This is a genomic window from Fulverythrobacter ferritrahens (genome assembly GCF_020539485.1).
GTDB lineage: Bacteria > Pseudomonadota > Alphaproteobacteria > Sphingomonadales > Sphingomonadaceae > Andeanibacterium > Andeanibacterium ferritrahens.
This window is the reverse complement of the sequence record NZ_JACDXU010000003.1, coordinates 395,139-452,809: the sequence shown is the minus strand read 5'-3', so window position 1 is coordinate 452,809 and position 57,671 is coordinate 395,139. Positions and strand designations below refer to the sequence as shown.

36 protein-coding genes, 1 tRNA gene and 3 pseudogenes (2 of these 40 cut by a window edge) are annotated in these 57,671 nt (G+C 60.7%); 14 read left to right on the top strand and 26 right to left on the bottom strand.

Features of this window, described 5'->3' with window-relative positions; all coding sequences use genetic code 11:
• Positions 1-215, top strand: partial view of a DUF3237 family protein gene (locus H0274_RS14255; protein ID WP_226796152.1) — the 3' portion only. The gene continues 262 nt to the left of window position 1, outside the view; the window shows 215 of its 477 coding nt (coding positions 263-477); its start codon lies beyond the left edge, outside the window; it ends in the stop codon at positions 213-215.
• A 215-nt stretch (positions 216-430) separates the two neighbouring features.
• Here the strand turns inward: H0274_RS14255 and H0274_RS14250 are convergent, their stop codons facing one another.
• The 6 genes from H0274_RS14250 to H0274_RS14225 form a co-directional block, all read right to left on the bottom strand.
• Positions 431-871: an aconitase X swivel domain-containing protein gene (locus H0274_RS14250; RefSeq protein WP_226796151.1), complete on the bottom strand. Its 441-nt coding sequence runs from the start codon at positions 869-871 to the stop codon at positions 431-433.
• The gene (locus H0274_RS14245; RefSeq protein ID WP_226796150.1) at positions 871-2,160 is read right to left on the bottom strand and encodes an aconitase X; all 1,290 of its coding nucleotides are present in this window, start codon (positions 2,158-2,160) and stop codon (positions 871-873) included. Before H0274_RS14245 ends, H0274_RS14250 begins: the two co-directional genes overlap by 1 nt.
• A complete protein-coding gene (locus tag H0274_RS14240) occupies positions 2,160-2,822 on the bottom strand; it encodes a MarR family winged helix-turn-helix transcriptional regulator (RefSeq protein ID WP_226796149.1) in 663 nt (220 codons plus the stop codon). The genes H0274_RS14245 and H0274_RS14240 overlap by 1 nt, the downstream gene beginning before the upstream one ends.
• Before the next feature lie 76 nt (positions 2,823-2,898).
• Positions 2,899-4,557, bottom strand: a complete 1,659-nt coding sequence (locus H0274_RS14235) for a dihydroxy-acid dehydratase (RefSeq protein ID WP_226796148.1) — start codon at positions 4,555-4,557, stop codon at positions 2,899-2,901.
• A 3-nt stretch (positions 4,558-4,560) separates the two neighbouring features.
• Positions 4,561-5,919 (bottom strand): MFS transporter, encoded by a 1,359-nt coding sequence (locus H0274_RS14230; protein ID WP_226796147.1) that lies wholly within the window; start codon positions 5,917-5,919, stop codon positions 4,561-4,563.
• Positions 5,920-6,025: 106 nt separating this feature from the next.
• Entirely contained in the window at positions 6,026-8,935 is a 2,910-nt protein-coding gene (locus H0274_RS14225) for a TonB-dependent receptor plug domain-containing protein (RefSeq protein WP_226796146.1), read from the bottom strand.
• A 289-nt stretch (positions 8,936-9,224) separates the two neighbouring features.
• On the opposite strand from H0274_RS14225, the gene H0274_RS14220 reads away from it, so the two are divergent.
• Complete coding sequence (locus H0274_RS14220; RefSeq protein ID WP_226796145.1) at positions 9,225-10,658, top strand: FAD-dependent oxidoreductase; 1,434 nt, start codon at positions 9,225-9,227, stop codon at positions 10,656-10,658.
• 288 nt (positions 10,659-10,946) lie between these two features.
• Here H0274_RS14220 and H0274_RS14215 read toward each other — a convergent pair whose 3' ends face one another.
• Positions 10,947-11,345, bottom strand: a complete 399-nt coding sequence (locus H0274_RS14215; RefSeq protein ID WP_226796144.1) for a hypothetical protein — start codon at positions 11,343-11,345, stop codon at positions 10,947-10,949.
• Position 11,346: 1 nt separating this feature from the next.
• The gene (locus H0274_RS14210; protein ID WP_226796143.1) at positions 11,347-22,347 is read right to left on the bottom strand and encodes a LysM peptidoglycan-binding domain-containing protein; all 11,001 of its coding nucleotides are present in this window, start codon (positions 22,345-22,347) and stop codon (positions 11,347-11,349) included.
• An 865-nt stretch (positions 22,348-23,212) separates the two neighbouring features.
• On the opposite strand from H0274_RS14210, the gene H0274_RS14205 reads away from it, so the two are divergent.
• The 6 genes from H0274_RS14205 (at position 23,213) to H0274_RS14180 (ending at position 34,079) form a co-directional block, all read left to right on the top strand.
• Positions 23,213-25,609, top strand: a complete 2,397-nt coding sequence (locus H0274_RS14205; protein WP_226796142.1) for a TonB-dependent receptor — start codon at positions 23,213-23,215, stop codon at positions 25,607-25,609.
• 7 nt (positions 25,610-25,616) lie between these two features.
• Positions 25,617-27,014, top strand: a complete 1,398-nt coding sequence (locus H0274_RS14200) for an MFS transporter (RefSeq protein WP_226796141.1) — start codon at positions 25,617-25,619, stop codon at positions 27,012-27,014.
• A gap of 41 nt (positions 27,015-27,055) precedes the next feature.
• Positions 27,056-28,009, top strand: a complete 954-nt coding sequence (locus tag H0274_RS14195; protein ID WP_226796140.1) for a TauD/TfdA dioxygenase family protein — start codon at positions 27,056-27,058, stop codon at positions 28,007-28,009.
• Positions 28,010-28,095: 86 nt separating this feature from the next.
• Positions 28,096-29,958, top strand: a complete 1,863-nt coding sequence (locus tag H0274_RS14190) for an arylsulfatase (protein WP_226796139.1) — start codon at positions 28,096-28,098, stop codon at positions 29,956-29,958.
• A gap of 145 nt (positions 29,959-30,103) precedes the next feature.
• Entirely contained in the window at positions 30,104-31,297 is a 1,194-nt protein-coding gene (locus tag H0274_RS14185) for an anaerobic sulfatase maturase (RefSeq protein WP_264295653.1), read from the top strand.
• Between the two features lie 412 nt (positions 31,298-31,709).
• Positions 31,710-34,079 carry a TonB-dependent receptor domain-containing protein gene (locus tag H0274_RS14180; RefSeq protein WP_226796137.1) on the top strand — a complete coding sequence of 790 codons (2,370 nt, stop codon included), beginning with the start codon at positions 31,710-31,712 and terminating at the stop codon, positions 34,077-34,079.
• A gap of 402 nt (positions 34,080-34,481) precedes the next feature.
• Here H0274_RS14180 and H0274_RS14175 read toward each other — a convergent pair.
• Positions 34,482-34,742, bottom strand: a pseudogene (locus H0274_RS14175) (IS5/IS1182 family transposase); the annotation flags it as partial.
• A gap of 323 nt (positions 34,743-35,065) precedes the next feature.
• Here H0274_RS14175 and H0274_RS15670 point away from each other — a divergent pair.
• Positions 35,066-38,299, top strand: a complete 3,234-nt coding sequence (locus H0274_RS15670; RefSeq protein WP_226796136.1) for an autotransporter outer membrane beta-barrel domain-containing protein — start codon at positions 35,066-35,068, stop codon at positions 38,297-38,299.
• A gap of 192 nt (positions 38,300-38,491) precedes the next feature.
• On the opposite strand, the pseudogene H0274_RS15715 reads toward H0274_RS15670, so the two are convergent.
• Positions 38,492-38,656 (bottom strand): annotated as a pseudogene (locus H0274_RS15715) (IS6 family transposase); the annotation flags it as partial.
• Between the two features lie 131 nt (positions 38,657-38,787).
• Between H0274_RS15715 and H0274_RS14160 the strand changes: the two are divergent.
• Positions 38,788-39,228 (top strand): RrF2 family transcriptional regulator, encoded by a 441-nt coding sequence (locus tag H0274_RS14160; RefSeq protein WP_226796135.1) that lies wholly within the window; start codon positions 38,788-38,790, stop codon positions 39,226-39,228.
• 8 nt (positions 39,229-39,236) lie between these two features.
• Here H0274_RS14160 and H0274_RS14155 read toward each other — a convergent pair whose 3' ends face one another.
• Genes H0274_RS14155 through H0274_RS14145 form a run of 3 tightly spaced genes read right to left on the bottom strand, consistent with a single transcriptional unit; the run spans position 39,237 to position 41,505 of the window.
• Positions 39,237-39,941 carry a glutamine amidotransferase gene (locus H0274_RS14155; RefSeq protein WP_226796134.1) on the bottom strand — a complete coding sequence of 235 codons (705 nt, stop codon included), beginning with the start codon at positions 39,939-39,941 and terminating at the stop codon, positions 39,237-39,239.
• Positions 39,941-40,864 carry a cysteine synthase A gene (cysK, locus tag H0274_RS14150; RefSeq protein WP_226796133.1) on the bottom strand — a complete coding sequence of 308 codons (924 nt, stop codon included), beginning with the start codon at positions 40,862-40,864 and terminating at the stop codon, positions 39,941-39,943. Before cysK ends, H0274_RS14155 begins: the two co-directional genes overlap by 1 nt.
• Entirely contained in the window at positions 40,861-41,505 is a 645-nt protein-coding gene (locus tag H0274_RS14145) for an RBBP9/YdeN family alpha/beta hydrolase (protein ID WP_226796132.1), read from the bottom strand. Before H0274_RS14145 ends, cysK begins: the two co-directional genes overlap by 4 nt.
• Before the next feature lie 391 nt (positions 41,506-41,896).
• Between H0274_RS14145 and H0274_RS14140 the strand changes: the two are divergent.
• A pseudogene (locus tag H0274_RS14140) lies at positions 41,897-42,007 on the top strand (TauD/TfdA family dioxygenase); the annotation flags it as partial.
• A 139-nt stretch (positions 42,008-42,146) separates the two neighbouring features.
• Here the strand turns inward: H0274_RS14140 and H0274_RS14135 are convergent.
• The 3 genes from H0274_RS14135 to H0274_RS14125 are packed head-to-tail and all read right to left on the bottom strand — an operon-like array spanning position 42,147 to position 44,306.
• On the bottom strand, positions 42,147-43,127 hold the full coding sequence (locus H0274_RS14135; protein WP_226796131.1) for a hypothetical protein: 981 nt from the start codon (positions 43,125-43,127) through the stop codon (positions 42,147-42,149).
• Positions 43,124-43,894 (bottom strand): hypothetical protein, encoded by a 771-nt coding sequence (locus H0274_RS14130; RefSeq protein WP_226796130.1) that lies wholly within the window; start codon positions 43,892-43,894, stop codon positions 43,124-43,126. The genes H0274_RS14135 and H0274_RS14130 overlap by 4 nt, the downstream gene beginning before the upstream one ends.
• Before the next feature lies 1 nt (position 43,895).
• Complete coding sequence (locus H0274_RS14125; RefSeq protein WP_226796129.1) at positions 43,896-44,306, bottom strand: DUF6152 family protein; 411 nt, start codon at positions 44,304-44,306, stop codon at positions 43,896-43,898.
• Between the two features lie 463 nt (positions 44,307-44,769).
• Here H0274_RS14125 and H0274_RS14120 point away from each other — a divergent pair, with 463 nt between their 5' ends.
• Positions 44,770-47,283, top strand: coding sequence for a TonB-dependent receptor (locus H0274_RS14120; protein ID WP_226796128.1), 2,514 nt, complete (start codon positions 44,770-44,772; stop codon positions 47,281-47,283).
• A gap of 112 nt (positions 47,284-47,395) precedes the next feature.
• Here H0274_RS14120 and H0274_RS14115 read toward each other — a convergent pair whose 3' ends face one another.
• The 4 genes from H0274_RS14115 to H0274_RS14100 form a co-directional block, all read right to left on the bottom strand.
• Complete coding sequence (locus H0274_RS14115) at positions 47,396-47,701, bottom strand: cytochrome C (protein WP_226796127.1); 306 nt, start codon at positions 47,699-47,701, stop codon at positions 47,396-47,398.
• Positions 47,698-48,891 (bottom strand): SorA family sulfite dehydrogenase catalytic subunit, encoded by a 1,194-nt coding sequence (sorA, locus tag H0274_RS14110; RefSeq protein WP_226796126.1) that lies wholly within the window; start codon positions 48,889-48,891, stop codon positions 47,698-47,700. The genes H0274_RS14115 and sorA overlap by 4 nt, the downstream gene beginning before the upstream one ends.
• Positions 48,888-49,913 carry a LysR substrate-binding domain-containing protein gene (locus H0274_RS14105; protein WP_461395897.1) on the bottom strand — a complete coding sequence of 342 codons (1,026 nt, stop codon included), beginning with the start codon at positions 49,911-49,913 and terminating at the stop codon, positions 48,888-48,890. The genes sorA and H0274_RS14105 overlap by 4 nt, the downstream gene beginning before the upstream one ends.
• Before the next feature lie 414 nt (positions 49,914-50,327).
• Positions 50,328-50,417: transfer RNA gene (locus H0274_RS14100), tRNA-Ser, on the bottom strand.
• Positions 50,418-50,597: 180 nt separating this feature from the next.
• Between H0274_RS14100 and hspQ the strand changes: the two genes are divergently transcribed.
• The gene (gene hspQ / locus H0274_RS14095; protein ID WP_226796124.1) at positions 50,598-50,978 is read left to right on the top strand and encodes a heat shock protein HspQ; all 381 of its coding nucleotides are present in this window, start codon (positions 50,598-50,600) and stop codon (positions 50,976-50,978) included.
• A gap of 36 nt (positions 50,979-51,014) precedes the next feature.
• Here hspQ and H0274_RS14090 read toward each other — a convergent pair whose 3' ends face one another.
• Positions 51,015-51,893 carry an ABC transporter permease gene (locus H0274_RS14090; protein ID WP_226796123.1) on the bottom strand — a complete coding sequence of 293 codons (879 nt, stop codon included), beginning with the start codon at positions 51,891-51,893 and terminating at the stop codon, positions 51,015-51,017.
• An 87-nt stretch (positions 51,894-51,980) separates the two neighbouring features.
• Between H0274_RS14090 and H0274_RS14085 the strand changes: the two genes are divergently transcribed.
• Positions 51,981-52,700, top strand: a complete 720-nt coding sequence (locus H0274_RS14085) for a GcrA family cell cycle regulator (protein ID WP_226796122.1) — start codon at positions 51,981-51,983, stop codon at positions 52,698-52,700.
• A 743-nt stretch (positions 52,701-53,443) separates the two neighbouring features.
• Here H0274_RS14085 and H0274_RS14080 read toward each other — a convergent pair.
• The 5 genes from H0274_RS14080 to H0274_RS14060 all read right to left on the bottom strand — a co-directional run.
• Positions 53,444-53,890, bottom strand: coding sequence for a VOC family protein (locus tag H0274_RS14080; RefSeq protein WP_226796121.1), 447 nt, complete (start codon positions 53,888-53,890; stop codon positions 53,444-53,446).
• Between the two features lie 25 nt (positions 53,891-53,915).
• A complete protein-coding gene (locus H0274_RS14075) occupies positions 53,916-54,863 on the bottom strand; it encodes an SDR family oxidoreductase (protein ID WP_226796120.1) in 948 nt (315 codons plus the stop codon).
• A 101-nt stretch (positions 54,864-54,964) separates the two neighbouring features.
• Entirely contained in the window at positions 54,965-55,837 is an 873-nt protein-coding gene (locus H0274_RS14070) for an SDR family NAD(P)-dependent oxidoreductase (RefSeq protein WP_226796119.1), read from the bottom strand.
• 78 nt (positions 55,838-55,915) lie between these two features.
• On the bottom strand, positions 55,916-56,614 hold the full coding sequence (locus H0274_RS14065) for a DUF3142 domain-containing protein (protein WP_226796118.1): 699 nt from the start codon (positions 56,612-56,614) through the stop codon (positions 55,916-55,918).
• Positions 56,615-56,639: 25 nt separating this feature from the next.
• Positions 56,640-57,671: the 3' end of a hypothetical protein gene (locus H0274_RS14060; RefSeq protein ID WP_226796117.1), read on the bottom strand. 1,116 nt of this gene lie beyond the right edge of the window; only the last 1,032 of its 2,148 coding nucleotides appear in the window; its start codon lies beyond the right edge, outside the window — the gene reads right to left on this strand; the stop codon is at positions 56,640-56,642.

Below are 57,671 nucleotides of genomic sequence, written 5' to 3'. Positions count from 1 at the left end.
ACATCCACAATCGCGGCATTGCCTATTCCTCCCCGGAGACCCTTCGCAAGATCGAAGCGGGGGAGAGGGTTGATCCTGCGGAGACTTATCTGCGCATCACGCCGCGGTTCGAGGTTCCTGCGGGGTCACATGAATGGCTGGCTCGCACGGTGTTTGTCGGCACGGCCGAACGCCAGGGTAACGAAACCCAGTTCGAATATTACGCAGTGCGGTAAGCAGAAGAGGCGCGTTCCGCCTGCGGGACGCGCCTCTTTTGATAGATGATTGAGCCTTGGTGATCAGCCGGAAGGCGTTCGTGTGCCGGCCATATCCGGCTCGCGATCCTGAATGGCGATCCCGGAATTGAACGCAATATCGGTCCACATCTTCACGGACAGCACCTTGCAACCCGACATCGCACCGTGATCAACGACATGCGGGCAGTTTCACATCAAACTCTCAGCTTCCAGACCCAGACCTCGCCCTTGTCGGCATCAATGCGAACCCGGTCTCCGGTCTCGATATGCTCCAACGGATCGATGTCGAAATCGGTCAATGCGGGCACTCTCAGCACAACCGCACCGAGAGCTGCCTTGGTAGTGGTGATGTTGAACAACATCCCCAGCGGAGCCTTGTTCGTCAGCCGGGTCATATGGAACACCCCCGACCAGCCGGACGACCCTTTGGCACCGGGAAAGACAAGTATCTTGCCGGCAAAGGACTGCCCGCGCAGTTCGTGGTGGCTCTCGATCACCTCTCCCCTCATCGGGTCCACTCCGCCCCATCCGGAGATGGTCTGCTGCGTGACCAGAGCCTCCCCCTCTGCCACACCGCCCACGACCTTCCTGCCGCGGATTACAATATCAGGTTGGCGAACCTCGACGGTGGCCATTATCGCAAACTCCCTCTCCATTTTCCGCTGCATGCTGCATCGATGCATTCGGCGGTAGTCCCGTACCAGCCTTCGATGCCCATCATGGCAGGAAGGTAGTGAACCTGCTTGGCGCTATCGAGCGCAGCCACACGCGTGCCTTTGGGCACGGCCTGGCTGATGGCTGAGCAGGTATCGGTCATCAACTTGGCCCCGGCAGCGCGAAAAATATCGCCATATCCGCTGGCTTCCGCGGTTGCCTTCACCGCTCGGCTCGTGAAGATCCACAACTCGGCATTGGCATTGACCTTGCGTCCCTCAATCAGCCGTGCCGCTTCGGCGATCTGCTCGATCGAATAATGCGGGCAACCAAGCATGACGTAATCGACGTCGGTGTTTGAGCCGATGCTGTTCAAACGCTCGTAAACGGCGCGGCGCTCTGCCTGTCCGTAAACGAAGGTTTCCCCTCTGGAGGCACCGCCGAAAGCGGCCTCCATGCTCGGCGCCTCAGGTGTGATGCCAACCATGTGATACATCTCCACCCCGCCCGAGGATGCGGCAGCCGCACCGAAATGCTTGTGCCGTATAAGAGATTGCTGAGAAATCGCGCCATCCAGCACGGGAATGGTATCTTCCACAGCACCGCCGGTGAAATACCCCAGCATCCCCCATTCGAAGATCGAGTCCACCGGGACATCGACACGCACACGATGCTGTCCTTTCCGGAACTCGTCGCGATGGAAACCGAAATTGGGGATGCGGTTCGCCAGCATGGCAGCGCTGGTGGACTCGCGGCCTTCGCAATTGGTACGCCCGCCTATCACGGAATTGCAGAACACCACTGCGCTGGATTCCATCCATGCGCAGTGTTCACCCATCACCGGCACGTTGCCCGCCAGATAAGGGGTACAGGTCTTCAAAACCTGAATCCCATGAGCGGCCACCTCTGCCTCGTCATTCCTGAAGTTGGCGAATGCCTGCTCCGTCATCCCTTGGTCTTGCCACATGGAAGGGTCCATCCCTCCCTGCAGGTGGCAACTGAAGGCGTTCATGCGCGGCACATCCACCACTTCGTCGGAATCGAGATCAAAGCGCGAGAATACCGCGCGATAATCTCCGCCGTCGGCCGCGTAATACTCCTTGACCCATTGGGGTGAGGAACCGGGCACTCCGGCGACGTTGTTCGTGTAGACGAAATCTTCCGCATCCAGCGCCTCGGCATAGCGAACGAGCAGTTCCATGGCTTTTTGCACCGCAGCGCCATCACGCCCGTCCAGCATCGCGCGTTCGTCATCGCTCAGTTTGACCATTAGCCTTCCTTCGTTTCCTCTTCCCCGGTCCGAACCGCAGGAGAACGCCGCCCCGCCTGCACTTCTTCCAGATTCCGGACCATTCTGGTCAGCACCTTCTGAGCCACGGCGAGATCTTCTGCTCCGATGCCGTCAAGCATTTCACGGCGCAGCTGATTGGTAATTGACATGATATCGGCGATCACCTTTCGCCCCTTTTCCGTGATGCGATTGATCGTCACCCGCAGATCATCTCTGCTCTGATGCCGCTCCAGAAGGCCTTCCTCAGCCAAGAGGTGCAACATCCGAACCATAGTGGGGCCCTCAACTCCCACCACGCGTGCGAGCTCGCTCTGCGTGAGTTCCTCGCCCGAATAGGCGACCAGATAGAGCGTCTCCCAACGCACCATGGTCTGATCCAGAGGCCTGATCTGATCATTTGCCACCTTGCGCCAGCGACGAGCAGCGACGACCAGCGCACGGGTAAAGCGGAAATAGGTATCGTCCTCCGGGCTTTCCGGTGAGAGGCGATGGAAGTTTTCGAGATGCCTGTCGGACATATCGAGCTCAAATCCGCCGAACAGCAACCCTTTGAGGGAACGCGGACCATTTCTGGCGCGCGCTTTGCGAGGGGGAAGCGGCCCCCTTTGCTGCGCTGTCCTTGCCTTCTTGCCTCGTTTCATCCGAACCCCCTGAATGCACCTGATCCGGGTCCAAGATAGGGCGATATGCGGAACCGTCACAAGCCTTGGACCAGTATCAGCCACGATCGATCAACACCCCACCCGTGGCCATTTCCTGGACATCGCGGCGGTACATGCCGAGCCAACCTTCTGCCGGCGCCAGATTGCCCGCCGCACTACGTCTCGCAACTTCCTCTGAGGGCACCTCCAACTCGATGCTATGAGCCGCGACATCGATTGAAATGATATCCCCGTCGAGCACCTTGCCGATGGGGCCGCCTGAGTACCCTTCGGGCGCGACCTCGGCCACGGTGAGACCTTTCAGGCAAAGGCCGGAAAGCTGGCCATCGGTAACGAACGCAACGTCACGAGCCAGCCCCGCAGCGTTGATCGCAAACAGGATATAGGAAGCTCCGCCTCCCATTGCCGGCCCCGCTTTCAGCCCCTGGCCACGAACAACCAGCACGTCCCCCTTCTGCACGACACCGTCAGCAAGTGCCTTCAAGGCAGCCTCGTTATCGTCAAAGACCCGCGCAGGGCCTCGAAAAGCCTCCGGTCGAGAACCATCACGGATGCCGAGCTTGACCACCGCACTTTCCGGCGCAAGCGAGCCTTTCAGGATGGCTATGGCCGGCCCGGGGGAAATTGGCCGTTCCAGTGGCCGAATGATCTCGGCATCGGCTACACCGGCATCGGCAATGTCTTCGCCCATGCTCTTGCCGCTGGCTACCTTGACCTCCAGATCCAGCAGAGCTTCGAGGCGTTTCAGCATTGCCCGTGCGCCGCCGGCATCTTCGAACTGCTCGATACGGACAGCGCCATTGGGACGCACGGCCGACAAAACCGGAACCTTGTTTCCGACCTCGTTCCACAATTGATAGATGTCGAGATCCAGCCCGCCTTCGACGGCAGTGGCCTGCAGATGCTTGATCGCGTTGATCGATCCCGACACTGCAAGAACCATCGCCGCAGCGTTGCGGAAAGCCCCGGGGGTCATGATATCTCTGGGCTTCAATCCCTCATGTACCATCTGCACAATGCGAGCCCCGGCTTCGCGTGCCTTTTCGAACATCTTCTCGCTATTGGCGCGCACGGGAGCGGAACCGGCAACACACATGCCCAAGGCCTCTACAACGCAGTGCATGGTATTGGCCGTTGCCATACCCTGACAGACACCTGGCCCACGAATGGCCTGTGGCACAATCTCATCGACCCGATGCTTGCCGAAACGGCCGAAACTCTCCTCGACGCCGCCAGAGAAGAGATCTTCAATATCCACCGGATCGCCGTCGATCTCGCCGGAGGGTTGATAGCCGCCGATCACCAACAATGTCGGTATGTTCAGCCGCATGGCCGCCATGAGATGGCCCGGAGGCGTCTTGTCGCAACTGGTCAGGCACACCATGCCGTCCAACAATGCGGCTTCTACCTGCGCTTCGATATCGCTCGGGATCAGGTCCCTGCCTGCAAGGATGTAGCTGCCACGCTTTGCGGCACCCGTGATGAAATCGGAAGGAGCGGTTGTGCGCACCTCAAACGGCACGCCCCCTGCCTGCCGGATGGCTTCCTTCACCACCTTGGCTACGCCATCGAGATGAGCATAACAGACTGCCAATTCGGATGAGGAATTGACCACCGCGATCTTCGGTTTCAGCAAATCCGCCTCTGTCAGCCCCAAGGCAAGCCAATGGGATCTACGCACGGGGGAATTGGCTGCCAGGCTGCGAAGAGGCATTGATCAGTCCTTTCTGAATTGGGAAGTGGCCGGAGCTTCGCCCAACCTTCGCCGGACAAAATGCGCGATGCCGAAGGCGCACAGCATCAAGATGAGCGGGCAGATCGCCAGGATGGCAAAGCTGCGAACGATGGGCAGGCCGCTTGCCAGCACATATCCGCCGATCAACGGCCCGGCGATGCCCCCGATCTTGGCAATGGACGTGGCCCACCCTGCCCCGTTGGCGCGGATGGAAGTGGCGTAATAGACGCCGGCGATTGACAGGATGCCGAAATGGCCACCGCTGACCAGAGAGGTCGAGAGGATCGAAAGAAGCAGGAACGCATCAGGTGAAAGCGGAGCGAGGCCGATGAACAGCAATATCGGCGTGGACAGGGCGGGATAGATCGCGACTGCAATCGCACCATAGCGATCCGTGAAGCGCATGAGCAGCAGGCCACACAAGGCCCCCAGCGCGCCCGACAAAGAAGAGACGTAAGCTGCGGTATCCCGCGAGAACGCCAGATCTTCGTAAACGATGGGGCCCCAATTGGCCTTGAAATAGACCGCCAATGTGCTGGCGATATATCCCAGCCAGAGCAGAGTTGTGATCCAACGCAGATCACCCTGAAACAGCTGGCCGATTCTGAAATTCCCGGCTTGCCCGGCGCTTTCATCCCCCAGTACGAAACGGGTCGTAGGCTGCACTTCCACGTCAGGCGCGATACGATTGATAGTGGCGGCCACGACCTCGGGCGACTTACCCTTGGCCACCAGGAACCTGATGCTTTCCGGTAGAAAGAACAGGAGCAGCAGCGCGCACAGGATCGTCGCTCCGCCGCCAAAGATGAACACGCCTTCCCAGCCGTGTTGAGGGGCCACCAGCACAGTGACCGGCCCCGCCAGCGCTGAGCCCAGGCTGTATCCCATCATGATCACGGTGACGACCGTGGCGCGGTAGCGTCTGGGAACGAATTCGATGTTCAGCGCCCAGGCCAGAGGCAGCATGCCGCCGATAGCGAAACCATCGAGAAACCGCAGGACGAGCAACTGCTCATAGCTGCGGGCAAACGCTGTTGCGAGGGTAAGCAGGCCGAAAGCGAAGGCCGCCCCCACGATGACGTTACGCCGTCCAAAGCGATCGCCAAGATAGGCAAGCGCAAAGCCGCCCAGCATCATGCCAAGCAGCCCGATGGAAAACACATTGCCCAGCATGATTTCATCAAGGCCCAGCTCATCGCGCATGTAAGGCGCAGTGAAGCTGATCATCATCATGTCGAACCCGTCGAAAACGGTAATCAACCAGGAGAGGACGATGAGCCTGTAATTGAACGGGCCGAGTTTCCGTCCGTCTATCAGGGCAGCTATGTCCAGGGTGGCCATGCGCAGCTCTACCTATTGGCCATTCGGCCCTGCCACTCTTGTCGGGGGGATGACAGCGACCGAAAAAAAGCTGGCTGGCACCGGGGCCAGCCAGCGGGGAGGAAGCTCAGTAGTTCAGACGAATCCCGGCTTTGAAGAACCTGCCGACCGGATTGAACAGCACGTTGTTGCCGCTGCCATTGGCTCCCGGGAAATTCGGCGGATCGACGTTAAAGACGTTATCCGCGCCGAAATAGACACTGGCGTTGCCATCGCCCCCGATGGGCAGCTTGTAGGTCGCCAGAAGGTCCACGTAGAAGCGGCCCGGCATCGCGTTGGTGCTGGAACTGTTGGGCAGAGAAATCGAATAGCCCTCCTGCTCAGCGCCGATGAAAGCCGCGTTGTAGAAGCCCTTGTTGATCCAGCGCAGGTGCGTGTTGAATTCAAACCGGTCGCCCAGTTCGAGCGTCGCGTTAACATCGGCCGTCCAATCGGGAATGCCGGGAGGGGTGCCTCCACGAAGGCCGGTTTGCCCCGCCCGTTCCGTGGGCCCCACGGCGTCGACGGTAATCAAATCCCGGACGTGGCTCACAAAAGTACGCAGGGTAAGCGCATTCTCGCCGCCAAGCGGCTGGCGATAGGAAAGCTCGAAATCCACGCCGCGAGCGATCAACTCGTTCACGTTCTGGAACGTGTCCTGGATATTGGTAATCACGCCACCGCCGTCACGCGTAACGAGCGAGCAGCTGAGCGGGTCACCCTGATAACAGCGCGTCACGATATTCTGCTGGCCGAGAGTGCTGATCGCGTCCTTTATGTCGATATCGTAGTAGTCGACAGATGCGCGGAAGCGGCTGAAGAAGCCGGCCGTGGGCTGCACGACCATGCCGATGGTGAGAGTGTCCGCCTTTTCGGGTACGAGGTTGGGGTTGGAGCCCAACGTGATGGGCGCCACCATCTGCAATCCATCCCGCTGCGGATCGTTCAGAATGCCAGTGGTATTCGTGGTCGGACCGAACAGTTCGGAAACGTTGGGCGCACGAACGTCGCGCGAGCGGGTTACACGGAAGCGTACTGCTTCAATGGGGGCCCAGACGGCGCCCAGCTTCCAGGTCGTCACATTGAGCGACGATGACGGGTTGAAATCACTCGAACGATTGTAATGCGTGCGGCGAACCGCACCGCTGGCGCTGAGTTCGTCGAAGAACGGAGTATCGGCGAGAATGGGAACTTCCACCTCCCCGTAACCCTCGATCACTTCGATCTTGCCGGAAATGATCGAACCGCCAGCGGTAAAGAATTTCCTTTGCTGGGATAGCGTGTCGGTGTCGCCGGCCACTTGATCGCTGCGATATTCCACACCCACCGCGACGCCGAGCGGACCGGCGGGAAGTTCGATTGGAGAACCGGTGATATTTGCCGCCGCCACATGCTCTGTGGTGATGTTGGTCTGGAAGCCGTCTGCCCTGACGTAGTCGGCCGCTGCCGCAAAGGTCGCGCCCTGGCCGTAACCGAAAGGATTGAGCGGCACACATGCGGGATCGTCATTCGCGGTGGAGGCGTCCGAATTGACGCGGCACACGATGGAGCCATTCCCCAGTTCCACGGAATCGATGGCGCGAAGCAAACGCTCCGTAATGATGCCGTTGATCAGATCGCGGCGGAATTCATTGCGGCCATACTGGTAATAGGCATCGAAATTCCAGCCGTTGCCCATATCGTAGTCAAGGCTTGCCACCGCCCGGTAGACATCGTTCTTCGAGATAAGATCCGCCGGACCGATATCATCGAACCCCTTACCCAGCGTGAAGCTGGTCGCGTTGCTTTCCGCAAGGATCGTCGGAATATCCAGCGTCGGATCGCTGGAGCGCGGGATGAAGGGGTTGTCCGCATTGATGACCAGCGCCGTATTGCGATAGCCCACGGCCCGGTGACGCCCTTCGCCATGGCCGTAATTGAAACCGAAGCCGAACGTGAGATCGGGAGTGGCTTCCCACGTCAACTGTGCCGCGGCGTTCCAGCGCTCCGTGGGCGAGACGATGGGAAAGTCGAAATAGATATTCTCCCCAGGTCCATCGCTCTCGCCACCCACGGAATATAGGGAATTGACCATAGTACCGAACTGATAACGACGCGGCGTTCCATCGCGATTGAAGGTGATGCCATCGATCGGACGCAAAGTGGGCACCAGCTTGCCGGTATAGGCTGAGGAAGGCGGGGTCGTGACGCCTTCATAATCCGCGCTCCAAGGATAGACCCCGCTCAGGATGTTATTGGCCGGAACGCCTGAAGCCCCCGGGTTACGCCCCCAGTTGATCTTGCCATAGGCGCACCAGTCTCGTTCCGGGCAGCCATCAATGCCGGTGTTCTTCTCATATTCGCCACCCACGACGAGATGGAGGCGGTCCCCGAGCGCCCACCCGCCAGCAGCGCCGATCTGGAAAACATTGTTGTCGCCGTAATCGGACGTGCCGAGCTGGGCATTGAACTTATAGCCGTCCAGCTTGTTGTTCATGATCAGATTGACCACGCCGGACACGGCATCCGAGCCATAAACAGCGGACGCGCCCCCGGTCACCACTTCCGCGCGGGATAGCAGGATCGAGGGGATCATATTGGTATCGACCGTCGCCTGAGTGGTCGAAGGCACGAAACGCTTACCGTCCACCAGCGTCAGCGTGCGAACCGAACCAAGCCCGCGAAGGTCGAGGATGCGGCCGCCGACATAGCCCGCTGCGGGGGAAAGTCCGCTCGAAGCGGGCGTTTCAGTCGAACGGAAGGCAGGTATTTCGCTCAGGGCCTCGCCAATATTCGAAGCAGCGCGCTGCTCCAGGCGCTCCGCCCCTACCACTTGCACCGGAGTTGGAGCGTCGAACCCGCTGGTAATACGCGACCCGGTCACCACAATCGGCTGGTTCGCATCTTCCGAGGTCGCCGCACCTTCGGCTGTAGTGTCCTGCGCCAGGACAGGGGTGGCAGCCAGAATTGCCGATAGCGAAACAAAGCCGGTCGCCCAGCCGCTTTTCAAGGCCCGCATCATCTACTCCCGTTTTCCGCCAGCTGTTTGCCGGTCTCCCGCTTGGGTATCGCGTAGTTATATAGATTTCTACTGTTTTTTGCCATAACGCCGACAATCGCCGCCACAATGCATGATATTCTGAGATTAATCGATTGTTTTGGATGGATTAAAATTTACGATCTCAGCCCACTAAAACTCTATGTCTGGGCATTTTTGCGCCCAGCAAACACATTTGTGTAGAATTTATATCAAAGCTGACCTAATCGCCGGAAAACCGTGATACCGGGCATAAACGAGGGAAAACTGGATGACTGATGGCGTGGAACGGGTGCGCGAGATTCGGCAGACCGAAGACCGATTCCTCGCTTCCGATATCTTCGAAGGCTCGGATCGCACGATCGGCCCCGCAAATGGCGTCGGCGAGATCGAGGAAGAAGCCCGGTCCATTCCCATCTATCACAAGGCGGATGTGGCCGTGATCGGCGGCGGCCCGGCGGGCTGCGCTGCGGCCTATTCAGCCGCAAAGGCAGGGGCCGATGTGGTCCTGCTCGAACGCTATAATCATCTCGGCGGCCTTTCGACTGGCGGGCTGGTCATCTGGATCGACCGGATGACTGACTGGGAAGGGCGCCATGTCATTCAGGGCTTTGCCAGGGATTTCATAGACCGGATGCCGAAGGAAGGCGTCGCCGGCCCCCCTCTGGCCGATTGGGGCTCTCGCGATCCCGGCAAAGCCGATTATTGGCGCCTGCGCACTTCCGCCTTCCACGGGATCGTCTCGTGGGCCCCCACTCTCGATCCCGAGAGAATGAAATTGCTGGCTCAGGAAATGCTGCTGGAAGCGGGCGTCCGCCTTGTCTTCCACGCATGGGCAGCCAAACCCACGATGCGGGACGGCAAGGTGGCGGGCGCAATCTTCGAATCCAAGGCTGGCCGACAGGCCGTGCTGGCAGACGTCGTGATCGATACGACCGGCGATGGCGACATATTCGCCCGCGCCGGTGGAGAGTTCGAGGACGATATCGAACAAGGCGACGTCCACCATTCGATGAACACCAGTTTCCTGATCGGCGGCGTGGACATGGAACGCTGGCTGGAGTTCCGCGCAGCCAGCGTCGATCAGTTCAACCAGTTCACGGCCCTGGGGCGGGAAAAGCTCAGATTTTTCCAGACGCCCTATGTCACGTGGCGCAACGACATCGCAGTTTTCATGGGGCCGCGCCAGTCAGGCCTGTCCGCACTGGACGTGGACGACATGACCGAGGTGGAAATTCGCTCCCACCGCTTCATGGCGGCGCATTGCGATTTCTTCCGGCGCCATGCTCCGGGCTTCGAAAATGCCTATATGCTGCAAAGCGCCCCGCAACTCGGCGTGCGTCACACCCGCCGCTTGGCGGGCATCGGCAAAATCGAACGCCGGAACTGGGGCACCGGCGCCCCCGCCCAGGACGAGATCGGCATCAGCCCCTCGGTCAGCCCGAAATATCCAGTGGTTTCCGTCCCCTATGGCTGCCTTGTCCCGCGCCAGCTGGACGGCTTGCTTGCTGCCGGGCGGCATATCTCCTGCGATGCCAACAGCCACGGCTTCATGCGCGAAATCCCGCAATGCTGGCTGACCGGCCACGCCGCCGGAGCGGCCGCCGCCATCGCGGCAAACCGCGGCATTGCCCCGCGCCAGGTCGACATCAGTGAATTGCGTGCACTGCTAAGAAAACAGGGGGCATTCTTGTCGAGCAATTAAAGCGGTTTTCGAGGACCATCCGGTGGCATGCGGTCCGAGGGAGGATCGAGCCAGCAAGAGCCTCCCTGCACCCTCTCCCCCCAACCCGATCGAGAAGGCTTTCTCCCGCTTCAAAGTATGATCCGAAAGGCCGGTAAGAGAACCGTCAATGGACTGTGGGCCTCATCCGAAAGCTCGTCGAAATCTTCCGGCCACACGAATGCGCCAACTACTTCATATCGCAAAATGGCACTATAACTTCAACTACGATAATTGCGCATAAATCGGATATTAGCGGCCCCTTTTTATCTAAAAGTTCCTGACTTTCGCACCCCAATCCCATTCATTGTAGGTATACATGAAACCGGAATAATCATTATTTTCATAATTGCCTCTAATCACCACCGCCCCATTCAGCCTTATTCCGGAAAAGCCTTCGAGGTCGCTCTGCTCTGAAAAAATACATTGCAGGTGGTATTTATAGCGACCGGCGACCGCTGTATCCGATGCCAACACGCGGACCTCACCGTCAAGGGATCCAAACCCTGCCTGCTCTGGAGAGGAAATTCGCGATTCTGTAGCGTCTCCGTCGAGGACAACTTTCAATCTCAGCCTGATATTTCTCCGTAGCTGCTGGCTGAGCCTTTCAATTGTCGGCAGAAGAAAGTCAGATGCTATTACTTCGCCGATATCTTTTGCAGTCGTCATACTAATTTCCCGCTCTCAGCCGAATGTCGGTAATGGGAATATTACCGAAATACTCACGATAGTATCCACCAACGGGGGGCTTCGCTGCATTTAACGTGATGTCATAGCCACTTACAACTGGCCTCAGGCCATACTGGTTTGCCGCTGCAGTCATGTCGATAATACCTGCATCAAGTCGGCGCGATCGTGGATAGGCGAACAGACGAGGCGCTCCGTTGGCGTCCATAATCAAAGGAGATGCCGCATCGCCGCGATGCCTCCAGATGAAGCTAGGTACACGCTCACCTCCGGCGATTGCAGCGGGTTGCAGTTCAACCGCATATCCACTCCCGGTGTGAGCTAGTCGAGAATCCGCCAAGGAGAGGTAACGATTAAAAAGCGCCTCAGATTTTGCCCAATCTCCGCCAGAATTTCGTAGTGCGCGTTGACCCAACGCTGCGACGGTATCATTTATCGCACCAAGATCCGAACTCCAAGCAATATGCCGCGCGGACACACTCTCTGCAGCGACGCTTCCACTTCGTCCCCCAAACGCCTTGAGACCAACCATTTCACCTGTTCCGGAAACGAACAGCGTCAGGTCAGTTGTTTCCCTGTCGAAGGGAGCGATCAACCCGCCTCTTCCACGATAGTAAGAAGAACCCAAATCCAAGGCGGCGGTTAAAGGTGAGGAGACAAATTCCGTTGTTGCACTGAGATACCCCAGACCACCTCCGGCCCACAGCCCATACGAGGCGCGCTGTCGCTCCCAAACGGCATCCCTATAATTTGTCAAAAAGTTGGACCTGGAAGAACTAATTGAACTCTCGTCCCCTATATATGATGTATTATTTCTCTCAACTTCACCCCAATTGAGCGAAAAATCGTTCGACATAAGCAAGGAACCAATTAAAAGGCTGCTCTCCTTCATCCCGGATCTGACATAGAAGTCTGAGGCAATAGTGAATGCTTGCGTGCTGCCAAGTTCTCCAAGCCTGCCCAACGCAACAAGAACATCTGCTGCGTGCCCGCTACCCGGACCACCCGGCCCTGTCTCACGCGCCAACATTTTAGACACCCAAGTGACATCGAGATCGCCACCTGATCCAACAGCATAAGCATCGAACCATGCCGCATAACCGTCCAAGTTAGCGGACTGGAGCAAGTCTCCAAAAAATGGATCGTTTCCATAATTCCTGGTGATGGGCCCTACGGTTAGCTTAGATGGCCCGGTTGATGATCTATCGGTTGTTGCTGATACTATGATCTCTCCAGCCGTATCAGCTCCCCCGCCATCGGGAACCGGGCTACCCAATACTTGCGCGTTACTCTGTCTGATCTTCCCAAGCGATGCCTCCACGGGGGCGTGTGTTTGAGTCTTGGCGATGGTAGCGGCCGAGTTTTCCCAGACAAACACCTCATCCCCAACCTTTGACGACGCCATCCCGTCATAGGGCGTACCTTTCAACAGATTTTTTGGCTTGCCCCTACCCGTCGCCGCACTGCCAAGTATCTGGCCAATTACCTGCCCAATAACGTCAGGCAATCCGGCCCGAATATTGTCGCCGAAACTGGTTCCCTCAATTGCCGAACGGGTAGCTGCATTGGCGAGAGTTTGAACTGCTCCTACCCCAAGATGCGAAGCGATGTTGCCAAGCGATAGGTTTGCGTCTGACCCGGTTAACGGCCCCAGATTCTTACCCAGCACACCGCCTAGGCCTCCAGAGACGCCAGCAGCTGCAACACCAGACCAATTAACATGGTCCTGCAAGCCGATTGCGGACGCGATGCCCTGATACGCCAGATTACTGACTGCCGATCTAGCGGCATCAACAAGGAAGTTTCCGGTAGACGCGCCCCCTGTGAGCACTGAGCTCAACGCGGCGCTTCCAACAGCCTTCCAACTAAAATTGTTCTGAATTCCCGTGACAACACCGACGCCCTGGCTAACAATGGAACTTGTTGCACCAGTGGCAGCAAGACCCATGCTAGTTCCGACAATGGAGCCGAAGGCCCCTTGGAAGAAACCCAGAATCTCCGGCCCCAACCAAGCCGATATCCCGATCGCAATCGCGGCGAGCAGGATCTGCCCGAACATCCCGCAATTGTTCTTCTTCGGCGGCTGCGGGGGATCGGCCGGGGTGGGGGAGACGCTGCCCACCATGCTGGCCGGATCGTAAGGCTTGAGCGTCGCGGAATTATGCGCGTTACGCACCACGCCCGTCGGCAGGGCGATGGTCTGCCCTTCGGTAAGCGTGGCATAGCCGGACAGGCCATTGGCCTCCGCCAGCTTGTACCAAAGATTGGCATCGCCCCAAACGGACTGGGCGATGGATTGCAGCGTATCGCCCGTTTGCACGGTGTAACTACCGCCGACCCTGCCCTGGTTGTACTGGTTCAGGGGAACATAACTGCCACCGCTGAAATCGGCATAGGCCGTGCCGCTGGTCTGACTGTAGGGGAACGGCGTGCTGCCATCGGGAAGCTGGCCGGTGGTGTAACTGGCATATTCGGGCTTGCTCATCCCGATATTGCCCAGATAGCCCATTTCCTTGCCGGCAAACCTGTTCCAGGTTTCGTAGGGGTCGCCGGTTGCGAGTTGGTCCTGCTCCTGTCGGATCACAACCTGGCCGTTCTCGTCATTGGTGTAGAATACGTCGCGCGGACGCTGGTCCGCGATCTTCGTTTTGAGAAGACGCCCCACCCCGTCGTAGTAGAAATCGGTGGTCGCCGTGGAGGATGGGCCGCCCTGCGGAGCGTTCACGACTGTGATTTTCGACTGCACCGTGCCATCGCGCCAGATATAATCATTGGTGGTCGTGGAGGTGGATGTGGTGGTCGTGCCGCTAAGCGTCGTCGAAACCGTGCTCGTTACGGTGCGCGCGGCACCGAGCAGATAATTCGTGCCAGAGCCATAATTGTAGCTGATGGTGGTATTTTCCACCTCGCCCGTACTCAACACCAGGGAACGGGTTTCCGACTGAATCTGGTTCTTTGTATTATAGGTAATAATGCGGCTGGCATTGCTGAGCGACTTCGTCATTCGCCCCATCAGATCATAATCGAAATCATCGACTATATCGCCTGTACCAATATCGGGTGCGACCGGTGAGCCGGTCACCCCGGAATAATAATACAGAGTATTACCGTACTTCTTTCGAACCTTGTCAATGCGACCAGCAGAGTCATAGCTATAGCTCTCTCTGATTGCTGTTGCGCTGGCAGGGATGGGTACGGTGACGAAGTAATAGGGATTAGCGGGATCCGGCCAGACGAGATAACTCGATTCCGGGGCGCTATAACCGGAGATGACCGAAACCCGGCGCCCAATCTGATCGTAAACGATCTCGTTGGAATCGTAATTTGCGGCGAAATTTACTCCGATCGTGGTTCCGGTCGCGCCGGCCGTTCCGTTGAGCGTCCCCTTCGAGATGATCACGCGGTTCATATTATCGTAACGGAACCAGTAATCGCGGGTCCATGAATTGGTACGGCGCACGTTCCCAACCGCATCATATTCATTGGTGACCGTGTAATCCGGGGCGGGAACAGTATCCTGCCAAGTCTTGAGCCGCCCAAGGGCGTCATAGGTCGCGGATGCCTGCTTGGTGATGGCGGTGCCTCCGCCCGTGCCACTCTTTATCGTGGTGCCCAACTCCGTCAGGCGGCGGCCCAGCACATCGTAGGTATATTCGCCCCGCGTCTCGACATTGTTGGCAGTGTTTCCGTTATACCAGCGGGAGAAACTGGAAACCTGCTTGTACTGCCCAGTATTATAATAAATGTAGGTATTGCCATAAGCGCCTGTCAGTGCGCTAACCAGCCTCCCGGCCAGGTCATAGGTGTAGACTGTCGTATTCCCGCCCAGATCGGTCTTTTCGGTGAGGCGCCCGAACAGGTCGTTCTTTTCGACCAGCGTTTTGCCGTTTTCGTAGGTTGTTGTCTGAACCCAGCCCCCAAAGGTAGTGGATCCGGTTGCCAGCCCCGGGGTAACCAGGGTGCCAGACCAGGCGTAAGAGATGGTCGTTTCATCCCCGCTCGCCCCGCCCCACGCACGCTGATAGGTGATGCGGCCCTGAACATCGTAGCCGGTCAGTTCCTTGTTGGTACTGGCGAGGTAATTGTTCCAGTGAGCGATCCGCTGACCGAGCACATCGTAAGCGTAATAGTCGACCAGTCCGCCCGGATTGGTTACCTGCGTCAGGCGGCCGAGCTTATCGAACCCCTGTTGCGTGATGACGCTGGTGCCATCTCCCACCGACTGGGTTATCTTTCGGGCATTTCCATAAATGTCGTATGCGGTGGTGACCGTGCCGCCATCGGCGTGGGTCTCCACCGTAGCCAGCGCATTGCCTCCACCGTAGCCCGTGCCCGCAAGAAGCGTCAGGCGATTGAGATTACCGGTGTTTGCTGCCTTTGTGGCGCCATTTGTGCCCGTACCATTGGTTCCATAGGTGCCATTGGCATCCCGGGTTGCGACAAGGCGGCCGGATTGGTCATAATAGAAATCCTGCGCTGGCCGGACCCAGACTGCGGCGCCATTTTCCAGTGTGATGAACACCGTCGGACCTTCCGACCGGATCATCTTGCCCATTGTGTTGTAAGTGTAGGCGGTGGTTACGCCTGCAGCATTTGTTTCGGAAGCGACTTCGCCAAAAGCGTTGTAGGTGCGGCCGGAATTAAGCGCGCTTGTTCCACTCGCCGAGAGTTGCCGCCCTTCTTCTACAGCCGAGATCGCAAGGTTGCGCCTGTCATAAACGGTATAGGTGGCGTTGACATCAGTTCCGCTTATGAGCGCGAAAGCCTGCGCCATGGTTTTACCGGAAAGATTGGCTCCGGCACTCGCAATCAGGAGAGTCTGGTTGCCATTCTTATCGTATCCGAAATATTTCCATATCCCGTCACCGGAATTGCTGGCCCATATGCGTCCAGCGAGATCGTATTGGTTTTGCTGTTGCCAGGCGCCATTGACCCCAACCCTGACCACATCACCAAACGCATCGTATTCCATCGAACTCCAGTCATTGGTTGACTGGAATTGCCAGGAACCCGAAACCTTTTTGTAGAACCCCTGTCCGAGGCTGCGGCCCAAGGCATCAAAACGATAACCGATCCCCTCTTCAGCGGTCACCGTGGAACCTCCCGAGACGTAGGTGGTCCGCGAATAGGTTTCTAACGTGAGCCGCCCTGCGATATCGTAAAAGTAATTTCGGACATCCCCTTCAGCATTGGTCATGGAAGAAAGGCGTCCACCTGTGGAGTAGGTGTATGTGGTGACGCGCGCGGAGGAGACATCGCCGCCAGCAGCCTGAACAGTACGAGTAAGATCACCCAGGCCGTTATAGAAATAATTCACCTTTGGGGTAACGGCGGTGCCGTTATTCGATGCATATTGCGGACTTCTCTCTTCGGAGAGCCGTCCTCCCTGATCGTAAATATAGGTAAATACATCGCCGGTAGCTTCAGTCCGGGTAAGGACCTGTCCAAGGCCGTTATAAGAATACCAGATAGTCGAAGTGACGGTATTTGTGCCGCCACTTCCGTTATGGATAATCACGTTCGATCGTGCTTCGCTCAGGCGGTTGCCGACCTTGTCATAAGTATAGGTCGTAAGGCGGTCGGCCGAATTGGTCAAAAGTGACGGAGGACTGGAGCTATTGGGCGCACCAGTGAAACCGGTATTGTAGCGCCGCTCTGTCAACACGTTGTTTTCGGAGTTGTAAGTCCACGCCGTGAGATAGCCTTCGGCATCCAGTTGTGCGGTCTTGCGGCCTAGCCGATCATAGTAAGAGAACGTCGCGTTGCCGTTGGGATCGGTAACCTTCACGACATTGCCGAGATAGTCGTATTGATAAGACGTATCCAGCGAGTTGGTCGTAACATTCGTCCACGCCGTGCCATTCCATACCCCGGTCTTGTAACCCGAGGGCAGCACAACGGAGCTCGCCACCATGCGGCCGAGCCCATCATAGGTGAAAGTCGTCTCGCGTTTATTGCCCGAGGGCACAGCGGGGGCCGAAGTGGCGACACCGCCATTGGCGGGCACACTCACCGGGGTCTCGTAAATTCTTATGCTGGTGACGTTCCCAGCTTCATCATAAGCATACGTGGTGTAAGTCCCGAGGGCGTTGATCTCTGCGGTTTTCCGGTTCAGCGCATCGTAGAAAAACACAGTCGTCGCGCCGGCGGCATCGACGCTTTTGATGACATTGCCATTGGCATCGTAAATGAGGGTTTCCGTAGGCGCTCCCGAACTAGTCGAGACTGCTTTGGTCGCCGGGTTGATGCTTATCCCGCTCACAATGGTGCCGGACGAGCCAAGCCTCCTGTCGAGCTTGTCATAGGTATAAGTCGTGGTCCGCTGTTCCGCGAGCCCCTGAGCCTCGATCTTCTGAACAAGGTTGCCACGTTTGTCGTAGACGTAACCATTCGTGATCGCGCCGAGATTTTCACCCGTACTACTGCTCTGCGAATAGATCGGCAGAATCTCGGATTTGAGCAATCCGGTCTTGTAATATTCGTAAGTAGTCGTCCCCCCTGCAGTTTTTTCACTACCCTGATTCTTGGAGACGAGGGAGGCTCTGCGCCCGAAGGCGTCATAGGTGTAGCTCTCGATCCAGCCTTCTGCATCGGTTGTCTGGGTGATGCTACCGCGCTCATCATATTCGAACGACGTCTGGTTGTAGCTCGAGCCAGTGATCGCACCCGGATAGCGCCGGAACATGACCAGATTGCCAAACGCATTGTAGGCATAGCTTTCGCCATAGCCTTCGGCATCGATCTTGGTCGCGACCCGGCCCAAGCGGTCATAGGTATAGGCGGTTCCTGAATAGGGCCCGAAATTACCTCCGCCCTGTTCTGCCGCTTCCAGCGCCTGAGCATCGGCAAGCGCCTGACTGGCGGCGGCCTGTGCAGAGTTATATTGAGACTGGAGCGCCGCGACATTGAAGCTGCCATTGACCAGGTCGGTGCCCCAACTGTTCAACGCCTGGCCGTTGTTCACCCGCGTGATGTTGGTGTTGACCTTGCCGATGTCAGAGTCGATCGAGGTGAGCTGCGGCCCATAGACCAATAGCTTATCGAGCCAGTTCGCTGCATCATACTGGGCCTGCACGGTCGCGCGTTGGGCCTGGAGTTGAGACAGCTTGTTCTGAAGCGTCGGCAAAGGATTGGCGAGCGCCGCTGCCAGGGCTGCCTGTTCCGCCGCAAGTGCGGCAGCGGCACTATCGGCATCACTCTGCAATTGGGCGGCATTGGCATAGGCTGCAAGAACCGCCGGACTGGGACCTGTGGTGGGAGAATCCGGATTGCCGGTTGGGTTTACCCCGATCTGGGCAGTTCCGGTAAAGGCCGTGGCATATCGCCGCACATCCACTGCCTCGCCGAACCGGTTATAGCTCGTGCGGGTGACGTAGTTTTCCGCATCTCGCGTTGTGACGAGCCGGCCCAGCCGATCATAATAGGTATAGGTCGATTTGCCGCGAGGATCGGTTAGCTTCACCACCTGCCCGAAGGCGTCGTAAACGTAAGTGCTCATTCCACCCAAGGCGTTGGTCGTGGTGAGAACTCTGCCTTGGCGGTCGTAGGTGAAGGTGGTGGTATTACCGCGGGCATCGGTGACGCTGGAGCGATTGCCGAGGCCGTCATAGGCGTAGGTGACTGTTGCGGCTTCGGCCATGCCAAAGGCGGCTGTGACGGTGAGCACCCGGCCCGTGCCATCATAGGTATAATGCGTCGTGGCGGCGTCCGCATGGCCATAGGCCACTGTCACATCGGTAAGCTGACCCAATGCATCGTAGGTGTTGCGAGTGACCGTTCCTTCCCCATCGGTGGAGGTCAGGACACGCCCTGCATTGTCGTAGGTCTGGCTAACGGTAATCGCCGTACTGGTGGGCGTGCCGACAAGCAGCGCGGCAAGCTGGGCTATGGTAGTCGTGTCGCTGACTGTTACCCACGAGCCGCCATAACGGGTCGTGGAAAGCACTCGGCCTTCGGCGTCATAGGCATAACCAGAGACGTAGTTTTCCGCGTCGAGGCTGAAGACGACTTCTCCGCGGGCATTATACCAGTTGCGAGTAACCCGGTTCTTCGCGTCACTGGCCTGGGCGCTGTTGGCGGCCCAGCTATCAAGCGCGGAAAGCGACACAGTTGAGGCGTAGGGATTGTCGAAGGCGACCGCCCTGATCACCCGCCCGGCCGCGTCATACTGGAACGCCGCCACTCCGCCTTCGGCGTCCACGGTGTAGGCGGTGCGCCCTGCGGCATCGTAGACTGTCCGGCTGATGCGATCCGCGCCACTGGTGATCACGGCGCCCTTTACGGCGTCGTAAGTGTAATCCGTCAGCGCGACTTCGGTGGCATAGGCCGTCGTCTGTATCAGGCGGCCGGCTGCGTCATAATCATAGCCAACAATGCCGCCGCGCGCGTTGACGCTGTATCGCAGCAGCCCCTGTCCGTCATAGACCGAATAGGTGATGCGATCGGCGCTGGAGGTGGTGATTCCGGCCTTGAGCACTCCATAGCTGCCCGACGAGCGATCCGCCGCATTGGTCGCGGCGGCATAGAAGGTGGTCTGGATCTCCAGCCCGGCGCCATCGCGGATTGTCTCGGAAAGATAACCCTCGCCGTCCAGCGTGCCGATCTGCTGCCCGGCCTTGTTGTAGAACACGCGGGCAACGGCATCTTTTCCGTGAGCGGCGGGCAGTTGCAGCATTGCAGGCGGATTGGCCTTGAACGCAGTCAGCTGCGAGGAAGTCAGCCGGGTATAATAGGCCGTGGTTTTGGCGATCTTGCCTTCGGTATCGTATTCATACCGGACCGTGCTGCCGAGATTGTCGATTGACTGGATGATCCGGCCAGCACCGTCATAGACAGTCCAGCCCCAGACATCGCTTGCGCTGCTGGAAGGCCGCAAGGTCGAGAAATCCGCCGTGCTGGCCACATTGCCCATCGCCGTGAGCGCAGAAGCTGACAGGGCCGTTGCATAGGCGACCGTGGCAACCACGCGCCCGGCGGCATCGTAACGATATTCCGTGACCTCACCCAGATGGTTGGCTTCAGCCACCTTGCGCCCGGCCTTGTCGTAATAGACATAGCTCTTGCGCCCCGTGGCATCGGTCACCACCCGCAGGCGGCCGGCAGCATCATATTGATAGCTCGCCGTGCCCGCAGTGGTATTGGCCCCGCTTTCGGTCAGGCTGACCAGTTCGCCAGCCTTGTTATAGACAGAGACCGAGCTGAAGCCTGCGGCATTGGTGATCGTGGTGGTGGTGGAGGCGTCCGCGAAGACGATGGTGGTCGTCCCGCCATTCCGGTCGGTCGACTGAACCAGGCGGCCCATCCCGTCATAGAAGAAGGCTTCGTGGTTCTCGCCCTCGCGCCAGCTCTCGAGCAACCGGCCGGCCTGATCATAGACATAATGGCCGCTCGTAACCCCTTCGCCGGTGAGCGGATTGCCCGAGGCATCGGCAATGCCATAAGCGCGGGACAGCACCAGATTGCCGCGCGCATCATAGCTGTTCTCGGCAATACGGACCGAGCTCTTGTCCGCGATCCCGGCCACCCAGGCTTCCGCCGTGGCAAGATCAATGGTTGACGCCCCGGGCGGGGTCATGCGGATTTCCGCATATTGGATCGTGCGCAGCAATTGCCCGGCGGTATCGTAACGATATTCAGTGACCTGCCCCGCCGCATTCACCGCAAAGCGCAGATGTCCTTCCGCGTCATAGACATATTGGGAATAGTGAGCAGTGCTTGCCCCATCCCGATCCGCACCGGTTGTCAGCGTGGTGATCAGCCGGTTCTGCGCATCATAGGTGCGGGTGACGATATTGCCCGTGGCATCGGTAATCAGCGCGGCATTGCCGTTGGCGTCGTAATCATAGGAGGTGACCTTGCCCGCCCCGTCGGTCACACTGTCCAGATTGTCGTCGGCATCATAGGAAAAATCCACCGTCTGCGCCGTGCCGCCACTGGAAGCCGGGGGTGCGGTGACCCGGGTAAGGCGCCCTTCTGCATCATAATCGAGGCGCGTCACCTGCCCGTCCGTCCCGGTTACACTGGTGTATCCCGAAAAGTAGCTCAGGCTCGTCACGCGGGCGTCGCCCGGGGCGACTGTCTGGGTCAAAGTCTGGACCCGGCCCGATCCGTCATAAGCAATTTGCAGCAGCGAGCCATCCGTCTGCGCAATCGAGGCGATGCGGTTGCTCGTGCCGTCATAAGTATAAGTGACGAGATAGGTGTTGGCATCGCTGACGGAATTGTCGTCGGGCGTCAGATCGGTGGTGACCGTCTCCAGCCGCCCCTGTCCGTCATAGCCATAGCGCACTCGCGTGAGGGTCTTGGCGGTGGAAGTGGCCAGATCTGTATAGCCGGTGACGATCTGGGTGATCGCGTTACCCGTCCAGCTGTATTGGGTCCAAGCGCCATCAGCCGTGGTTACCTTGTCGAGCAGATCGGTGCCGGCGAGATAGGTGAAGGTCAGCGCATTGCCGTCAATATCGGCAGCCGCCCGGATGCGATATTCCCCGGCTACAACCGCAGCTTCGTAATATTCCTTCGCCTGGCTGTCCCCATCGGTCCACACCCATTCGGAACCGTTCATCTCCAGCCTGTCGAACGCGCCGGAGCCGTCCCTGGTCACATAGGCCGAACGCGCAGCGTCCCAGCCATAGACCACCACCGCGCCATCCGCCCCCAGCCGGCTGACGGTTGAACCCGCGCTGTTGAGCGTACCTGTAAGCCCGAAGACCCTCCGCGTCGTGTTCTGCTGCCAGTTATCGCCATTGTCGCGGTCACCGGCGTCGCCCAGACTGTTATAGGTGCGCGCAATGGCGACATCGGGGCCCAGCCCGACAAGGAACTCGTCCTGATGGCTGACCAGCAGATTGCCACTCGCCGCGTTGACGGAAACACTCTCGCCCCCGCGCCCGAGCAGCGAACTGCCGATCTGGCCTGCTCCCCCCAGAAGATTGCCCGAACCCCGCGTGAAACCCGCACCAAGCCCAGTGAAAATCGCAACCATTATATCCCTCGCCGGCAAGCAGCCCATCCACGGGCGGGGCGCAAATCACCCCGCTCGGAAGACTAATCCGGCGAAACAGACCCAAGTTTAGCAAGAATATGCAGATGCCCCGACGACGACAGACGGCATCGCCAAGGGGCAAGCTTTGTGCGGGATCATCGGGTGATGCCGCGCGCTCATTCGCTGGTGGTGCAAGATGTGGAATCGAATACCTGCACCAGCTGCGCCGTCAGCGCCTCATCCCCGCCAAAGCGCCAGAGAAACCTCACTTTGCGCTGATGCCGAGCGTTTCGCAGCGGTTCCAAAACACCCTATCCCGACTTGGGACTGGCAAAGCAAAGCTTTCATTGACGCCCAAATCTCTACCTGTTAGGTGGGGATTAAGTGAAGGATGTGATTCCGGCCTCGCCCGCAGTTTCAGGAATCCGCGGCTTTTGATCGGGAAGCAGCTTGCTCCGCGTTACCAACGGCTAAAGCGCGCGATGCTGGGGCGACAGCGCCAGGCATCGTGTTCCCCTCTCGTGATGATGAGGTGAAGCGATGCGTATGCACACCGACAAGTTCTAGAGCAGTCCGGCTATCGGGGCGCTGAGCCCGGGCCTGCTGCCGTGCCGACGGGACAATCCTTCTCCTTCCCGCCGTCGCGTTCTCCCGGCTCCCGTCTCCCATGACGCCTGCTCGAGGCCGGCCGCGCCCCTTCATGCGCGGTCGGCCACACAATCCCTCCGGCTGCTTGCGCGCTGCGCAGGCCGAGACCGCGCGCCCGAAAAGCGCACCTGTTCCCGAATGCGGGACCGGGGACGGCTCCCTGCGCCCGACGGGCGGCTCCGGAACACGGCAAATCTTCAAGGTTCAGGGAAATCCCATGTCGCAGTTTCTTTCTTCGATTGCCTTTCGTCGCGCCGCCCTCGGCACCACCGCCCTTGCCGGCCTGATCGCCGCCCTTCCCGTCAATGCGGAAGAAGTAGAGGTGAACGACGTTTCGTCGGTCGCCGAGACAAGCGCCGCCGAAGGCCCCGCAATCATCGTCACTTCCTCCCGCCGCCGAGACGAAAACGCACAGGATGTGCCGATCGCGCTGAGCGTCGTCAGCGCCGAAGCCCTGGAAAAACGCGGCGATTACACGCTGGGCCAGATCCAGCAGCAGGTTCCCAGCCTGCAGGTGTTCAGCTTCAACCCTCGCAATACCAATGTGAACATTCGCGGCCTGGGCAGCAATGTGGCGTTGACCAATGACGGGCTGGAGAACGGCGTCGGCTTCTATATCGACAACGTCTATTACGGCCGCGTCGGCCTCGCCCAGTTCGATCTGGTGGATCTTGACCGGATCGAGGTTCTGCGCGGTCCGCAGGGCACTCTCTTCGGCAAGAACACCACTTCCGGCGTGATCAACATCACCAGCCGCGCGCCAAGCTTCTCGCCTGAATTCTCCGGCGAAGTCTCCTACGGTAATTACGGCTACACCCAGTTCCGCGCCTCCGCCTCAGCCGGGCTTGTGCCCGATCTGGTGGCAGTGCGCATCAGCGGTGCCCTGACCAATCGCGACGGCTTCCTGTACAACACCACCACGCAAACCGACGCGCAGGATTATTACAATGCCTCCGTGCGCGGGCAGGTGCTGATCACGCCGAGCGACAATCTCGAGGTGAAGCTGATCGGCGATTACTCGCACCAGAAACAGAAATTCGCCCTGACCGTGTTCGTGGATCATCACGAGACTTACGAAAACGGCGCAACCATCCCGAACAATTTCCTCGCCCGCGCCGCCCGCTTCTCCGGATATACATTGCCCAGCTTCAAGCCCTTCGACCGCGAAGGCGAGGCTGACGGGCACTACCAGGCGAACATGGAAGGCTACGGCGTGTCCGGCCAGGTCGATTGGGATCTGGGCAGCGCCAAGCTGACCTCCATCACGGCCTATCGCTGGTGGGACTGGTATCCCGCCAACGATGGCGACGGCACCTCCCTTCCCATCACCACTGCCGCCCAGCAGGAAAATCTCCAGCGCCAGTTCTCGCAGGAACTGCGCGTCGCCTCCGACAATGACGGCCCGGTGAGCTATGTCGTGGGCGCCTATTATTTCTGGCAGACCGTGCGCGGCTATGGCTCGTTCGGATATGGTTCCGCCGCTGGATTGTGGAACCGCCCGCCGTCATCCTCCCTCTCCCTCGATGTGTGGAACAACGCGCTCGACGGGTTTACGGCCGAATCCTATTCCGAGCCGGTCACGAAGAGCCTGGCAGGCTTCGGCCAGCTCGACTGGGCGATCACGGACAATATCAAGCTGACCGGCGGCTTGCGCTACACGCATGAGAAGAAGTCCGGCACTTTCGAACAATGGTGGACCGGCGGCACCGATCTGGCCGACCCGACGCTGGCCTTGATCCGCGGCCAGTTCAACCCGGTCACCAGCTACGAGACCAGCTTCACCGACAACAGCCTTTCCGGCCTTGCCTCGCTGAGCTGGAAAGTGGCGGAAGATGCGCTGCTTTATGCGAGTTACTCGCGCGGCAACAAGTCGGGCGGTCTCAACCTCGCCACCTTGCCCGCGGGCATCTCGCCAGATGTCGCGCCGGAGAAAGTCGATGCCTATGAACTGGGCTTCAAATCCCAGGCCTTCGACCGCCGCCTGACGCTGAACGGCGCCTTCTACTGGACCGAGATTTCGGATTACCAGACGGCGATTACCGAACAGGTCGCCAATACGGTGACCTTCCGCCAATATATCGCGAACATCCCCAGGGTCCGCTCGCGCGGGTTCGAGGCGGATGCCAGCTTCGCCGCGAGCGACCGCTTCAGCCTCTATGGCTCCATCGCCTATGCTGATGCGTCCTATATCGAATATACCAACGCCCCGCAGGCGGTGGAACGGCTGAACATCTCCGGCATCCAGGATCTCTCCGGAGAACCGCTGCCGGGCGTGCCCAGGTTCACTTACACTCTGGGTGCCGATGCCAATACGCCGCTGGGGGACTGGGACGGGCGCGGGCTGGAGCTTTATGCCCATGCCGACTGGTCGCACCGGTCATCCTTCAACACATCCTCGTCCAACTCGGCCTGGGCCCAAGTGCCTGGCTATGGCCTCGCCAATGCCCGCATCGGCCTGCGCAGCGACGATGGCCTGTTCGACATATCGATCTGGGCCAAGAACCTGTTCGACAAGGATTATTTCAGCACCCTTTCCGCCGCCAATACCGGCGCGATCACGGGTCAGCTCGGCGAGCCGCGCACCTATGGTGTGACGCTGCGCACAAAGCTGTGAGGTCGCCATGACAGCCGCCCTTTCCCATCGTCACGCCGGTTTCCATCCCGCCAACCCCCATTCTGCCGGTGCGCCGGCGGGATGGCGGCTGGTCCGCTTCTCGGCCATCGCCATTCCGACATCGGCAGCTGCGCTTCCCATCGGGGTTTATCTGCCAGCCATCTTCACGCGTGATTTCGGGATTTCACTGGGCACGATCGGGCTGATCTTCCTGCTGGGCCGCTTGTGGGATGCCTTCACCGATCCGCTGGTCGGCGCGCTGAGCGACCGCACCCGCACCCGTTTCGGGCGCCGCAAACCGTGGATCGCAGCAGGCGGCGCGCTGTTCCTCGTGGCGGCGCTGGCGCTGTTCTTCCCGGTGCTGAACGTCACACCCGCTTATCTGGCGGTGGTGCTGTTCTTCTTCTACCTCGGCTGGACGGCCATGCAGATCCCGTTCCTGGCCTGGTCCGGGGAGATTTCGGGGCAGTACCACCAGCGTACCCGGATCGCGACCTACCAGACGGTAGTCAGCGCAGCGGCGCTGTTCATCACGCTTGTCCTCCCGGCAATCGGGGATCAGCTGCGCCCCGGCGACGGGCGGCTGCAACTGACGCTGATGGGTTCGCTGGTGCTGGTCACCACCCTGCCCGCCCTGTTCCTGACCCTCACCGCCTTTCCCGAGACCGAGCCGGAGGCAGAACCCGAACGCTTCTCCTTGCGCCAATCCCTGCAAGCGATCTTCGCCAATCCACTGCTGCTGCGCGTCTTGGCGTCGGACTTCGCGGTGACGCTGGCCCAGTCGATCCGTTCCTCGCTGATCGTCTTCTTCGTCACCTTCTACATGGGCCGTCCGGACTGGGCCGCCGGTCTGTTCCTGTTCCAGTTCGTATTCGGCATTCTGGCCGGGCCGATCTGGCTGCGCATCGGGTTGAAGCTGGGCAAGCACCGCACCGCCATTCTGGGCGAGGCCGTGCAGGTGGCGGTCAATCTGGGCCTGCTGCTGGTCACTCCCGACCGTTTCGGCCTGCTGCTGGCGCTCACTCTCGGGCAGGGTCTGGCCCAGGGCTCCGGCAATCTGATGCTGCGGGCCATTGTGGCGGACATTGCCGACAAGCACCGCCTTGAAACCGGTGAGGAGCGCACGGGCCTCTATTTCTCAGTCTTCAGCCTCGCCGGTAAATCGGCCAGCGCCGCCGCCATCGGCATCGCCCTGCCGCTGATCGGCTGGCTCGGTTTCGACCCCAAGGGCGCCAACTCGCCCGAGGCTTTGAACGGCCTGCTCTACGTCTTCGCGCTGGGCCCCGCGATTGCCCACGCCTTTTCCGCCGTGCTGCTCTCCCGCTTCCCGCTGGACGAAGCCGCGCATTCCGAAATTCGCCGCCAGCTCGATGCCGGACCCGCCGTGCTCGTGCCCGCCGAATGAACCCCGAACGGTCCCTCAACCCTCAATCGGAGTATTCCCCCATGGCTAGTATCGTTCCTTCCTACCCCAACGCCAAAGATCCTTCCTCCCCGCTGGACATCGTACCGCTGACCGGCCGCATCGGCGCGGAAATCCGCGGTGTCGTCCTCTCCGGCGATCTCGATGCCGCTACCGTGCAGGCCATCGAAGCCGCCCTGGTGCGCCACAAGGTCATCTTCTTCCGCGGCCAGGAACACCTCGACAATGCCGAGCATGAAGCCTTCACTTCGCTGTTCGGCGATCCGGTGGCCCATCCCACCGTGCCGGTGGCGGAAGGCTCCAAGTACCTGCTCGAACTCGACAGCCAGGAAGGCTACGCCGCCTCCAGCTGGCACACCGATGTGACCTTCGTCGATGCCTATCCCAAGGGTTCGATCCTGCGCGGGATCACCATTCCCGAAGCGGGCGGCGATACGGTGTGGGCCAATGGCGAGACCGCCTATGACGAACTGCCCGAGGCCCTGCGCCAGCTGGTGAACAACCTCTGGGCGGTCCACAGCAACGATTACGATTACGCCGCCGTGCTGGGCGCCAATCGCGCCAGCGACGCCCAGCAGGAAGTCGTGAAGCAGCACAAGAACGTCTTCGCCTCGACTGTCTATGAAACCGAGCATCCGGTCGTCCGGGTCCACCCGGTGTCCGGCCAGCGCAGCCTGCTTCTGGGCCATTTCGTGAAGCGTTTCGTGGGGCTGAATCAGGCGGATTCGCAGCGCCTGTTCAATCTGCTGCAGGATCACATCACCAAGCCTGAAAATGTGGTGCGCTGGCGCTGGCAGGCTGGCGACGTGGCCTTCTGGGACAACCGTTCCACCCAGCATCGCGCGGTGGCGGATTTCGCCCTCCAGCGCCGCACCCTGCGCCGCGCCACCATTCAGGGCGAAGTGCCCGTGGCGATCGACGGCCGCACCAGCCGCACCGTCCGCAAGGAAAAGGCCCGCGAATACGAAGCGGCCTGATGCATCCGGCCGGCCGGGCACCGCGCCCGGCCGGCCTTTTCATGGAAAGGGCGCGGCACAGGCCGCAGCCCTGCAGGGGTTCAATCATGCATAAGAGAATTCTTCAGTCCGTCACCGCGCTGGTTTCCGTGGTGTCGCTGGTGGGGCAGGCCCACGCACAGGAACAGCAGCCCTATCAGGGCAAGGTGGGCCGCACACTGGCCGAGTCCACCGAATGGTGGCCCGAACCGGCAAAGGCGCCGCAGGGCGCGCCCAATATCGTCTGGATTTTGCTGGACGATGTCGGCTTCGGCGCGGCCAGCACCTTTGGCGGGGGCATTGCCACCCCCACGCTGGACCAGCTTGCCCAGCAGGGCCTGCGCTATACCAACTTCCACACAACCGCCGTCTGCGCCCCCACGCGGGCTTCGCTGCTCACCGGCAAGAACAGCTCCTCCGTCCATGTGGCCGGCTTTTCGCACACGATCCTGTCGGCGGGCTTTCCCGGATGGGATGGCCGCATTCCGGCGGAAGACGGAACCGTCGCTGAAATCCTGCGTGACAAGGGTTACAACACCTTCGCGGTGGGCAAATATGGGGTAACCCCGGATGAGGACGCCACCGATGCCGGCCCGTTCGACCGCTGGCCCACCGGCAAGGGTTTCGACCACTTCTTCGGCTTCCTCGGTTCACAGACGGACCAGTACAAGCCCGATCTGGTTGAGGATCAGGTCCATGTGCAGCCCGATGGCCGCCATCTGAACGAACAGATCACCGACAAGGCAATCGGCTATATCGATCGCCAGCAGAAGGCCGCCCCCGGCAAGCCCTTCTTCCTCTATTACGCGCCCGGCGCCACCCATGCCCCGCATCAGGTAGCCGCGGAATGGAGCGACAAATACAAGGGCCAGTTCGACGAAGGCTGGGACGTCTATCGCCAGAAGGTATTCGCTCAGCAGAAGAAGCTGGGCATTATACCTGCCAACGCCGTCCTCCCGGATCGCGATCCGGATGTGAAGGCCTGGAACTCGCTGCCGCCTGAGCAGAAGAAGCTCTATGCCCGCTTCATGGAGGTCTATGCCGGCTTCCTAACTTATACCGATCACGAAATCGGCCGACTGGTGGATCACCTCAAGCAGACCGGCCAATATGACAACACGCTGTTCGTAGTGATCGTGGGCGATAACGGCGCCAGCAAGGAAGGCACCGCCTATGGCGATATCGACCGCAGCCTGGTGGCCAAGCCGCTGACCGAACAGGAAAACATCGCCTATAATCTCGCCCGGATCGACCAGCTCGGTACTCCCAGCGCGATTGAAGGCAATTATCCCATCGGCTGGGCACAGGCCGCCAATACTCCGTTCCGCCGCTGGAAATCGGATGCCAACAGCGAAGGCGGCACCCGCAATCCCCTGATTGTTTCATGGCCGAAGCAGATCAAGGATGGCGGCACTTTCCGCGGGCAATATGGCCATGTGATCGACATTCTGCCCACCACGCTGGAACTGGCAGGGTTGCAGGCCCCGTCACGTATCCGCGGGATCGACCAGCAGCCGATCGAAGGCATATCGCTGGCCTATTCCATCAAGGATTCCGCCGCCCAATCCCGGCGGACCACCCAGCATTATTACATCTTCGGATCGCGGGGGATCTATCACGATGGCTGGAAGGCGGGCCTCGCCTATCCCAACCGCTTCGTGACCGGAAGCCCCGGCGGCGCCAAGCCCTTCGATGAAAATGCGTGGGAGCTTTACAACGTCAACGAGGATTTTAACGAACGCGTCGACCTTGCCAAGAAATATCCGGAGAAGCTGGCGGAACTGAAGGCCCTGTTCGATCAGCAGGCCCAGAAGTACGATCTCTATCCGCTGATCACCTGGGACGATGTCGGCAAAATCCATCGCACCGGACAATCGGGCACCTTGCAGGAAGAGATCGAGAAACTCGGCCGCCATCCGGGCGAACATTGATCCATCCGCATAATCAACATCCGGGCCGCGACTCCGTGGCCCGGATGCTCCAAGGAGGGGCAGGCATATCCCCTGCCCGTACAGCATGACCAAGCCATCCCCTGCGGCTCTTGCCCCCTCGCCCAGTTCCACCGGCTTCCACGCAATGGCCAAGCCAAGTGGGCCAGCCTGCAACCTGGACTGCACCTATTGCTTCTATCTTGAGAAGGAGGCGCTATTCCCCGGCAGGAAGATGCGCCGCATGTCGGACGAGGTGCTGGAAGCCTATATCCGCAACACGATCGCTTCCACTCCGTCCGGCCATCCCGTCCACTTCACCTGGCAGGGCGGCGAGCCGACCCTGCTCGGCATCGATTTCTATCGCCGTGCAGTTGAACTTCAGAAGCTGCATGGAGCTCGCCGCCAGATCGAGAATGGCTTCCAGACCAACGGCACGCTGATCGACGACGAATGGGCCGCCTTTCTGGCAGAGAACCACTTCCTCGTGGGCCTCAGCCTCGATGGCCCGCGCGAGATTCATGACCGCTATCGCCGCTATCGCTCCGGCGCCCCCAGCTTCGATCAGGTGATGGCAGGGTTGGGACGGCTGCAACAGCACGGCGTGGACTACAATGTGCTCGCCTGTGTCGACCGGCATTCAGCGCAGCACCCCTTGCAGGTCTATCGCTTTCTCAAGCGGCAGGGCGTGAAGTTCATCCAGTTCACCCCCGTGGTCGAACGCCTGGCGGGGCCGCGCGAGAAGGCGCTTGGGCTGGATTTGTCCGGCCCCGGTTTGGAAGAAAGCGAGGACGATGCGGGCCTTGCGCCGTTCAGCGTTCGCCCTGCCGACTGGGGCCGGTTCCTGTCGGTCGTCTTCGGGGAATGGTCACGCCGCGATGTCGGTGAGGTCTTCGTGATGAATTTCGAATGGACGCTCGCCTCGATGGTCGGCGCGCCGGGAGTGGTCTGCGTCCACCAGCCGACCTGCGGCCGCGCAGTGATCGCAGAGCATGATGGCAACGTCTATTCCTGCGACCATTTCGTTTATCCCGAATATCGGTTGGGCAACGTGCTGGAAACCAGCCTTGCCGCCATGATCGACAGCACCCGGCAGCAGGCCTTCGGACAGGCCAAGGCCGATACCCTGCCCCGCCAGTGCCGCGCCTGTCCCGCTCTTAACCTGTGCTGGGGTGGATGCCCCAAGCATCGTTTCACCAGCACGGCGGAGGGCGAGCCGGGGCTCAACTATCTGTGCGAGGGCTATCTGCACTATTTCAACACCGCTACGCCTACCCTCAAACGCATTGCGGAATTGCTCGCTAACGGCCGCGATGTGCGAGACGTGATGAAGATGCGATGATCTAGCAACAATCGGAGACAAGTTGCCATCCGACCGATAGAACCGGGACCGCCCTCCGCGCGAAGGGCGTCTAATCGGCGACATTGTAACTCGGCGCACGATCTTCGTCCTGCCGTCGGCCCTTGCGCCCAGTCAGGCGCAGCGCCAGGAACACTGGACGCCCGGTGAGCCTTCCGCCAGATGGCTGTAGACCGGCAGATATGTCCGCGCGTGGTGCCTTAAGGCCTGGCCGAGGTCCGCCGGATGCTTGCTCTCGATTCCTCATCGCCTTGGCGAGGCATCGCGGCGTCCTCCCCACTAGCCCTCACCAACCGGCGCACTTGGCTGGACAGCCCTCTCGCACCTTGACAATGCGAATCATTCTCAATAGCTGGCGCGACAGATGAGAATGAGTTGCAACAGAGGAGGCAAAGTGTCCAAGATTAAAAGCCTGCGGTCGGGCCGTGTCATGGCTGCAATTGGTTTGTCCCCTTTCGCTTTGGCGGTGAGCCAAGCGGCGCTGGCCGAAGAAGCCGAAGGGGATGCCGCAGGTCGGGAAATCGTGGTTACCGCAGCTGGTTTCGAGCAAAAGATAACCGATGCGCCGGCCAGCATCAGTGTCGTCACCGCCGAAGAATTGCAGCAGCGCCCCTATACCACCCTGATCGATGCCGTCCGGTACCTGGAAGGCGTAGACGTCGGCGAAACTTCCGACAAGACCGGACAGCGCACGATCAGTATCCGCGGCATGGGTTCCGATTACACGCTCGTACTGATTGACGGACGCCGCCAGAACAATCACGGTGACATCTATCCCAACAGCTTTGGCGGGAACCAGTTCAATCATATTCCCCCGCTCGATTCCATCGAGCAGATCGAGGTTATCCGCGGGCCCGCCTCGACACTATACGGGGCCGATGCCCTCGGTGGGGTGATCAATATCATCACCAAGAAAGCCCTCGACCGCTGGTCCGGGTCTGCAACCATTGGCCGCAGCTTTCAGGAAGATACAGCGTTTGGCGACGATATGACGTTCGACGCCAATATCAGCGGCCCGCTGGTTGCTAACCTGCTAAGCGTGAAGCTGCGCGGATCGCTATACAAGCGCTATCCGTCGGAGCCCGATTTCGCTCCGGTGACGGATCCGGCCGGAGTTTCGCATGTCCGCGGCCTCGGCTTTGGCGGCGGCGGCAAGACCGTCCGCAACACCAATAGGAACATTGGCGGTTCGCTGAACTTCACGCCGGCCGATAATCAAAGCTTCATCTTCGACATCGACTACTCGCGTCAGGAGTACGACAATACCCCCATCACCGATCCCGACACGGGCGTGACCACCTATCCGCTGGGAACGCTCGACGGCATCGCAAGCATCTGGCGTGCATCTGGTGGGGTTGTGCAGCCGCGCGTCGGCTATACCGAAAAGCAGGTTTTCGACCGCCTGAACTGGGCAGTCACTCACAACGGCGATTGGGGTTTCGGTCGCAGCTTCGTCTCGCTCGCCTATGTCAAGACGAACAACAAGGGACGCACAATGCCGTTCTCTGTTGTCGAGCGGCAGCTTCTCCAGCAGATGTGGAGCGGCACAGGGGCCTATGCAGGTTTGTCGACCGCTGAGCGACGCGCGATCGCAGAGGAGACCTTCCTGCCCCGTCCGCTACGCAAGCTTGAGAGCAGTCAGTATACGCTGGATGCCCGATTGGACATTCCTGTCGAAAACTTCGGCGGCTCGCACCAGTTCGTGATTGGCGGGCAATATATCGACGGCAAGCTCGATGATGGCGTGTTCGGCCTCGAAGCGTCTGCCGGTGGCGTCGCCGCCGTGCAGGATCACCGGATCTGGTCGCTGTTCGCCGAGGACAACTGGACTCCGGTGGAAGGGCTTACTATCACCGGCGGCGTGCGCTACGATCACCATAACCTGTTCGGCGGCCACTTCAGCCCCCGCCTTTATGCCAAGTACAGCCTGACGCCCGCCCTGACGCTGAAGGGTGGCATCAGCACCGGCTACAAGACGCCCAAGACGACGGATCTTTATGACGGCATTCGTGGGTTCGGCGGCCAGGGCACCAGTCCGATGGTCGGCAACCCCGATCTCAAGCCGGAAACCAGCGTCAACGGCGAAATCGCGCTGTACTGGGATCCCGCGCCCAACAGCGGGATCAACGTCACGCTCTTCCAGAACGAATTTGATGACAAGATCGATACCGCCATCGTGCAGCCTTGCGATCTGACAGGTTTCGTGCGCCCCTGCGCCAATCTTGGCGACTATTACGCTATCCTGGGATTGGGTGCGACGATCAGCGTGCCGTTCAATATCGACAAGGCTCGTATCCGGGGTGCTGAAATCGCCGCTCGTCATGAGCTGATCGAGGGGGTGATGCTGCGCGCTAACTACACCTTTACCGATAGCAAGCAGTTGAGCGGGGCGTCGGCGGGGCAGCCGCTGACCAATACGGCCCGCCACATGGCGAACGCATCGCTCGACTGGCGCGTGTCGGAAAGCCTGTCCACGCAGCTTTCAGCAGAGCATCGTTCGAACCGTTATCGCGGCGTGGATGCCAGCGGCAAGCACCTCTACTACAAGAGCTACACCGTTCTCAATCTGAGTGCGCAGTACCGGCTGACCGATTTCCTGACGATCAGCGGGCGGGTCAACAACCTGCTGAACAAGGATTTCCGGGATTACGATGTCGACTTCGGCACGCCGGTGAATGGCGCCTACACGCCAACCTACATTGATCACTACAACAATAAGGACAAGGCGCGCAGCTACTGGGTCAGCGTGAGCGCCCGCCTCTGACGAGTTCGTCAGTCCGTTGAAATAGGAAGTGGCGGCCTTCGTTCGCGCGAGGCCGCCGCCCGTCACGGGCGAGGTGGTTTGCGAAGACCGCATTGCGGCGCCGGCACGGATTTGATCATCGACGCACTCACTAAGAATCCGATCTTTGATCGGATCGCTTCTGATTGACCTAATGCCCGGATGTGGCGGCAGATTTCATCTTCCGTCGCATCCGACAACGGCTCGGCACCCGGCCATCCTTTTGAACGGTATTGTCAGAGCGATTAGACAGTGCCGAGCCAAGATGAACCATCCCGAGGAGGCTATTGGCCAGTCGGCCGTATCGAGTGGCGATGGCGCGGTTTATCTTGAGATAGCCGATCATGCGCTCCGTCGCCGAAACCTTCGATAGATAGTGTCCAGCTACCCTAGTTTGGCGATATGTCTCGCGAAGAGCTGGATTGTACGATGAACAGACACCCGGTTACCGAAGCGGGGGGCTGTCAAAGTCCTTGGAGAGACGGCGGTTTCGGTTGAGCCAAGCCAGTGTGCGTTCAACGACTCAGCAGCGCGGGAGGACGACGAAGCCCTTGGCCGCGTCGGACTGTTTAACGATCTGGACGGTCCATTTGCCGATCCGTCGCAGCCTCCCCTCAGCTTGTCTCCAGCATAGCCGCCGCCCGCAGCAGCGGCCACTTGCGTGGGCGGCCCACAGGGAACGGCAGTGGAAGCCGCGGCTCCAGAACCGCATTCGAGAAGGGCCATTCGGCGTCGGTCAAATCGCTTGGCAAAGCCGTTTGTGCACGGGCGTTGAGCGACCGAGGTGTGTCGGTCCACATCGTTGATCTCCAGAAGTTTGCTGCAAAACCCCCAGAATCCACGACTGGGCAATCAGCAAGCTAACCCACTGATACCAATAAAATTATTTTCAGATCAGCCCCTTAATTCATCATTAATCATTCGAAAATAGGCGTGCCGCCGAGATCACTTCACTTGGGGAATATTCGGTGGGCACAGAATTTTTTAGCGCGCGCATGGCAATGCAGACAAGCGGATGGCTTTCAGGGGCATCGCGCGCAGCATTGGGTGGTGCTTTGGCTGTGGGCGGCCTGGCACTGGCCCCGGCCGCTTGGGCGGAACCTCTGCCAACTATCGGTCGTGATATTCTGTTTACAGACGGCAACAGCGTTTCTGTTTCTTTGGATGATGGCGAGGAATATACTTCGTACGACATCGGTTATCGTATCGAGCAGCGCGGCGGCGGCAGCATCTCGATGATCAACTATGGCCTGATAAGCAACGCGACCATTGCGGCCATTCAGGGCCTTGCTGATGCAGACACCACGGGCTTCATCAACCTGCAGCAAAACGGCACGATCAGCGCCTCTGAAGTTGGATTATACGCAAATCATGCGGGAAGCGGTGCCATTACGATCAGCACTGCAGTCGGTTCCTCAACGTCTACCCGGTCCGAGGCTGTGCACGCTATCCACAGTGGATCAGGCGCTATAACAGCAGAGCTGTTTGGCAGCCTGTCCTCAGAGGATGAAGCTGTCATGATTGAACACCAGGGCAGCGGAAACGTGAGCGTGACAGTAGGCGAGGACGCTTCGATTACCTCGCAAAACCCCGCCGTATCTGTTGTGCGCGAACCGCAAGGCGGCCAGTCCGGCACGGGCAACACTTCGGTGGTGTTTGACACCGGCTCTCTCGTACGCTCCCAATACTACGGCCTCTATGTCAGCAACAAGGCCGCGGGCAATGTGGATGTGGACCTGCGCGGGACGATCCAGGTCGGCTCACCCAGCTGGGGGAACTTCTACGCTGGTGCCTGCGGCGGGATTTACGCCCTCCAATTTGCCGATGGCGACATGAACATTACGCTCAGCGGCCTGCTTCAGACCGGCATGAACGGCATTGGCGCTTATATGCCTGGCTATCAGCCGGAAGGCTCGCTCAACCAAGGTAATATGCGCATTACCCTGGCAGAAGGCGCCGCCCTTTTTGCCGAGGTGAACGGGATTGATACGGCCATGTACCGCGATGGTGATTTGATCATCTCGTTGGCCGAAAATACTCTTTTGCGCGCAGGCAGCAACGCCATTTACGCCACCAAGGCCGGCAACGGTGCCTTTAGCATTACCAATGCAGGGCAGATCAGCGGTGGCAACCACGGCATCGCCGCCATCAGAACCGAAGCGGGCCTGCTTTCGATCTCCAACTCGGGGCACCTTACAGCCCAAGACGTGGCCATGTTTGGCTATGCTGCGGCGGGTGATATCGAGGCGGTAAACACCTCGACTGTTGGCTCCACTCACATGGGCGATTCCATGCCGTTGACCACCGGCGTGTTGCTCAACGCTGCAGGCTCGGTGACCTTTACCAATTCCGGGCTGATCGAGTCCCATTCGAACAGAGGCGTTGCTTTATATGGCAGCACGATTGCGCTCGAAAACAGCGGCCACATTGATGGTTCCGTAACCTTCGCCGCCTTCGTCGAGGATTTGAAACCCGGATCGGAAATCACGGTTGCCTCCGCTGAAGGGCCGGATTTGCCGACCCTGGACAGTGCCCGATTCATCAATACGAAAACCGGCTCATGGTCTCTCAACGGTACGTTCAGCGACCTTGGCGCCAATGCGGTGCTGGAGAATTACGGCACGATCTATCTGAATACCGCTTCGAACTCCGACTTCGCTCCCCGTCTTCGGGCTGGCGCCATCATCAACAGCGGCGATCTGAGCCTGATGAATGGGACCCTCAGCACCGCGACGATTTATGGCGATTTGTCCTTTAAGCAGGGCGGCGTGCTTAGCCTTGACGTGATGCGCGATGATGCCGTGGGCGGCCCGCAATGGCTGTTGTCGGATACGCTGAAGGTCAACGGCCTGTTCGATAAGACCAATATGCAGCTGAATGTGAACGTGCTGGACGGCGGCACATTGCAGCGCGGGGACGGCTTTATCGTCGCACAGGCCAAGCGCTGGACTGGCAGCTTTACTCCGCAGTTCACCAGCATCTTTTTGGGCTTCCGCGAAGCAAAAGAAGGCGAATTGGACGCGCTGTACAAGGTGCCTCTGCCCGCGAGCGACGACGAACCGGCCCCGATCCTTGTCCTTGGCCCCAATTTGAAGATTGTGTACGATCAACTGCGTGATTTTGCGGCCGTAGCGCTTTCGCCCAACCAGACGGCAACAGCGCAAGGCCTGCAGTCCTTGGACATCCCGCCGCAGATGGACACCCGTGTGGCACAGCAGGCCAACCCGCTGTTTGATGCCGTTCTGCATCTGAACTCCGAAGCCGAAGCGCAAAGCGCCTTTGACCAGCTTTCAGGAGAATTGCACCCGGCCATCCGCACCGCCATGGCCGAAGATTCCCGCCTGCCGCGCAATGCCGTGCTGGGCCGTCTGGACGCGGTAGAAAAGGGCAGCCTGTGGGGCCAGATCTTCTACAACACCGGCACAAACGACCGCAGCACCCCCGACAATACCGCCGCTGTAACGCGCAACACCAAGGGCTTCCTCTTGGGCGCGGACGCCTCGCTTAGTGAAGACGTGGTGGTGGGCGTTGCCGGTGCCTACGTCGACAGCGATCTGGACCAGACCGCCCGCGCTGGCGAAGCAACCCACACCAGCGGCCACGCGTTCGGCTATATCGGCGCAAAGGCTGGCAAGCTGAAACTGAAGGCAGGTTTGGGCTATGCCTGGGGCGAAGCAGAAACCCACCGCGATGTCGCCTTTACCGGCTTTGAGGACCATCTGGACGCCACTTACGACACCACCCTGTGGCAGGCCTTTGCCGAAGCCGGTGTGCCCATGGCCTTTGCTGGCGGCACGGTAGAACCCTTTGCGCAAATCGCCCATGTCCAGGCCACCAGTGACGCCTTTGCTGAAGAGGGCGCAGAAGCGGCGCTGACGGCAGAAAAGGCCACCACCAAAACCACGGTGTCCACACTTGGCCTGCGCCTTGAAACAGCGGCCAACGGCGTGTTTTCCGTTGGCGGCATGGTGGGCTGGCAGCACAATTTTGGCACTCTGACGCCTGAGAGCCGCTTTGCCTTTGCAGGCGGAGACAGCTTCAGCGTTGCAGGGGCAGACCAGTCGCGCAATGCTGCCGTTATTGGCGTGGAAGCGCGCGCCAGGATTGGCAGCCTCAGCAGCATCGGCCTCGGCTATGACGGCGTTCTGGGCGCCAACAACGAAAACCATGCGGCCAAGCTGAGCTTCCGTCTGGCCTTCTAAGCGCAAGCACACAGCGCCGCTTTCCCCTGGAAAGACGGCACCTGAAAGGGCTGGTACGCAAGTGCCGGCCCTTTTTGCTGACGTCCAGGAGCAGGAAAACTGGCTTGCCGAATGAGGCAAAAGCTTGTGGGTGCTGTCAGTCTAGCTGCAACCTGTCTCTGGCAGGCACAGCTTGCCCTTGGGTGCGTATGCCTAGCCAATGAGGATCTGCCACTCAGCCAGGGCGGCCGAGCTGCGGGCCTTGTGAGTCCGGCGATCGACGAGATGGCGTTCCTGGCTGAAGTGATTGTGGACGTTTGCATGCACTGAAGCGAACTTCTGCAAGTTCTTCATTCGCCGGAAGCGCGGGATCGGCCGCCACATCGCGCCCTACCCCTGCCCTTACCAAGCCTGCACTTCGTCTGACCGCACCCTCGCAACGCTTCCGGCCTGCTCTATATCTCAAGTAAAATACTTGAAAACGCTGTTTGCGCCCGTAAGACTGCCCCATGCTCTCGCAAAAAACCCGTTACACAATTCGTGCTCTTCAACATCTGGCAGACCTCTATCCAGAGGGGCGGGCGCAAATGGGCGAGATCGCAGAAGCGCAAAATATCCCAGCCAAGTTTTTGACGGTTATCTTGTCCGAAATGGCTCGTGCCGGGATCGTACTTTCTCAGCGAGGACGCGATGGCGGTTATCAACTTGCGCTCCATCCGGTCGATATTCGCTATGGGGATATCGTGCGTATCACCCGCGGTTCGTTAGCGTTGGTCCCTTGCGCAAGCAGATACGCGCACGAAAAATGCGATCACTGCCTACCAGAAAGTGAATGCCGACTGCGGGCACTTATGTTGAAAGTCAGGGATGAAACGGCGGCAATTCTGGATTCCATCACTCTAGCGGATCCGATCGAGGGTGTTCCGGAATTTATTGAAGACCAGCTTTGAGCCACGGCCTATTCGAAACCTTCAAGCCAACGAGTGATTGCGGCTTGACCAGCCGCAACGGCGGAAGGGCCGTGTAAATCATGAGCTGCTCGCAACGAAGTTTCGCAACCACCAGCTTCGATAACTGACTCCGGCCATTCCTCGATCCAGGCGTCGAAGCGCGGATCGAGGCCCATTTCTGCATGGAACTGTAGCGCCAGAATATTGGGCCCCCGCCGGAATGCCTGGTTCTCGTAGACATGACTCGAGGCGAGCAATTCCACATTTTCGGGAAGAGTAAAGGTATCGCCGTGCCAATGCAGGATCGGCTGGTCCGCGATCGGCAAAAGCGGGTTGGCGGACACGTCCTCGTGTACGGTTACGGCATGGAAGCCCACTTCCTTGCGAGGGCCGGGGAAGACATGTCCTCCTAGCGCCTGAGCAATCATCTGCGCTCCGAAGCAGACGCCCAAGGTGGGGCGATCAGCTTCGAGCCGCTGGGCAAGCCTGCGCAACTGGCAAGTTATCCATGGGAAATGATCCTGCTCATACACGCCCATCGGACCGCCCATCATGATGAGGAGGTCCGGCTCGCACAGGTCCAGCGAAGAAAAATGCGGATCAGAAACGTCGATCCGGTCTACCTGATATCCTGCGCCCTCGATCGGGGCGCGGTAGCCGGCAATTCCTTCATAAGGAACGTGGCGTATGATCAGCGCTCGCTTCTGCCTCATCAGTACTCCTCTGGCAGGAAATCCGGAACAGAGAGATAGCGCTCTCCCGTGTCATAGTTGAAACCCAAAATCCGCGCATCGCGGGGCAGCTTGAGGATTGCCTGATCGATTGCGGCCAGCGTCGCTCCGGAGGATATCCCGACAAGCAAGCCCTCCTTTCGGGCAGAGCGCCGCGCCCACTCTCGTGCATCTTCGGCCTCTACGGGCAGGACTTCATCGATCAATGCTGTGTCGAGGTTTGGCGGGATGAAGCCTGCCCCAATGCCCTGGATCGGATGAGGGGCTGCTTCCCCGCCACTGATCACAGGCGAGAGCGCCGGTTCCACGGCGAATACCCGCAAGGCCGGCCAGCGGGCCTTCAGCACCCGTGCAACCCCTGTCAGGTGTCCGCCCGTGCCTACTCCGGTGACGAGGGCATCAAGCGGCTGTTCCTGGAAAGCGGAGACGATTTCCAGCGCCGTCGTCCTTTCATGAATGGCAACATTCGCCGGATTGGCAAATTGCTGCGGAATCCAGGCACCGGGTGTTTCGCGAACCAGTTCCTGGGCACGGGCAATTGCACCGGGCATGCCCTTCTCCCGCGGGGTCAGATCGAACTGCGCACCGTAAGCAAGCATAAGACGGCGACGCTCGATCGACATGCTCTCGGGCATCACCAGGATCAGGCGGTAGCCCTTGACCGCGGCGACCATGGCAAGACCGACGCCGGTGTTGCCGCTGGTAGGCTCGACAATCGTGCCACCTGGGCGGAGGCCGCCACTCGCTTCTGCTGCTTCGACCATCGCCAGTGCAATGCGATCCTTGATGGAACCACTGGGATTGGTGCGTTCGGATTTGATCCAAACTTCGGCTTCCGGAAACAGTCGCCCCAAACGGATATGTGGTGTTTGGCCGATGGTCTCGAGGATGGATTGTACTTTCATCGCGTCCCACCCCCAGCGCGCAAAAGCGTGTCGACAGCGCCACCGGCGAGGAGCGGAGTGGCGTCAGGAGTTCCCGCCGAGATTAACCTGCGGAGGAGGAAGCGGCCATAAGGCCAGTCTCTGACGCCTGCTTCTGAGTTGATGTGCCCCAGCGGACCTGCGTCAATCAGGCGGCTTCCCCATGCGCGAGCCATGCGTTTTGCCCGGCCATAGGATGCCCAGGGGTCGTTCCGGCTGGCGACCAGAATTGAGGGAAACGGCAGGCGCTTGCGAATGATCGGCGCGAACGGCGACAGTCTGGAATCAATGGGCGCCTCTTCGACTTCGGGCGGCGCGACGAGCAGCGCGCCAAACACCTTATCCGCGGCCGGACGCTCCAGGGCGTTCCACCACGCGACCGCATGGCATCCCAGGCTGTGAGCCACGAGAACCACCGGTCGGGTTGCCGTACTGATTGCGGCACCCAACCTGTCCGCCCAGATGGCTGGCTGGGGATTGTCCCACATTCCCAGATCTACCCGACTGCAATCGGGATTCTGGTTTTCCCAAATCGTCTGCCAGTGGTGTGGCCCACTACCACCGAGGCCGGGAACGATCAGCACTTGCGGCTGGTCCCGATTTTCCCGAAGACCATTCGTCATCTCGCTACTCCCTAGGCCCGTCCAAGCCCTGCCTTATCCCGACTTATAAGATAGGGAATTATCGAATAGGCAAACCGTTCCAATTTGTCGACCAAATTTGTAGAGTTTGAATTTTTGCGGCTTAATGGGGGATGTGAGGGGTGATGAAATGCCGTCTATCGAGCTGAATTATGGCTTAGTGGCAGGTCGGGATTGGCGATCTCGCGGTTTGGCCGATTTCCTGACGCTCGGCGCGATCCCCGTCCGGCGGCCGAGCCAGTGCGGTCCTTCCCCCTACTGAGTGCGGGGCTTCACCTCAGCCAAAGCGGTGGAGCGGCGGGTTTTGTAAGTCTGACGATCGACGGGGCAGCGTTCCTGAGCGAACTTCTGACCAAACCCCCGCCCGCGGTCCATTCTGTTGGGGTGCGAAGTCCCACCCAGCGGCGGAAACACGGTCTTCGCATCGATGTATGCCGCCCGTGATGACCTGCCCGCAGGGTTGAAGCGGGAAGCGGACATACGTCAATCACAACGAGGCGGATTACCTCGGGTGAGGAATTGGAAGTATCGGAACAGGTTATCGAGCCGGTGTGGGCGAGGCTTCAATCGCCCCTCCCTCACCCGCTCTTCAGCAACAGGTGCAGCTGGTTTGGAAGCACCTGTCAGCGTTGGATCAGCGGTTCGTGGACCACGACGCCGATCGCACCGCCGCCAAACGGCCCGTTATTCTCGACGCAGATGCGTTCGGGCATTTCATAGTCGCGCGGTTGCCCCGGATTGTTGACCGGCGTAACATCGTAGTGCCAGCCGTCCGGTTCGTCTTCTGCGGTGTAGCGGCGAGTCGGCACGGTGGCCGTCCACGGGCGCGAGTAGACGGTCGGGTCCGTGAACGTCGCGACATAATTGAAGGACGCGCCGTCCTGCGCGAACACGTAGCGCTCGGCTACGGTGGCGTTCTCGCTCATGAAATCGCCGGTGCGTCCGAAAAGCGCCTTGCCGTTGTTGTTGGTGACGTCGACAACCAGTGTGTTGCCCTCCCAGTGGCCGATGGAATCGCCGTTCCACAGCTTGATATCCGGGTGGATGTGCTTCGCATCGCCGAGACGGATGATCCGCGTGCCCGTATCGAACAAGAACACCACGTATCCGGGATACTGACGGATCTCGTACCCGTGCCAGTAGAGCGACTTGGGCACTCCGGCCGGGGCGCAGCGTGCCATCGGTTCAATGTACCGGGACTTCGTGGGATTTGCGAAGTTCTCAGCGAAGTCCTGCTGGAGAACACGAGCTTCCGGCAGGTAGGGCACCTGCCCGTCTTCCGGGTCCGACACGCGACTGGGCGCACGCTGATCGCGCGGCAAGTTGGCGGCCTCCGTCGGCTCGCCGGGAGCGCCGGCTTGCGGGTCGGTGAAGTTGTTGTGGTTGGCGATCATGTTCGACCAGAAGCCGGAGACGTCCGGCTGGCCGTCCGCAAGGCGGGGGCCTGTCCACTCACCTTCGGGAATGGAGAGGCGCTCCTTGATCACGCGCGGGAGCCGCTCACTCTTCGCGGCGTTCGCTGACGGGGTAGGCTCCTGCGCAATGGCAGGCGCGGCGATGGTGCTGCTGGCGAGCAGCAGAGTTGCCAATGCAGTGCGGGTCATTTGTCACCCTTGTGCGGGTAGAATTGATCGTATTCGAGCGTCTGGCAGTAGTCTTCGATCAGCACGAAGCCCGGGTCACGACGCCGATGGAGCAGGACATTGATCGTCCACGAAGCGCTGAACACCTGCGGGTCTTCCAGCGTCGCGGAATACGCGATCGTATCCTTGTCCACGAAGCTCCACCGTTCGACGACGTGCAGGTCCTCGCTGTGGAAGTTGCCGGCCCGGTCAAGCCAAGTCTCCGCGTTGAAATCGTCGACGTCGACAACCAGCGTATCGCCCTCCCACTTTCCGCGAGAATCGCCCATCCACAGCTCCTCGCCGTCTTCGGGGTGGAGCGATCCATTGGTGTGGATCGTGCGCGTCTGGTGCCCTAACCGATGGATCAGCGTCAGGTCGGAATCGCGCTGGAAGACCTGGAACGGCGTCGGGTGATAGACGCTCCGCGGCACGCCGAGCGACCAGCACTTGAGACGCGGATCGTCCTGCATGCGGTTCTCGTAGTTGTCCTGCCGCAGTTCGAGCGCTTCGGGCAGATACGGGATCTTGCCTTCGGCGACGACGCCCTGCCCCGGCGGGGCATCGCGCCGTCCGACGTGGGGCTCAAGATCATAGTCCGCTTCGCTCAGCGTCTGCCACACGCCGGAAAAGTCCGGCTTGCCGCTGGGCAGGCGCGGAATGTCCTGCGCATGGGCCTGGGCACTGAGCACGAATGCGGCCAGCGCCACCGCAAGGTGGCGCGATGCCTTCAACAGGTTGCCGCTCATGTCAGTCGATCTTCGGCGGCGGAACCGCGGCACCGACAGTGACGGTCCGCTGGTCGGGCAGGCGAATGACCGAGGTGTAGCCGAACGGCCCGCCATTCTTCGCGCGATAGCCTGCGATGCGGACTTTCGTGCCCGGCTTCACATCGGCGCGGGTGATCCCAGCCGAACGCAGCCCGATGGGGGAACCGAACTCGAAGCCCCAGTTCGTGACCTTGCCGCTGGCATCCTTCACATCGACGTAGATCCAGCTGTGCGGGTTGACGAGCTGGACCTTGGTTATGACGCCATCGACCACGACGGGTTTCTTGGCATCAAACTCTGCGGCAAACGAATGGTGCGCCACGGCAGGGGCGGACAAGGCGCCCGCCGCAACGAGGGCGACGGCGCCGGCGAACACGAACGCGGATTTCATGACCTTCCTTTCATCGACGGGCGGCCAGCGGGGGCGCTGTGCCGGGTCGGTTTCGCCTTTCGCTGCGCCCAATCAGGGCAGCACGATCGGCGCAGAAATCTGGAAAGCGGCTGGGACGAAAAGGACCGTGGCCGCCAAATGGAAGCCCAGAATATCGAGCCGGGGCCGAAGCCAAACCAACATAAATTTATATGCTTATGCAGCCATTCCACAGGTCATCCGCATATTCCAAACGGTTCGAACGATATGACGGATCGTTGTTGGATCGCCTGTTGCGCGCTGCATATGTGGCCTCCCCAGCGGTCATCCTGATCGCAGTTCGACGATCAAGCTAACCCCACACGGAAATGCTTGGCAGCAGACCGGTTCGACGCCCGACACGAGAGTGCGGGCGCGAGTGCGCCGTTGCGTGCCGCACATTGGCGCGGATCGTCTCTCTGAAATCATCAAAGGTTCGAGAACAATGAAAAACAACAGATTGCGCGTACGTCTGCTCGGACAGGTAGGAACCGCGATCGCGATGGGTCTGGTTTCCTCGGCCGCGTATGCAGAGGCGACGGACGCCACCGCAGAGGCATCTTCGCACGAAATCATCGTCCTCGGCACCAGCCGGCAGGACGTGACGGCACTGCAGAGCACTGCGCCCGTCGACATCTTCAATGCCGATACGCTGGAGAAGACCGGTGCCCGCACGCTCAACCAGGCGCTCGAAAAGCTGAGTCCTTCGTTTAACTTCCCCCAGGGCCAGAATTCCTGGAACGGGCAGAACACCCGTTCGGCCTCACTCAAGGGGATCAGCCCGGCCTACACGCTCATCCTGGTCGACGGGAAGCGCCGCAACGCGTCCTCGCAGATCACCACCACCCTGCCCTTCCCGGCATCCACCAGCGTGGACATCAACACGATCCCGCTCTCGGCAATCCAGCGCGTGGAACTGCTCCATGACGGCGCAGCATCACGTTACGGCTCGGACGCGATTGCTGGCGTAGTGAACGTCGTCCTGCGTGACGAGGCCGACGGCGGCGGGGTGAGCGGCACGCTCGGCGGCCATACCGACGGGGGTGGTTTCACCCGCATCATCGACGGGTGGCACGGCTTCGGGCTGGGCGAAGGAGGCTCGCTGACCATTAGCGCCAACTACACCAAGATTGCCATTACCGACCGGTCCGAGCCGGATTGGCGCCCGCTGTTCCTGCCGGGAGATCCGCGCAACGACACGTTCGACAAGAAGTGGGCGCAGTGGGGCAGCGGCTGGAGCGAAAGCGCGAAAGCGCTCGCCAAGATCGAGCAGCCCATCGGCGATGACGTCCGCCTCTACGGCTACGTCAACTACTCGTATCGCAAATCCGGTTCCTACGTGAATCCGGAGCGCGTGGTTTCGACGACGATCAACCCGATCACCCTCGAAACGCTCACGATTGCGCCGAGCACCCGCGCAGTGCTGGACCTCTATCCTGACGGGTACACGCCCCGCTCCAAAAGCAACGCTAAGGACTTTGCTGCCGTCGGTGGCATTTCGTTCGGTGACCAGTCGGAAGGCGGCAAGTTCGACCTGTCTGCGAGCTACGGCCAAAACGAAGCTGGCAAGTGGACGCTCGGCACGGTGAACCCGAGCTGGGGCGCAGACAGCAAGACCGACTTCTACTGGGGTTCAACCAAGTCCCGCCAGCTGACGTTGCAGGCCGACTATGTGCGAGATTTCGAGATCGGCCTGCACAGCCCCGTCGTGCTGAGCGCGGGTGCGCTCTATCGTCATGAATACTGGGGCACCGGCGACCTTGCGGATGTCGACGCTTACACCAACGGCGGCCTCGCCAACCCCAAAAACTCCATTCCGGTCGTTGCCGCGTCGGTCGACAGCCCGATCCGGCCGGAAGACGAAGGCTCGTTCAAGCGTAACGTAAAGGGTGCCTACGCCGGCCTTGAAGCCGACCTCGTGCGGGGCCTCACCCTGGGCATCACAGGCCGCTACGAGCACTATTCTGACTTCGGCAGCACCTGGAACGGTGAAGCGACCGCTCGCTATGACCTGACTGACTGGCTGGCCGTGCGCGGCACGTTCGGCACCGGCTTCCACGCGCCGAGCCTTGCAATGCTCGGCACGCAGGTCACGGGCTACACTTCAACCTGGAGCAACACCGGCCTCGCGCTGGCGAGCCCGGGACAAACGCGTCTGTTCCGCCCCAACGACCCGCTCGGCGCACCGTTCGGCGCCAAGCCGCTCGACCCGGAAAAGTCGCGTACGCTGACGGCGGGCATCGTCCTGCAGCCGGACAGCTCCTCGTCGCTCACAGTCGATCTCTACAAGCTGAAGGTCGAAGACGCGGTGGTCATCACCGATGCCTTGCGCGGTTCGGCCATCTCGCAGCTGTTCACGGTGAACGGCCTGCCCGGGTTCACGCAGGCCTCGTATTATTTCAACGGCTGGGACTCAACGACCAAGGGCATCGACATCGTTGCGAAGAAGCGGTTCGACGATATCGCCGGAGGCCGCGTCTCGCTGTCGCTCGCGGCCAGCTTCAACGACGTCGAACTTTCGAACGTGCGGAACAAGCTGGAAGTCAACGGCAGCACATTCACCGTGATCGACCCGTATCGCGTGCGGGACGCCCAGCGCGGCACGCCGGGTCACAAGTTCATCTTCGACCTGAACTATGACTACGATGCGTTCAGCGCGAACCTGTCGGTGAAGCACTACGGCGCCTACTGGTACAATGCGAGCGCCGCGGGCCTTTCCCCTGGCGGCAACGGCAACCGGGACCAGCGCTTCTCGCCGGAGACCTATGTCGATCTCGCGCTGTCCTATCAGCTTCTGGGCAACCTCCGCCTCACCGCGGGCGCCCAGAACGTCTTCAACAAGTATCCGGACAAGTACGTCCAGGGGAACCGTTCGAACGGCGTGAACGCCTATGGCTTCATCCACCCGAACGGCGCGTCGGGCCGCTTCGTCTACGGCGGGGTAAGCCTCGACTTCTGATCGTCACACGGGATGCGCCCTGGGGGAAAGGGCGAGAAACTCGATCCACTCTCTCCACCCTGATGGATCGCAACTGGGCGGGGCTTCTGATGAAGTCCCGCCTTTTTTTGAGTCATCCGAACTTCTTCGCCAGTACGGCAGAAATCGCGTCCGCATCTTCGGGTGAGATGGGGGCGCTGTAGACTGTGATCATCTTGTTCACGGAATCCCGCCAGAACTGCGCGCCCTTCCCGCGCGGCTGCGTGGTTATGTAGTCCAGCGAGTGACATGCGGAACAGGTGTTCACCACCACCTCGCTTTCGGCATCGGACAGCTCCACCGGCACATCGCCGACAGGCAGATCGATCGGCTGTGCGAATGCAACGGCGCCGAGCATCGCCGCCGCGCCTGCCATGATGTAGGTGACTGTGCGCATCATGCCGCCTCCAGTGTCACGGTTTCGACGACGTTCCGCATGTAGCCCGCGGGCTGCCACAACGGTTCGAGCGGCTGGGTCGTGCCATCGGGCGAATAGGCACGGACTTTGACCGCATGCCTGCCCACCGCGAGCGGCAGGGCGAGCGACCACTGCCGGAACGAGTACCGTCCCAGGTCTTCGCCGAGCCGCGCCTCCTGCCAGCTTGCCCCGCCGTCAGGCGAAACCTGCACCCGTGCGATACCCTCGCCGCCATTGAAAGCTATGCCGCGCAGCTCGATTGGCCCGGCCTTCACTTTCGCGCCATCGGCATGGCTGGTGATGAAGGAGCGGATGTTGAACCGCCCGATTGACCGCGTGCTGTCGGGCTTGCCGCCCGGTGCCACGCAGGCGCATTCGTTGTCCGGGATGCGGTAGGCGGACTTCACCCAGTAGCCCTCGAACGCCGCGTCCAGCACGGTGATCTCGCTCAGGTGCTTGATCCAGTAAGTGCCATAATAGCCCGGCACGATCAGCCGCAGCGGATAGCCGTTGAGGAAGGGCAAGTCCTCCCCGTTCATCGCAAACGCGAGCATGACCTCCCCGTCCCGCGCATTATCGATATCGAGCGCCTTCTCGTAGTCCGGGATCGCCTTCAGCGGGGCCTTATCGAGGCCCTTGAAAGCGACCTGCACCGCCCCGGCGCGCAGGCCCGCACGATCAAGCACGGCCCTCAGCGGCACGCCTGTCCAGCGGGCATTGCCCATCGCTCCGTGGCCGAGTTGCCCGCCGCCAACGCGAGGCTCGAAGAAGCCCCGGCTGTTGCCGGAACACTGGTTCACCGCGACGATCTCCTGCACCGGGAAATCGCGCTTCAGCTCCTCCAGCGAAAGCGACAGCATGCGTTCGACATGCCCCTGCACCGAGAGGCGGTAGGAAGCAGGATCGATCGAAGTCGGCAACTGCGACAGATGGTAGCGCACGAAGAACGCATCGTTCGGCGTCAGCACGCCTTCGTCGAACACCTCGAACGGCGTCTCGAGTTGCGGCGGGCGCGCGGTCAGCCCGATCATCGGCCGCTTGCCCGGCAGTTGCACCAGCGGCCGGGTGCCGTTCGCGAACGGGAGTTCGATAGTGCCCTGCGCGGCAGCGGGCAGCGGCGCGAGAGACGCAGCCGCACCGGCAAGGAAGCTCCTGCGTTGTATCAAAGTCATTCAGACGCTCCTTGGGCAAGTTCGCAGGGAACGGAAGTGCCACGGCCGATGTGCAGGTCCTCGCGCTCCGCAAAGCTATGCAACTTGGCCGGATCAATGCTGATCTCTCCCTGCCGTTTCAGTTGCCGCTCCTCGACATGAGGAGCCAGCATACGGATGAAGCGGGCGATATAGCTCCGCACCAGAGTGCTCTTCGCGATCGCAACCTTGGTGCTGGATGCATCGAACAGCTTGCTGGAACCGCGAACAATCGCCAGCCCGTCAGACGAACCGTTCTCGACCGCCATTTGCGCGACGATGCCGACACCCATTCCCAGTTTCACGTAAGTCTTGATGACGCCCGCATCGACCGCCGCGAGCCGGATGTCCGGACGCACGCCGGCGCGCTCGAACGCCGCGTCGATCCTCGACCGTCCGCTGTATTCGGAAGTGTAGGTGATGACCGGATATGCCGCGAGATCCTGCAGGGTCACGGTTTCGACAGCCGCCAGCGGATGATCGGGCGGAACGATGGCAACGTGCTCCCAGGTGAAGCAGGAGAACGTCCGCAGCGCCGGCCGCCCCTCCATCGCTTCGGTCGCAACGCCGATGTCGGCCTTGCCATGCAGGACCATTTCCACCACCGAACCCGGGCTGCCTTGGCGCAGCTCGACCTCGACTTTCGGAAACTCGCGCCGGAAATCGAGGAGCACACGCGGAAGGACGTAGTTGGCCTGGTTGTGGGTCGTCGCGATGATGAGCCGACCCTTGTCGGTATCGACGAAGTCGTCCGACAAGCGTTTCAAATTATCAGCCTCTACGAGCAACCTTTCGATAATCTCGACGACACTGTGCCCGGCCTCCGTAAGGCCAACGAGACGCTTGCCTCGCCTGACAAAGATCTCGATTTTGAGCTCGGCTTCGAGCTCCTTGATCTGCTTGCTCACACCCGGCTGGGATGTGAAGAGTTCGCTCGCAACCTTCGTGAGGTTGAAGTCGTTGCGTATGGCCGAGCCTACGTACCTGAGTTGCTGAAAATTCATTGCCGGAACCATGGAGAAGCGAAAGAAGGCGGCATCCGGCGTCGGGTAACCTTTCGTGCTCATAGCCTCGACATTCCGCAACGACAATGGATACCGCACGTACAGCATCACCACCATGCGGATGATCCCGGGCGACGAGTGGAAATATCGGAACGGAGTGGTCGGCTTGCGGGCTCTTGGCGTGAGCCGGCCCCTACCCGAAACAGCCTGCTTTTCAATCAGGTGCGTTTGCTTTGACAGCACCTTCTCGAACGTCTGCAGGGATTTCTTTTCGACCGTACCAACGGCCAGTTTTAGTCCGCTTCAAGCCGACCATTGCCAAACCCATTCCGTACCGCCCTTCCGTACCAGTTGGGGCGAAAATATCAACGGGAAGTCAGCGACTTGGCGGGAAACCTAGGGTTTTCCCATGGATGGCGGAGAGGGTGGGATTCGAACCCACGGTACGGTTGCCCGTACACCGCATTTCGAGTGCGGCGCATTCGACCTCTCTGCCACCTCTCCGTATCGGGTGTTTCGGGTGCGGCGGATGCGCGCCCGGGGCCGGGATGCGGGCGGTTAGCCCAAGCCTTGCCGCTTGCCAAGCCCCAAAGCTCGCCTTCGTCCACCGAAACCGTTACAAATAAGCAGCAGCGCCTCTCAGGGCAGCTTGTTTCGGGCAGGCGGCAGACTATATTCGCCCTTATGGATCGAGCCCAATTCTATTCTCCCCAGGCCGGTCGCCGAATCGATGCCCCCCTTCACGCCGAAGCCCGCTTCGCGATCGGCGATGTGGTGAAACACAAGCAGTTCGATTTTCGCGGCGTGGTCTTCGATATCGACCCGGTCTTCGCCAACAGCGAGGAATGGTACGAAGCGATTCCCAAGGATGTCCGTCCTCAGCGGGACCAGCCCTTCTATCACCTGCTCGCGGAAAACGAGGATTCGTCCTACGTCGCCTATGTCAGCCAGCAGAACCTGATGGCGGATAGCGAGGGCGGCCCGGTGGATCATCCCAGCGTTGCCCAGCTGTTCGAGGATTTTGCCGACGGACGGTATCGCCTGCGCCGTAGCCTGACGCACTGAGGCTGCCCGGCTTCTGACCGGTTACCGCAAAGCCAATCAGCTCTTCAGCTTCCAGCCGCTTTTCAGCACGCGATAGCAGACATAGCCGAAGATCAGGTTGAACAGGCCCAGCCCCGCTGCCGCGCCCAGCACGGCCTGATTGGTATTGCCAATATCGCTGGCGCCCAGGAAGCCGAAGCGGAAGCCCGAGATCACGTAAAAGAACGGGTTGGCCCGGCTTACCGCCTGGAAGGCCGGGGCAAGGTTGTGGATCACGTAGAACGTGCCTGACAGCAGCGAGAGCGGCTGGATCACGAAATTGGTCACGGCCGCCGCATGGTCGAACTTGTCGGCCCACAGCGAGGTCAGCAGCCCCATGAAGGCCAGCATCATGGCCCCCATCAGGCCGAACCAGACGATGGCCCAGGGATGCGCGGCATGGAGCGAGACGCCGGGCCAGAAGGACATGGCCACTGCCACGGCAAGCCCCACCATGATTGCGCGGGTCATGGCCGCGCCGACGATGCCGATCATCAGTTCCCCTTCGGAAAGGGGCGGCATGAGGTAATCGACGATGGTGCCCTGCATCTTGCCGCCCAGCAGCGAGAAGCTGGAATTGGCGAAGGCATTCTGCATCATGCCCATCATGATCAGGCCCGGCGCCACGAAGCTGGCGAAGGGCACGCCCAGCACTTCGCGGCCCCCACGGCCCATCGCAACCGTGAAGATCACCAGAAATAGCAGGGTAGTTACCGCCGGGGCCCATACAGCCTGGGTCTGGACCTTGAGAAAACGGCGGACCTCCTTCATATAGAGAGTCCACAGCCCGATGCGGTTCAATCCGCCGATCACGGGCGTTCCATGCGGCAGGAAAGGCCGCTTCACTTCGCCCGTTGCGCGGGCCTGTTCGGATGTCGTCGGGGCTTGATCGGCCATTTACGGGCGACTATCGGCAGTCGCTTGCGCTGACAAGGCTGGTGAGGCCCTTCCTGCGTATGATTTGTTGAGGAATTGAAAGCGGAAATGAGCTGGACCGACGAACGGATCGCCACACTGACCAAGATGTGGGAAGGCGGCGCCACCGCAAGCCAGATCGCCGAGGAACTCGGCGGCGTGTCGCGCAATGCGGTGATCGGCAAGGCGCACCGCCTTGGCCTCAAATCACGCCCTTCGCCCGTGAAGGCGAATGAGGATGGCGAGAAGGCCCCCGCCCGCAAGAAGGAAGCCAAGCCTCCAAAGCCGAAGGAAAAGGCACCCCCGGCCGAGAAGCCGCCGGTTGCCGCCAAGCCCGCCACCCCCGCTCCAGCCGCGCCCCGCGCTTCTGTGGAACGGCAGCAGCCGCCCGCTGCGGCGGCAAACGCCCCGATTCCCAGCCAGCCCCTGCCGGGCTCCACGGGCGAGCCGATGCCCAAGATCGTGTCTGTCGGCCCCGGTGGCTTCCTGCGCCAGGGCCCGGGCGATCAGCAGGCTCCGATCCCGCCCGCGCCGCCGCGCCGCCTGGTGCCCGCCAAGCCGAGCCCGGAAATCGCGGGCAAGACCAGCCTGCTCGATCTGAACGACAAGGTGTGCCGCTGGCCGATGGGCCATCCGGGCGAACCCGATTTCCACTTCTGCGGCGAGAAGGTGAACCCCGGCTTCCCCTATTGCGTGGAACATTGCGGCCGCGCCTATCAGGCCCAGCTGCCGCGCGGCTCGCGCCGCCCGCCCCCGCCGCTGCCCTTCGGCGGCCCGCGGGTTCGCTGAGCCACTCACAGGTTGGAAAAATGGGCCGTCCCGGATTCGTCCGGGGCGGTCTGTTTTTATGTGGTCCGGGGGATTGAGCGGGATGACCAGTGGCAGAGACACACCCCACCCTCCGCTGGCGAATGCGGAGTAACGCCGGGGAAGAAACCAGTCGGACGGGTCCGGGCCGGTGTCGGGGCGCCCGCAAGGGAGCCCGGTGACGCGGTTTGATCTGCGAATGGCTGGTGGCGTGCCGCGAAGAACTCACCTGCTCGGCCCTGACCTGCACATGCGGGGGCAGCGAAGGGCTCGCACGTGAGCCGCCCCCGGCGTAACCCGCGCAGCCCTTTGCCGTGACATTCGGCGAAAGGGCCGGCGCCTGTGCCGGTAGAAGGTGCGGACGCTTCCGTGAAAGGCGAGCGAAGCGTTGCTATCCGCCTCACCTGCCCGGCTCACCCGAAACGCCGGCCCGGAAACGGAGGAACCAGGAACGAAGCGCAAAGCGCCCCCGACCCGCCGCTGGAGCCAGTTGGTAGCTGGCGGATGGCCATATAGCCAATATGGTTATAATTGTCAAGATGAAGAACCGTATTTACTTAGTTCGTCATTCCCGCGAAAGCGGGAACCCAGTTCAACTGCTGCCACTGGGTTCCCGCTTTCGCGGGAATGACGAGTAGTGGGGCAAGCAGCGCACTCCAAGCGGAGCAGACTGAGGTTCGACTTAAACCCTGCCGCCCCGTCAGACCAGGATTCACCCGCCCAACCTATTTCCCCGCAACCGCAGGCACCACCGCCTTGCCATCCTGCCATTCGATCAGTCCAACGCGGTTACCCGCCGGATCGGTGATCATGCCCAGCACGACCACGCCGGGCACTTCCAGCCGGGGGAAGACGATCTTCCCGCCCAGTTCCATGGCCTTTGTCTGAGCCGCGCTAACGTCCGCCACGCCGAAATAGAGGGCGCTGCCGGTTTCGGGGCCGAGATTGGGCGGTTCCACTTGCAGCATGCCGCTCATTTCCGGCTGGCCCGGAATGGTCAGGCTGCCATCTTCACCGATGGTCCAGCCGAACATCCCGGCATAAAAGGCGCGCTGCTTGGCAAGGTCCGGCCCGGCGATGTGGAAATAGACCAGCGGCGCCGGCTGGGCCTGAGCAAGGGTGGGAGAGGCGAGAAGCGCCATTGCCGTTGGAATGAATGCTTTCTTCCGCATCGCCTGCTCCCCCGATTAGCCTGTCTTAGTTCCGTTCGGTCGTGTTGAATTCAAACCCTACGCCGCCCCCTGTGTCCGCTTTTACAACAGGGCGGTTGCCGGTGGCCAGCAGGTTGCGGGCAAGCTCGGCCCGCATGGTCTCGAACAGGGCCCGGCCTGCGGGCGCCTCTTCCAGCGGGAATGCCTCTTCCATCTCGCGATTGCGCTGCTTCACTTCGTCCAGGAATTCGCGATTGGTGAAGATGTAGAAGCGGTTTTCCCTGATGGCCTGCGCCACCGCGCGGCCCGTATCCAGCGGGTCGATCGCCACGCGGGCAGCTTCCCACAGGGCCTTCTGGAAATCGCCGGCCTCATCTTCGTGGAAATCGGTTTCGGGCTCGTCCTCCGGCGGGTGGAGCATGCCGGTGCGGGTAGCGCCGGGAAACAGGCAGGAAACGCCGATGCCCAGCGGGGCAAGCTGCATCCGCAGGCTCTCCGCATAGCCGCGCACGGCATATTTGGAGGCGGAATAAGCTGCAAGGCCCGGCAGCGGCACCACGCCTGCCATGGAGGATGTGCAGACCACATGGCCGCCCTCCCCCTGAGCCTTGATGATCGGCACCACGATCTTGCTGCCATTGATGACCCCGCCCAGATTGACGGCCATCACCTTGTCGAAATCGCTGAAATCGGGATCGTCGGCCGTGCCGCCGCCATTGATCCCGGCATTGTTGCACAGCACGTGGATCTTGCCGAAAGTGGCCAGCGCCTCGTCCACGGCGGCTTTCAAATTCGCGCGGTCGGCTACGTCGGTGCGGATGAAATGGGCGGCGTTATTGCCTTTGAGCGCGGCCTTCGCCTTCTCGATATGGGCAGTGCTCCAGTCGGCCACCACCACTTTCATTCCCTCGGCCAGGAAGGCGCGGACCATGCCGAAACCGATCCCGTTCGCCCCGCCGGTGATGAAGGCCACCTTGCCTGTCAGTTCCTGCATGTTGTTCCTCTCCTCTGCGAATTCCAGTGAGTCCCTGCGCAGGCAGGGACCCAGCCGTTCCCGACTGGCCCCCGGCTTTCGCCGGGGATCACACAATCGCGTTATTCTTCGTCCCGGTAGTTCCCGAAGCTGTCGACCACTTCCATCCGGTCGGGCGTGGCGTCGAGCACGGCCTGGGCACGGGCGCGCATTGCATCCTTGTACATGCCGTGAGTGACGAGATAGGTCGTGTTGTTGAGGATGCCGTCAGCCACCAGATGGCCGACATCCACCGGCTCCATCCAGTTATCGCCCACGATCCGGCGGGCGAGCTTCTTCTCGCTGGCCGTAAAGCCGCTACCTTCGCGCAGATGCGCGGGCCGATTGTCGATCGTTTCGTGGATGTTGGACTTCACCGGGCCGGGCAGCAGGATGGAAACGCCGATATCGTGCTGGGCCAGTTCGCCCTTGGCGGATTCGCAGAAATGGCACACCGCGGCCTTGCTGGCGGCATAGATCGCCATTTGCGGCGGCATCACCACTTCGGCGGCCAGGCTGGCGGTGGAAACGATATGCCCGCCCCGGCCATGGGCCACCATCTGCGGCAGGAATTCGGTAAAGCCGTTGATGACGCCCCCGACATTCACGCCGAAGCCGAAATCGTAATCGGCATAGGTCGCCTCCAGCAATGGCCCTTCCAGGCCCACCCCGGCATTGTTCACCAGAATGTCGATCCCGCCGAACTCATCGAGCATCTTCTTTGCAGCCTCGCGATATTGCTCGCGATTGGTGACATCGAGCTGGAGCGCGGAGACGGCATTGGACCTGCCCCCGCCCGCGAATTCGGCCAGCGCATGATCGATATGGTCCTGCCGCAGATCGGCCAGAACCACCTGCGCGCCGCGTTCCACCAGCACCTTCGAGATGCCGAGCCCGATCCCGCTCGCCCCTCCGGTAATGAACGCAATTTTCCCTTCGAACGACTGAATCGGCATCTCAAACTCCCGGTATGTACTGGCGAAAGATTTGCCAGAGCATCAGCGCAGCGTCCATGGCCGCCAGCGAAATCGGCATCAGCCGGGGCGGCCCCTCTCAGGCAGCAGGAACACGACATAGCCCTTGAAATGCGGATCGCTGGCCAGGCCGCGCGGCGCACGCCATTCCCCGCCATCCACCAGCGCCACCTTGTAGGGCAGGCACAGGCGGGAGAGCGAGGCGATGTAGCTTTCATAGCCGGGAATGGTGGTGCGCCCCTGATAGGTCTGCACCACGATCTCATCCACGATAGTGCCCAGCCGGGCGAGTGCCGCGGGATCGCCATGGGCGCTCCAGTCCATCAGCCCGGTGATGGACAGGCGCATGCCGCCCGGCAAATCGGCCCGCAGCTTCTGGAGGAAATCGGCGTAGCGATCGAGATGCAGGGTGGCCGAATCGAAATCGACTTGAACGCCGCGCAGATTGGCACCTGCCGCCTGCCACCGCGCGATCTCGCGCAGCAACTGGGCGGTGACCTGCGGCGTCCAGTCGATCCGCTCCACCCGCAGCACCAGCCAGACATCGGCATGGCCAGCGCGCGGCGGCTGCGGGCGCAGGGGCACGAAGCGGGAATTTTCGCCCGCGCGCACTTCCCCGGCCAGAACGTAAACCACCTTCGCTGTGTCCAGCACCAGCGGCGGCTTCACTCCGGCCCAGAGGAAGAAGGCATCGTGCCCAGCCGCGCTGACGCGCCCCGTTTCAGGCGCGCCCTGCCCGCAGGCCCCCAGCAGCAGCATGGCCGCAAGAGCTGCGAGGCGCCGCCTACCAGTAATATTCCAGCCCCCTGGCCCAGCGCGTATTGCCATATTGCTGTTTCAGCGTCTGGAACCACGCCCTGCGCTGTTCGATGGGGACATTCTCGTCCCCGCAGCCATTGATGCCGGACGGGGCATAGCAGCGCACCGCGCGATAGAGGGCATAGGCCTTGTCTGCCGGGGCCGCGCCGGGATCGGCCATGATCGAGCGATAGAATGTGCCGCGCGCAATCGGCGTGCCGGAGAACGCTTCCTTGCCGCTGCCCAGCGCGCCTGCCCTTTCCGCGTCGGAATAGAGGCTGAAATCGTCAAAGCCGTTGAGGCGGTAGAAATCGCCCAGGCACAGGCGGCCCTTCACATCGCGCGCATTCTTGGCCAGCAACGCCACCGTCTGGCCCAGCTTCGGGCAGGTATAGCCATCGCTGAAGCGCCCTGCGGTGAACAGGCCCACCGGGATCGTCTGCCCCGTTTCCAGCCACCACAGGCCCGCCTCGGTATCCGCCCCGGCGGGAACGAGCGGCAGATCCTTCAGGAACCCGCCATAGAAGCCGCGCGAAAGCTGCTTGTAGAGCAGGGTGAACAGGGCCAGCTGGCGCTCTGCATCGGGCCGCGCCGCATTGCCCGCTTCGCGCCGCAGGATGTCCGGGCCGACGGTGCGCGCGATCAGTATCTTGCGGATCATGGTTTCGGAAACGGGGGAATCCGCGCCGAAGATCTTCTCCGCCTTGCCCGCCTGCTGCCAGTGGAGCGCCAGGCCCAATTCGGCAGCGGGGCGCTGGTAAAGCCCACTCGATCCGGGGATCAGGCGGCGCCAGAAGGCTTCCTCGCCCGGATCGCGCAAGGCCGCCAGTGCCTGCCCGCGCAACATCTGGCGGCTGAAATCCAGCGCGGAATGCGCGGTAGTGGCGCTGGCATCGGGAATCCGCGCCAGCACGTCCTGCGCATTGCCGCCGATATAGAAGGACCAGGTCGCCCGCAGGAACTGATAGAGATCCTCCCGGCCCTTGAAGATCTGCTCCTGCGCGGCCAGTTCCGCCTC

Excerpts from the sequence above, each read along its gene's own strand:
- H0274_RS14195 (WP_226796140.1), top strand. The coding sequence starts at position 27,056 with ATGGCTAGTATCGTTCCTTCCTACCCCAACGCCAAAGATCCTTCCTCC.
- cysK (WP_226796133.1), bottom strand. The coding sequence starts at position 40,864 with ATGAAAGTACAATCCATCCTCGAGACCATCGGCCAAACACCACATATC.
- H0274_RS14220 (WP_226796145.1), top strand. The coding sequence starts at position 9,225 with ATGACTGATGGCGTGGAACGGGTGCGCGAGATTCGGCAGACCGAAGAC.
- H0274_RS14240 (WP_226796149.1), bottom strand. The coding sequence starts at position 2,822 with ATGAAACGAGGCAAGAAGGCAAGGACAGCGCAGCAAAGGGGGCCGCTT.
- sorA (WP_226796126.1), bottom strand. The coding sequence starts at position 48,891 with ATGACTTTGATACAACGCAGGAGCTTCCTTGCCGGTGCGGCTGCGTCT.
- H0274_RS14070 (WP_226796119.1), bottom strand. The coding sequence starts at position 55,837 with ATGCCGATTCAGTCGTTCGAAGGGAAAATTGCGTTCATTACCGGAGGG.
- H0274_RS14210 (WP_226796143.1), bottom strand. The coding sequence starts at position 22,347 with ATGGTTGCGATTTTCACTGGGCTTGGTGCGGGTTTCACGCGGGGTTCG.
- H0274_RS14130 (WP_226796130.1), bottom strand. The coding sequence starts at position 43,894 with ATGAGCGGCAACCTGTTGAAGGCATCGCGCCACCTTGCGGTGGCGCTG.
- H0274_RS14090 (WP_226796123.1), bottom strand. The coding sequence starts at position 51,893 with ATGGCCGATCAAGCCCCGACGACATCCGAACAGGCCCGCGCAACGGGC.
- H0274_RS14075 (WP_226796120.1), bottom strand. The coding sequence starts at position 54,863 with ATGCAGGAACTGACAGGCAAGGTGGCCTTCATCACCGGCGGGGCGAAC.
- H0274_RS14250 (WP_226796151.1), bottom strand. The coding sequence starts at position 871 with ATGGCCACCGTCGAGGTTCGCCAACCTGATATTGTAATCCGCGGCAGG.
- H0274_RS14115 (WP_226796127.1), bottom strand. The coding sequence starts at position 47,701 with ATGATGCGCACAGTCACCTACATCATGGCAGGCGCGGCGGCGATGCTC.
- H0274_RS14205 (WP_226796142.1), top strand. The coding sequence starts at position 23,213 with ATGTCGCAGTTTCTTTCTTCGATTGCCTTTCGTCGCGCCGCCCTCGGC.
- H0274_RS14145 (WP_226796132.1), bottom strand. The coding sequence starts at position 41,505 with ATGACGAATGGTCTTCGGGAAAATCGGGACCAGCCGCAAGTGCTGATC.
- H0274_RS14080 (WP_226796121.1), bottom strand. The coding sequence starts at position 53,890 with ATGCGGAAGAAAGCATTCATTCCAACGGCAATGGCGCTTCTCGCCTCT.
- H0274_RS14160 (WP_226796135.1), top strand. The coding sequence starts at position 38,788 with ATGCTCTCGCAAAAAACCCGTTACACAATTCGTGCTCTTCAACATCTG.
- H0274_RS14230 (WP_226796147.1), bottom strand. The coding sequence starts at position 5,919 with ATGGCCACCCTGGACATAGCTGCCCTGATAGACGGACGGAAACTCGGC.
- H0274_RS14105 (WP_461395897.1), bottom strand. The coding sequence starts at position 49,913 with ATGAATTTTCAGCAACTCAGGTACGTAGGCTCGGCCATACGCAACGAC.
- H0274_RS14125 (WP_226796129.1), bottom strand. The coding sequence starts at position 44,306 with ATGAAATCCGCGTTCGTGTTCGCCGGCGCCGTCGCCCTCGTTGCGGCG.
- H0274_RS14120 (WP_226796128.1), top strand. The coding sequence starts at position 44,770 with ATGAAAAACAACAGATTGCGCGTACGTCTGCTCGGACAGGTAGGAACC.
- H0274_RS14245 (WP_226796150.1), bottom strand. The coding sequence starts at position 2,160 with ATGGTCAAACTGAGCGATGACGAACGCGCGATGCTGGACGGGCGTGAT.
- H0274_RS14200 (WP_226796141.1), top strand. The coding sequence starts at position 25,617 with ATGACAGCCGCCCTTTCCCATCGTCACGCCGGTTTCCATCCCGCCAAC.
- H0274_RS14235 (WP_226796148.1), bottom strand. The coding sequence starts at position 4,557 with ATGCCTCTTCGCAGCCTGGCAGCCAATTCCCCCGTGCGTAGATCCCAT.
- H0274_RS14085 (WP_226796122.1), top strand. The coding sequence starts at position 51,981 with ATGAGCTGGACCGACGAACGGATCGCCACACTGACCAAGATGTGGGAA.
- H0274_RS14065 (WP_226796118.1), bottom strand. The coding sequence starts at position 56,614 with ATGCTGCTGCTGGGGGCCTGCGGGCAGGGCGCGCCTGAAACGGGGCGC.
- H0274_RS14225 (WP_226796146.1), bottom strand. The coding sequence starts at position 8,935 with ATGCGGGCCTTGAAAAGCGGCTGGGCGACCGGCTTTGTTTCGCTATCG.
- H0274_RS14135 (WP_226796131.1), bottom strand. The coding sequence starts at position 43,127 with ATGACCCGCACTGCATTGGCAACTCTGCTGCTCGCCAGCAGCACCATC.
- hspQ (WP_226796124.1), top strand. The coding sequence starts at position 50,598 with ATGGATCGAGCCCAATTCTATTCTCCCCAGGCCGGTCGCCGAATCGAT.
- H0274_RS14155 (WP_226796134.1), bottom strand. The coding sequence starts at position 39,941 with ATGAGGCAGAAGCGAGCGCTGATCATACGCCACGTTCCTTATGAAGGA.
- H0274_RS14215 (WP_226796144.1), bottom strand. The coding sequence starts at position 11,345 with ATGACGACTGCAAAAGATATCGGCGAAGTAATAGCATCTGACTTTCTT.
- H0274_RS14185 (WP_264295653.1), top strand. The coding sequence starts at position 30,104 with ATGGCCAAGCCAAGTGGGCCAGCCTGCAACCTGGACTGCACCTATTGC.
- H0274_RS14190 (WP_226796139.1), top strand. The coding sequence starts at position 28,096 with ATGCATAAGAGAATTCTTCAGTCCGTCACCGCGCTGGTTTCCGTGGTG.